The sequence below is a fragment of the Stieleria mannarensis genome (assembly GCF_014154935.1).
Classification (GTDB): Bacteria; Planctomycetota; Planctomycetia; order Pirellulales; family Pirellulaceae; genus Stieleria; species Stieleria mannarensis.
Genome location: NZ_JACEHH010000054.1, coordinates 1 through 57,671 on the forward strand (window position 1 = coordinate 1; position 57,671 = coordinate 57,671).

Below are 57,671 nucleotides of genomic sequence, written 5' to 3' on the forward strand. Positions count from 1 at the left end.
TGCCAGGGAGGGTGAAGTCATGACTTGGTGACGATGCCCCTAAGATCCTGCCTCCCCATCATTCTGCCCCGTATCATTCTGCCTTCTCATCGTTTTGCCCCCATCGTTTTGCCCGTCTCTCTCTGCCATTTCCCCACCCCAACTACTGCGGCAGGTCGGCCTTGCCAGCGAGGAATTCGTTGCCGATCTCCAGAATCTTCTGGTAGCGTTGATCGATCGACATCGTGTCGCCCGTGGTCGCGACCATCATCATCGCGCCGGCGGCCATCTGTGCGGTCAACCGCGGGTCTGGGGGGACGTCGTCGAATTCGGCCGGTGCCATGCTGCCTTCACTCCAGGACGCGGCGGCGGCGACACAACTGGCCGGGTTGGCGTATTCCTGTTTTTCAGCGACCGCCATCGCCGCCCGGCGGTTCGGTTCACTCGGTTCCTTGAACCAAGCCATCACCAAGTCGAGGGCGTCACGTTCCTCACGGTCCAGGTCGCGTGGGAAGACCTCTTCGACGGCCCGGTAGGCCCAGAAAACGGTCTGGCGTTTGGGCAGATACAGCGTGGCGATTCGGATCGCGTCGGCAAAGAGTTTATTTTCGGTCAGGACGCGAATGAATTCTTCCGGCGAGTGACTGGGGCGAAACAGCTGCAGTGATTCCTCTTCCAGGTCGGTCAATTGGCAGAGTTCGACGGCGGAGAGTTTCGGTTGGTCGGGCGGTTCGGCTTCCTGCGGGTCATGTTTTTCATCGGCCTGACCGGGACGCCCCTGGATGACCGTTCGCAGCTGTGTTTGCCCGGCAACGATTTCGTCGCCGTCGACGATCGCGGCTTCCTCGATCGGCGTCTTATTGACGAAGGTCGCCGATGCGCCGGTCATGTCCCGAACCAGGCATTGATCGGATTGGCATTCCAATTCGAAATGCACATCGGCCATCTCCGCATCATCTGGAAAACAGACATCGGCGACATCACTGCTTCCGAACCGCGCCCGTTCGCCCGATTGCATCGGGATTTGTCGCCCCAGTGTGGGTCCTGCGGTGACCTGAAGAATGACTCTCATGGATGGAGACCCGGAAAAGAAGAATGTGGCTCGATGAGGAGGCGGGCGTCGGCGGCCGAGTGGGGTCGCAAGACGAATCAGTTAATTTTCGCCATCGCACCTTTCAGCGTCAGCATCGCGGAGGCGGCGGCGTCGACCATGGTGCCTTTGACTTCGGCTTTGACCTGGGCTTGGACGGAAACCTTCATCGCTTTGATGGTGATCCCTTGTTGGTCGATTTTGATGCTGCTTCCGCCGACCTTCAACAGGATCGACTTGGCCGCTTCGGTCTTGTGCGCCCCGGCCTTGATGCTGACCGAGTCATCGCCTTGGCTGATGACCGTGGTTCGGTTTCCCGTCTTGATCGTCAGGGCATCGTCGTCGTAGATGGTCGTCGAACGTTTTCCTTTTTCGATGGCGATGGTCGCGTCGCCCTTGCTGACCGTTTGGGTGAAATTTTTCAGGATCTTGATGTCCTGGCTTCCGTCCTTGGCTTTGGCGTCACCGATCACGACCTTTTGATTGTTAAAGATCTCGATCACCTGGTCACCGGCATCCTTCTTTTCGAAGCCGACTTTCAAGGTGTCGTTGTTTTCGACGATTCGTTCGAAATCCTTTTCGGCGTGAAAGTAGACCTGTTCTTCGCCCTTTTTGTCTTCGAACCGTAGCTCGTTGAAGTTTTGGTCCGTGCCTTTGGACGAACTGTGCGTCTTGATACCGCTTTGCGTTCGGTTGTCCGGCAACTTATACGGCGGCATCTCGTTAGCGTTGTAGACTCGGCCGGTGATGATCGGCCGGTCGGGGTCGCCCTCGAGGAACTCGACAATCACTTCCTGGCCGACGCGTGGGATGTGAATGCTGCCCCAGCGTTTACCGGCCCAGGACTGTGCGACGCGGACCCAACAGGAACTGTTTTCGTCCGACTTGCCTTCGCGATCCCAGTGGAATTGAACTTTGACGCGGCCGTACTTGTCGGTAAAAATTTCTTCGCCCGCCTTGCCGACCACGACCGCCGTCTGCGGCCCGCGAATTTTGGGCAGTGGCGTTTGTCGCTGCGATCGAAACACCTGGCGACTTTTGATCGCCTCGAAAGAGCATTCGGGCAACAGTTCGCTCTCGGCCTCCGATTCGGACTGTCCGGTTTCGGATTCGCTGGTGGTCAGTTCCAGATTCGTCGCGACGATCAGATACTCTGCGTTTTGATCGGAGCGAAAATGGCCGTCCAGCGAGAACAGGGAACCGGTTTGAAACCCGAGCACGTTGGCGCTGCCCCGCACGCGTTCAAACCTCGCCTCGTGTTCTTCGATGCGGCGATTCGTGTAGTGGGTCCCCTCCGCACTCTTGGTGTACTCGCCGGGATAGTCATAGACCTCAAACTTCGACAGATTGTGTTTGCGTTGACTTTTGGAAGTGGTCAACAGGTCGGCGTTGGGGCGTTCAAAATCGTAATCGTCCTGGACATACGCCCCCGTTTGAACCTCGTTGGATGCCGACCAATGATAGACATGCTCGATCTCGCGCAGCCGGCCTTCGTCGGGCGGAAAAAACGGGACGGTCGCATAACCGCTGGCCGCCGAATGAGCCGACGCGTCATCGGCCAGCACCATCTCATGTTTGGAGTCTTCGTGCGTGAAGAAGTAATAGACCCCTTCTTGTTCCATCAGGCGGCTGACGAAATCGAAATCGGACTCGCGGTACTGGACACAATAGTCCCATCGCCGGTACGTTTCACGAAACCGCAGAACGTAATCGGTGAAGCCGTGGTCACGGAAAACGGTTTCGATGATTTCGGGAACCGTTTTGTTTTGAAAGATTCGACAATTCGACGTGCGGGTCAAAAACCAAAGCCAGGGCACTAGCGTGGCGCGATAGACCGATTTCTGGCTGTGGCTTCCCGCCCACGAAAACCGATTGACCAACCCGTGAAAGTAGCGTGTCGAACCGTTGGGCAGCAGCACCGAAACACAAGCCGGTGTGCCGAGCAGGTCTTCAAGGACGATGTTGTGGTCGTCCGACAACAGGTCCAGAGAAAACTCGAAGGGGCATCCCAGTCGTTCAAACGCGGACATGCGATGGAACAGCAACTTGTCCGGCCCCGCCTGTGTGGTGACGGCGATCCCTCGATTTGTCTGGGACGAACTCATAGTTTAGCCAATCTCAATGCGCCTGATCAGGGACAATCCGTAGAGGCGGGATTGTACAGTATCGCAGGACTTCCGCACCAGACTGCGACCGATGGCGGCCGACGTCGTCAAACGCGCCGGCGTCGGCCGATTCGACCGCGACGTCACTTCTTTTTCAGCGCCGTCACGACCCAACCACCGACAGGTTGTTTCACCTCGCGACGCAGCACGACGGGCCGGATCTCATGAAGGCGAAGCGATGCTGCGGCGATGCAATCACACAAATAATCCTGGCGATGGCTGTATCGGCCGTGCGGATTCAACTGGTAGGCGGGCGCGGCTTCTGACTCCCCCAGACTTTCGACCGTAAAGACCAATGTCCCCGCGGTCCGCAGCGACTCGGCCGCGGCGGCAATGGCACGCTTGAGGTCGCCGAAATAGATCAAGGTGTCGGCGGACACGATCAAATCAAACGTGCCCGGATGATCAGACATGTACGCAACCAATTCGGCCTCGACCAGTTCGTCATAGACCTTTCGCGATCGGGCCTTGACCATCATTTTGGGCGACAAATCGATCCCGACCAATCGCTCGGCATAGGAGCGCAGGTCTTCACCGCACAACCCCGTCCCACAGCCGGCATCGAGCACCTGCAGGTTTCCCGGGGGATTGGGGATCAGATCTGAAAGTGCGTCGGCGATCAGAGCCGGCGCGCGATAGTCCAACCGCTGCAGGACTTCATCAAAACTGGCGGCAAACGCATCGAACGATTGTCGCACGTAATCTTCTGAACATCGATCCGGCACGTCGTTTCCTTCGCATGCGGCCAGCATGTGTTTGGCGATCGGGTTGTCTGGATCGGTTTTCAGCCAGCTTCGATACACGACCACCGCCTCGTCGACCCTGCCGTAAACGTACAACGCCCGCCCCAAGCTCAGGTGCGCGGTCGAGAGGCGTGGGTTGATTTCGACGGCTGTTCGCAGCGCGGTCAAAGATTCCTCTCGCTGTCCTGATGCCTTGAGCGCGTTGCCGAGATTCAGGTGGGCGTCGGCGTGACGAGGCTGCACCTGAATCGCGTGCCGAAACGATTCGATCGCCTCGTCGGTCCGCTTGAGTGCCCGAAGCACCGCGCCCAGATTATTGTGCGCATCGGCATGATCGGGAGCCGCTTGAATCACGCATCGGTACTCGGCCTCGGCCTCATCGAAACGCTCAGACTCCTTCAACACGTTTCCCAAATTATTGCGAGCGCCGTGGTAGGCCGGGTTTCCGAGGAGTGCCCTGCGAATCAACCGCACCGCTTGCTCGGAATCGCCTCGCTGATGTCGCAGAACGCCCAGGAAGTGTTGTGCGTCGACGTGATCGGGGTCTCGTTCTAGCGCACGCTGATAAAGCTCCTCCGCCTCATTCAGGTGCCCGCCTTGATGCAGCGAGACGGCTAACGAGACGACGTCGGCCACGGGAGGGGATTGCGGGGAGGTTGCCATGGCAGAGTGATTCCAGGGGAGCGTTGAAGGCGTACCAGGCGACAGGAACGGATGGCACGAGCAGAGGTGTTGGTGCCCAGGCTTTAGCCGACCGTTGCCAACCTCCAAAACCCGGATGCCACCAGGTACGGGCGGATTCTCGGGGTCCAGACGTGATCGACGAAGGCGCGGCCGCCGGCGGACAATTTTCCTCCGGGCAAGTTCTCATGGGGCGTCAACTTGGGATCGTAACCCTTTTCCAGCGAGGAAAGCTTTGGGTTCTCGGGAGCCGACAAGCGAGCCGCGATCGAATCGAACAAGAAGTGCGGCGGCAACGGGACCGCTGGGGCGGGGGCCATGTCGTGATCGGCCTCGCCGCCCGAACATTTGGCGTCCGCGTTTTTCTGCGACGCGTGGCGGTCGCCGGCGGCCAGCTGCAACGCCCGGCGCAAATCGTCGATCGTCTGGCCCAATCGCAGATCGCTGGGAGGAAGCAACGAGGTGTCACTGATCCGCGCCGGCGCTTGCGGGGCACAGAACACGTCGTACAACGCCACCGCGCCGACCGCTTGCGGGCGGAATTGGTATTCACGCGTCAGGTATAGAAACAGGACGTCGGTGTTGAAGGACAACACACAGTGCGTGAGCAGCTCGATCAATTCCCGTCCGCCCTGTTGAAAACACGTCTTGGTGCAAATCGGCACGTGCTTCTGGCTCCTATCGTTTGGGGGTGTCGCCTGCGGCATCGGCTTCGCCGCCGGCCGCCGCCGCCGGGGGCAAGGGATAGGCAGTGACGCCTTGCGCGTCAATCACAGCTGCCCGCGTCGAGACGCAAGCATGATCGTCCGCCTCGTTCGGCTCATAGTCGCTGACGGAAATGACGAACACCTCAGGCGACGCAGTTCCGTCGATCTGATTCAAGATCTGTGTCAGCCCTTTGCACAGGTAGCCGTTGCACACTTTGGATCGCATTTCACGCGGCAAGGTGCATCCGGACGCCGCATGGTAGACACAGGAATCTTCGTACGTCCGGTGGCCGATGCGGCTGACATACGCGGACAGCACATCGCGTGGTCGTTGCTGCGGATGCTGTTCCATGTAGCGGACCATCGTTTCGACGTTGATGAACGCGTGCCCGCTGCCTTGCGGGCAGCAGTGACCGCGACAGACGGCACAGCCATTGCCGAGCACGGCGAGCTGGGTTTCGCCCAGACCGGACGGTTCGTCATACAGGTCGGGTTCGCAGTCCAACGTCGCGTTTCCGAACCGGATCGCCGCGGCCTGACTGACAACACCCATCAGACGGTCCACGAATTCCCGAATCCGCCGCTTGGGCAATTCGGTCAATCGACGGCGGTTGGCCGGAATCACGCTGCGGGCTCGATCGTTTGACGCTGCAATGACCTTCGAATCGACGAGTGATTGTTCGGCCGCGGCGGCTCGCTGTTGCAATGCAGTTTTGCGACGAAGTTCGGCTTGGGCTTGCTCGCGAACGTAACGGGTCTTGCACTCACTGCGGCCACAAATCTTTCCGACGGCTTGTTCGCCGACCGTCAAAACGCTGCCGCACAAGATGCACGCGGCGGCGTGATGCGAATGAAATGGGTTGCGGGTCGGACGATCGTCATGCACAGCACCCCCGTCAACTCCGCCGGAACGGTGGTGGTTCAGTGGCGCAGGACCCGACATGGAGCGACTCAAAAAAACGTTCGTTGTGTGGCAAGACCCGTCGACTTTCGGTCGGATCGACGCGGCGGGATCCGATCGACTGCCTCATCTTAAGGTCTGGTTGCTCCACTGCCTACCGAGAGCGAGCCCGCCGGTACGATCAGCTGCGAATAGGACGCTGGTACGAATGGTGCGGACGGAAGTGTTGGTATGCAGGCTTTACCCGCCCGACTGTCGCTGCGTTGCAGCGACCCGAAATCGCCTCAAGGCTAGACACCAACGGTTGCCGCTGTGCCAGATCCGCGGTGTCCGTTAGACTCACGCTCGGACAGGGCGGTCGAATCGGCGCGACGTCATCGACGCCAACGTCCATTCGTTACAAATTTCTACGCGACGGGCTGGATTATGGCGAGCGAGGTGTCGGGGGAAACCAGTGACCTCCTCAATGAAGCGATTCGATTGCATCACGAGGGAGAACTCACCAAGTCGGAACGGCTGTACAAGGAGGTGCTCGAGCGCGAGCCCGAACAAACCGTCGCGTTGGGATTGCTGGGCGTGATCGCGGCGCAATTCGGGAATTTGGAATTGGCGATCCAGCGTGTCCGCCGATCGATCGCGATCGACCCCAATCAGCCCGGCGCGCTGAACAATCTGGGCAACATGCTGGCCGAAGCGGAACGGTACGACGAGGCCATCGATGCGTATGAACGTTCGATTCACTTTGACCCCGATGACCCCAACGTCCACCTTCATCTGGGACACGTCTACGGCTCCCTGAATCGCCACCTGGAAGCGGTGGCGGCGTACAAGCGGGCGACCGACTTGGATCCCAGCGACGCGGCGCTGTGGAACACGCTGGGTTGGGCGCTGGATAAAATCGGTCGGCTGGACGATGCGATCGCGGCCTTCCAACGGGCGATGGATCTGGACGCAAACTACATCTCCCCAAAAGACGGCATGGGGAAAGTGTTCCGGCAAATGGGGCGTTTGGAAGATGCGTTTGCGATCTATCAACAGTGGTTGGCGATCGAACCGGACAATCCGATCGCGCAACACTTTGCACTCGTCTGCCGACCGGGCGAGTCTCCGCCCGACCGCGCGTCATCCGATTACGTCAAACAAACCTTCGACGTCTTTGCCGAACGATTCGAGTCGCTGCTGACCAATCTGGACTACCGGGCGCCAGAGTTGCTCGCAAACATCATCGAAAAACTGATCGCGGATGATGATCGCGGCAAACGGAAGGTCGTCGACCTGGGATGCGGAACAGGGCTTTGCGCGAGTTACCTGCGGAAATACGCCGACCGTTTGGTGGGCGTGGACCTGTCGGCCGGAATGCTGGCCCGGGCGCGGCAGAAAGAGCAGTACGATGAGCTGATCGAAAGCGAGTTGACCGCGTACCTGGACGCTTGCGAGGAAACCTTTGACCTGATGATCTCGGCCGACACGCTGATCTATATCGGAGACCTGCGGTCCACCTTCGACGCGGCATCACGCACCCTGCGGCCCGGCGGGTTGCTGGTCTTTAGCCTGGAAAAGCTGAGCGGCGAACCCTGCGAGCCTTCGCCAGCCGGCGCGGAAAACCACGCCCCGGCCAAACACCGCCTTCCCGACGACGGATACCAGCTGGGCACGTCGGGGCGATACCAGCACACCGAGGCTTGCGTACGAACCTGGCTGGAACAGAGCGGCTTTTCCACCGCGGTGTTCCGCGAGGCGGAAGTCAGAAAGGAAGGGCACGAAAGCGTGACCGGATTCTTGGTCGCCGCCCATCGCAACGAAGCATCTTGAGGTGCTCTTCCCCCATGAAAGGCTCTGATTCCGTGATCTCTGAAACGACTCTGGTCCCGCTGTCGGCCAACGACGCCTCTTGTTTTCGCGACGTCTGCCGCGCTGCCGGCTATTCGCAGACAAAGCTTCACGAGACGTACGAATTCCTGGTGCCGCCTCCCAGCGACCGTTTGCCGCCAACGCTACTCTCTTCGCTTCGCCCCTGCCAGAGTCCGTTTGACGTGCTCTCCAGACTGTTTTTCTTGGGGATCGCCGTCGATGCCGACGTCGCCGCCGGGCTGCTTCCCAGCGCGATGGTTCAGTCGTGCCTGCAAAGCGGCTTGGCATCGAAACACGATGGCAAATTGCGCCCGGCCGCGACCCTGGTCCCGGTGGACGACCTGTTGTTCGCCGCCGATCTGCAGCGGACCGACTATCTGGACAACGACTTGTTTGTCCCCACATTGTGTGACGCGGCATTGCATCTCAATGCGGTGGCGATTCACAACCGAGGCGGCAAAACGCTAGATCTTTGCAGCGGGTTTGCATTGCATGGGATCACCTCCAGCAGACACAGTGAGTCGGTGGTTGCCTCGGACTTGAACCCCAGGGCGGCAGAGTTCGCTCGTTTTAACGCCGCGCTGAACGGTTGTGAAAACGTGCGTGCCGTCACCGGCGACCTTTTCTCGGCGGTCGCCGGCGAGCGTTTTGACACCATCCTGGCCAATCCTCCGTTCATCATTTCCCCGTCCGCGGTGACGACGTATCGCTACAGCCCGTTCGAGCTGGACGGGTTCATCAAGATGATGTTCGCCGCTGTCCCCGAGCATCTGGAAGAAGGCGGAACGTTTCAGGCGATCTGCGAATGGGTCGAACTGGAAGGCCAGGATTGGCAGGACCGATTGAGAAGCTGGTTTGCCGGTTCGAACTGCGACGTCTGGGTGCTTTCGGCCAATCGCCAATTCCCATCGACCTATGCCCGCAGCGTGCTCAGCCAATCCATCGCCGATGAAGTCGAATTGTCGAGGCAACAGGAGCAATGGGAGCAGTACCTTCGCCAGCGCGGCGTCGCTGCGATCCAGGGCGGGTTTATCTTCTTGCGACGACGCCGGGGGAACAACTGGTTCGATTTCACGGAGCTGACCAAGCCGGTTCGCGAGCCCATCGGTGATGCGATCGCCCAAGGGTTTGCGAGCCGCGACATCGTCTTTGGCAGCGACGGCGATGACACGCTACTGTCATGCCGACTGGCCGTTGCAGACGACTTGCGTCAAGTCGAAACCTCTCACTGGAAAGACTTTCGCTGGAAACGCGACTCGATCGTCCTGCACCTGGACAAGGGGCTGCCGGTGACCATCGGAATCGACGGCTACATCCGGACGCTGATCGAACAATTTGACGGCTCGCGGAATGTTCGAGAGTGCCTGGACCTGTTTTCCAAAGAGATCGGACTGCCGATCGAAACGGGGCGCAAGAAGGGGCTGGAGGTGGTGCGCTCGATGTTGAAGAACGGGATCCTGGTCGCGATGCCCTCGTGAGACCTGATCGTTCGCGGCCTGTTGATCAGACCAGGCCGCAGCGTGAGCAAGGGACGCAGCGAGATCCACTCGCTTGCGTTTCGGGCTACCCGGACATCGCCACTTCGCTCATGAAACACCGTGAATCGCCGGTCGGACGTAGCTACCTTCGCCAGAAGGTGGATCCCCAGGGTTTTCCACGCTCTGGCGAGCGTAGCTACACCAAAGATCGTTTGTGGCAGCGGAATTCGCCAAGAATTTCGGCTTATCCCGTGTGGACTGCTGCGAGACGAAAGCCTTGGCGGCTTCCGCTACGGGTTTAGGGATACGGGTCTAGGGACAAAGCCTGGTCAATCGTTGGGCCGTTCAGCCGCTGGCGCGAAACCGTTCGATCAGCTCGCGGATCGTCGCTTCATTGGCGTAGTACTCTGGCTCCACGTCATGCTGCTGGTGCCAGCGCAAGAATTCGAGCAACTCCGGCGGTTTCAGTTCATTGATCAACGTCGGATTGATCGGAAACTGATAGCCGTGCTCCTGGATTTTCTCACACACCTGAATCAGTTCGGACGCGTCGAGCAGGTTGGCGGCCCCGGCATCAACGAGCGCATGGACGCCGAGCGGAGTGGGCGCGGGGTTTTGGGTCAGGAATCGGTCGACGACCTGCCAAACGGTCGCGACCTGCAGCGTCTGGCGCAGATCGCTCTGCGGCACGGTGCGCGGAGAATCCGGCGATGCGGCCGGCGGCGCAGGACCGGAGACGAGTTTTTTTAGCCAAGCGAACATCACCAGAGCATAGCAGCAACACCACCGCGGCAACCAGATCGACGCTCACCGGTCCAGGGCGTGCGGTTTTGAAATCATCCTCCTGGCCGGAGGGTCGAGCGCAACGTGGGGCATAGGCATCAAGTTAAGACAGGGAACGATCGAACACGCGACGTCACCCTCCCTTCCAGTGCGTTGGTGCCTACACAAATCGGTCCGCAATTCAGAGCATGGCTCCCCTCTCCCTAAAACATATTGCGCAAACAGAATTCGATCGCGGAAGGATGATGACCGCGATCGGTTTTGGGGAGCGGGGTTGGGGGTGGGCTGGCGAAAATCAATGGAACTTGGAACGTTGGGTAGGTTCGGGGACGTCCAGCAATTCTGCTGGATCCCTCGATTGCAAATTGCAAACTGTTCATTGCAAAATTCAAATTTGCCGGGAATCGTCGCTCAAATCATTTCGCAATTTGCACGGTTCATTTTGCAATTTTCAATCGTTGCCGGCTCACCAGTTTTCGACGCCACGTACTTTTCATCAGGCTAGGCTGGGGTGAGGTGCCGTGCAGCCAATCAGTTTTCGCGGCGCTGGCCCCCTCATCCCCAGCCCTTCTCTGTGCGCAAAGCCGGGGGAGAAGGGAGCCATTGTATGTTGTGTTGACTGCGCGTTGTGTTGACATCAATGCTTCCAAAGTGGGTTTCGTCTTAGCTTGATGCCGATGGAGTTGATCACTTGCCCGGCCAGATTGGAAAAGCTCGATATTGCAAAGGCGCAAAACAAAACGCGACCCGGCCGTGATCGACCCGGGTCGCGTTTGAGACATGAATGATTGGTCAGCGTGCCGGGGTGTGGAGACTGGAATCAGTCCGCCGTCACTCAAACGCTGGCCTTTCGGCCATTGGTTCGAGTGAACCCTGCCACGCAAGTTGAGCGTACGGCTCGTTACCAGCCGCCGCGGCCTCCACCGCCGCCGCCGCCGTAACCACCACCGCCACCGCCGCCGCGGTTTCCGCCACCGCCGCCACGATAACCGCCACCGCCGCCACCACGCGGCGCTCGCTCTTGGGCTTCATTGACCCGCAGCGGACGGCCTTCAAAATCCTGTCCGTCCAGGGCCTCAATCGCTTCCTTTGCCGCTTCATCAGGCATCGTCACAAAGCCGAAGCCGCGGCTTCGACCCGTTTCCCGGTCGGTCAACACGATCGCGTCGTCAACCTGACCGTACTGGCTAAACACTTCTTCCAGCTTTTCCGTCGTAACGGCCCAAGCCAGATTTCCCACATACATCTTCATCGCTACTACAGCTCCAAATTCCAGAAGGCCTCATCACTCGGAGCTGTCCGCGACGCACAATTGGCGTCCATTTCGTTCTGAGAGTCTCGGTCTTCGATCTCGCCGGACGACGACAACCGTCGTCCGCACTTGGGCACAGTGTAACACTATTTCCAGGTGGGCTGGGAGTGATTCTTTGGGGGATTATGCCAGGATACCCAAAAATATGGGTACGTTTTTGTCCCTCCAGCCGCGTTTCGGCGCCGTCGCCGCCGGCGTGAACCGGCCGATCCGCCGTCGGCGGGGCGTTTTTTCATCCGTCCCTCGGCTGGGATTCAGGCCGCAATCCGCCTAAATTGCACCGCGAATGATGCGTGAAAGCAAAGGAAAACTTAATGAAAAACGCTGCAATCGGCCTGTTGTTGGTCGCCGCCCTGCTGTTGGGATGCAACTCGGGCAATCCAACGTCCTCGACATCCACCGGCACCGCAAGTACCGGCAAGAAGTTGCGGGTGGTGGTGACCGTCGGCATGGTCGGCGACCTGGTCCGCAATGTCGGCGGTGACCGGATTGAGGTGACGCAGATCTGTGGCGCCGGAGTGGATCCGCACTTGTACATGCCGACGCGCGACGATGTCCAAGACATCATGGAGTCCGAAGCGGTGTTTTATTGCGGGCTGATGCTGGAAGGCAAGATGGCCGACACGCTCGAGAAAGTCGGTCGCACCAAACCGGTGTTCGCGGTGACCGACGCGATCAATCGCAGCCGGCTGATGTCCGCAGAGTCGGGGCAAACCGGCGAGGGCGGACAATCCCATGGCGACCCCCATGTTTGGAACGACGTGTCGATGTGGAGCGAGTGCGTGGACTTGATCCGCGATGAATTGACGCGTCTTGCACCCGAACATGCCGATCTGTTTGCGGCCAACGCGGCGGCCTATCGAGCTGAGCTGGAAAAACTGCACGCCTACGGGATCCGGGCGATCGCCACGATCCCCGAAGAAAGTCGCTTGTTGATCACGTCCCACGATGCCTTCAACTACTTCGGCCGTGCGTACGGTTTGGACGTCCGCGGGATCCAAGGGATCTCGACGGAATCCGAAGCGGGGTTGCAACAGATCAACGCGCTGGTCGACCTGCTGATCCGCCGCAACGTCAAAGCCGTCTTCGTCGAAAGCAGCGTTTCGCCCAAGAACGTCGAAGCGTTGATCGAGGGCGCCGCAAGTCAGGGGCACACGGTCACCAAGGGCGGCATGCTGTTCAGCGATGCGATGGGCCGCGAAGGCACCTATGAAGGCACTTACATCGGAATGCTCGATCACAACCTGTCGACCGCCACGCGGGCACTGGGCGGCCAAGCCGATCCGGGCGGGTTCCAAGGCAAACTGAGCGGCCAAACGGAACATTGACAGCTGCCGACGACGGCGCGATCCGAACATGTTGAATCCACAAGAACGAACCGACGAAACGAATCTGCCGACGGCCGCACGCGACGATGGGTCGGGCGCGGACGTGCCCTTGTCGGTGTACGACTTGACCGTCGCCTACCACCGCAAACCGGTGATCTGGGACGTCGGCTTCGATCTGCCGGCCGGCCAACTGATCGGCATCGTCGGCCCCAACGGCGCCGGCAAAAGCACGTTGCTGAAGGCCGTGATGGACTTGATCCCGCGGGCGTCCGGGCGGGTGCGGATCTTCGGTGACACCTACCGGGACAATCGACATCGCGTCGGCTACGTTCCGCAGCGGGAAAGCGTCGACTGGCAATTCCCCGTCAGCGCCTTGGATGTGGTCGCGATGGGGCTGTACGACAAAATCGGTTGGTGCCGACCGGTCCGCAAAAAACACCGCGATCAAGCCCGCGAAGCACTGACGCGTGTGGGGATCGGCGACCTGGCGGACCGGCAAATCAGCCAGCTGTCCGGTGGCCAACAACAGCGAACGTTCTTGGCCCGAGCGCTCGTTCAAGACGCCGACTTGTACCTGATGGACGAGCCCTTCGCGGCCGTCGACGCGGCGACCGAACGCGCGATCGTCGAAATCCTGCGTGACCTGAAGGCCCGTGGAAAGACCGCCGCGGTCATCCATCACGACCTTCAAACCGTTCCCGAGTACTTCGATTACGTCGTGCTGCTGAACATGCGCGTCGTCGCACACGGAGCGGTCGAAGAAACGTTCACCCAAGACAATTTGCAAAAGACCTACGGCGGGCGATTGACACTGTTGGACGAAGTCACCGAAGCGATGCGGCGACGTGAGAGTTCGATTTGAGCGTTGGGAGTTGGGAGTTGGGAGTTGGGAGTTGGGAGTTGGGAGTTGGGAGTTGGGAGTTGGGAGTTGGGGTGAATTGGACTGCAGGCGAAACGCAATGTGGCATGCGATGGCACACAGGTTAAACGCATTGGTTGGCAACGCCGCCTGCGGTGGTCGCAGCTTGCCACTGGTGCGCGGGTTGTTGCTGCTGGTCCTTTTGACGGTGTCGGCAACGGTGTGTCACGCGCGGGGCCGACATCCGCAAAACGATGGCTCTCGTCCGGCCGCGTTTCAGTGGGCCGATACCCAATGGGGGCGGGTGTTGCTGATGAAGGACTACAACACGCGGATCGTGATTTTCGGCGTCGCCGTGCTTGGCGGTGCGTCGGGATTGGTCGGCAGTTTTACGTTGTTGCGCAAGCGTGCATTGATGGGCGACGCGCTCAGCCACGCCAGTTTGCCGGGGATCGCGATCGCCTTCATCGCCGCCAATTGGTTCGGCGGCAACGAAAAGTCGCTGCTGTGGTTGTTGGTCGGGGCGACCGCCAGCGGGCTGTTGGGCGTCGCGGTGATCTTGGTGATCCGCAACCAGACACGGTTGAAGGAGGACGCGGCGTTGGGGATCGTGTTGAGCGTGTTCTTCGGGGCCGGCGTGGCGCTGTTGGGCGTCATCCAGCAGATGGACACGGGACATGCCGCGGGACTGGAAGGGTTCGTATACGGCAAGACCGCTTCGATGCGTGCCGCCGATGCCAAACTGATCGCCGTCACCTCGCTGATCGTGATCGCGGGCTGTTTGATCCTGTTCAAGGAACTGAAACTGCTGTGCTTTGACGAAGGATTCGCGGGAGCGCAAGGGTTCCCCGTGGTCGCGCTGGACGTCGGATTGATGTCGATGGTGGTGCTGGTGACGATCGTCGGATTGCAGGCGGTCGGCTTGGTGCTGATGATCGCGTTGTTGGTGATCCCGGCCGCCGCGGCTCGATTCTGGACCGAGACGATGTGGCGGATGATGCTGTGGGCGGCGCTGCTGGGGACTTGCGGCAGCATCGTCGGCGGGCTGGTCAGCGCGTTGTTCCCCGGGCTTCCCTCGGGCGCGATGATCGTGTTGGTGTGTTCGATCTTTTTCTTCATCAGCATGATGCTGGGAACTCGCCGCGGCGTGCTGATTCGATTCCTGCGACGACTGCGGCTCAATCGTCGGATCGATCGCCAGCATTTGTTGCGGGCGATGTACGAGCAGATCGAGAAACATTCCGGTGGCCAAGCCGGTCGCGACCTGGCGCTGCGGACCAACCGACGGACGCCCGTCACCATCGATCAACTGCTTTCGATGCGGAGCTGGTCACGCCGTCGATTGTGCCGAGCGATCGATCAAGCCGACGAAGATGAATTGCTGCGGATGCACGAGGGCACCTGCAAACTGACGCAGGCCGGATTCACCGAGGCGGCACGTTTGACCCGCCAGCACCGCTTGTGGGAAATGTATTTGATCGCTTATGCGGACGTGGCGACCGCCAACGTGGACCGCGATGCCGACAAGATCGAACACGTGCTGGCGCCCGAAGTGATCGATCAGCTGGAAGACCTGTTGGACGAACAGGGGATGATGATCCCGGTGCCGATCAGCCCCCACGGGATCGTCAACGACGACCCAACCGCGGTCGCAGGGAATCCGCCCGACAGATCCCCGGAGGCTTCGACGTGATCAGCGAGACGTCTTTGTCGATGACCGGGCCGTTTTTGTCGATGACCGGGCCGTTTTTGTCGATGACCGGGAAGGCACCTTGCCTGGGTTTCTCGTGGAGCTGGATGCTGGACGGTTGGATCGTCGTGGTCGGCGCATTGTCGGCGGTCGCGTCGTCGTTGCTGGGGAATTTTCTGGTGCTGCGAAAGATGAGCATGTTGGGCGATGCGATCACGCACGCGGTGCTGCCCGGGATCGCGGTCGCGTTTCTGGTCAGCCAGACCCGAAGCAGCTTGCCGATGTTTGTCGGTGCGGTGGTGGTGGGATTGCTGACGGCATTGTTCACCGAGTGGATTCGGGGGGCCGGCGGCGTAGACGAAGGGGCGTCGATGGGCGTCGTGTTCACGTCCCTGTTCGCGCTCGGATTGGTGATTCTGGTGCAAACCGCCGACGCGGTGGACTTGGATCCGAATTGCGTGTTGTACGGATCGATCGAATTGACGCCGTTGGATACGGTCGCGGTGCTGGGTTACCAGGTGCCCCGGGCGGCTGCCGTGCTGTCGGTGGTGACGGTGATCAATGCGTTGTTCGTGTTGTTGTTTTTCAAAGAGCTGCGTTTGACTTCGTTCGATCCGGCGCTGGCGACGACGATGGGGTTCTCGTCGACCTGGATGCACTACGGGTTGATGGTCCTGGTCTCGGTGACCGCGGTGGCCTGTTTTGAAAGTGTGGGTAGCATTTTGGTGGTGGCGATGTTCGTGGTGCCCGCCGCGGCGGCCTACATGCTGACCGATCGGTTGGGCGTGATGATCGCGATCAGTGTCGCACTTGCGATCATCTCGGCGGTGCTGGGCCATCTGATGGCGCTCAGCATTCCGACATGGATCGGCTATCGCAGCACGACGACGTCGGGAATGATCGCGGTTGCCGCCGGAGGCCTGTTTTTCGCCGCGGCGACCTTCGGGCCGCGGCATGGCGTTGTCGTCAAACTGGTGCGACGTCAACTGTTGTCACTTCGCATCTTGTGTGACGACATCGTCGCGTCACTGTTTCGCGGTGAAGAGCTCGAGCACCCGGCCCCCAAGACGACCTGGCTGGCGGGAGAGCTCTTTGCGTCGACTTGGTCGATGAAGATGGCGCTGACCCTGCTCCGCCGGCGCGGCGAAGTCGTTGTGCATGACGATGCACTGCGATTGACGGAAATCGGACGCGAACGGGGACAACGATTGGTCCGATCGCACCGATTGTGGGAGCAATACCTGGTCGACCGTGCGGGCAGCGGGGCCGAGCGGATTCACGACCAGGCGGAGCGGTTCGAGCACTTCACCGACCGAAACCTCCGCGACGAGCTGGCCAGGGAGACCGACGCACCGGTCGAGGACCCGCACGGCCGGCCGATTCCCGACGAGAACTAAACCCGAGCGAGAGCTAAAAAAGTCCTCCCCGATCGCGTTATTCGTGGCCTACGTTTTTCCTGTAGGGCGTACTTGCGACAGGCCGCGAGTACCGGTCAACCACGAATCAATCTGATAGGACGATGGCTACAATTCCCGCAAAACGCAGCAGAACGCTCGTCGACACGGAGGTCCAAGGCAGCTTGGTCCGCCGCGTGGCGTTGCATTGGATCGTGTTCTTCGTCTGCAACACGATCGCATTGACGTGCTGGATTCGATTGTTCGAGCAACCCGATGCCGATTGGGGCCAGACCTTCGCCGACACGCTGCGACGGTTCTTGCCGTTCTTTGTGATCACGGTCGCATTGATCCCCGCGTTCGTCTGGGACACGTTGAAGCTGAGCCATCGTTTTGCCGGTCCGATCTTGCGATTGCGAAACACGCTGAAAGACATCAAGGCAGGCCGCGCGGTCGCCCCGCTGAAGTTTCGCGACAACGATTTCTGGCAGGAAATGGCGTCGAATTTCAATGACGTGATGCAGTTGCGGCAAGCCGACGAGTCATTGGCGACGACCGGCACATCGGCCACGGACAATGCAGGAGAGCGGTCCGATGGGTAGTCCATCCCGGGGTGGTTCGACGGGTGGCCGGCGGCGACGAGGACGCAAACGAGGCGGGGTCGCGGCGGTCGAATTCGCCGTCTGTTTGCCCGTCATCGTGCTCCTGGTGTTCGGATCGATCGAAGCATCCAGTTTTATTTTTTTGAAACAATCCTTGAGCGTGGCGTGTTACGAGGGGATCCGCGAGGCCGCCAAACCGGGCAGCACCGAGTCCCAGGCCGATGCCCGCGCGCTTGCGATCCTGGAATCGCGCGGCGTCAACGATTTTGAAATCCGATTTCCCTCGGGCGTGGAAAACTTGCAACGTGGCGATCAGGTCATTTGTGAAGTTTCCGCCCCCACGCAGACCAACAGCCCGATCGCGGGCGAATTCGTCAGCAACCGAAACCTGACCGCCCGCGTGGTGATGTTAAAGGAATAGAACAAGCGTGCCCCTTTCCACTGCCCCCCTTGTTGGATTCAAACCGATGGTCACCCCGACTGCCATCCGTCGGCGGAAACGCCGCGGTGCGATGTTGATCCTGATCCTGGTCATGCTGGTCGGGTTCGTCGCCACCGTCGCCTTTTCGGTCGACATCGCCCACATGCATCTGTCCCGGACCGAGCTGCGTTCGGCCACCGACGCGGCCAGCCAGGCGGCGTCCCAGGAGTTGTCGAGAACATTCGACACGTCGCTCGCGATCCGCAAAGGCCAGGAGGTCGCATTGCTGAACCGAGTCAACGGCCAGCCGCTGCAACTGGAAAACAGCGACTTCGAATTCGGCCGCAGCGATCAAGACGCCGAAGGGCGATTCGTGTTTCGCGACGGCGCCACTCCGATGAACACCGTTCGTGTGACCGGGCGGCGAACCAGCGGTTCGGCATCGGGCGCGATCCCATTGTTGTTCGGAAACGTCTTGGGGTTCAGCACCTTCGAACCGGAACTGACTTCGGCGGCGACCTACATCGAACGCGACGTCATCTTGGTGGTCGACCGCAGCGGTTCGATGACCGGAACCAAGTTCGCAGACCTGCAAACCGCGATCGGCGTGTTCGTCGCCACACTGGGCGCCACACCGGTCAACGAACAAGTCGGGTTGGCGTCCTACAACCAGACCGCCACCCAAGACGTCCAATTGACGGTGAATCTGGGTGAAGTGACCAGCGGCTTGTCCGCCTTGGTCACCAGCGGACGCACGAGTATCAGCCGCGGCATGCAAGCCGGACAAGCAATCATCAATGCCGGACGCGATGAACAGTTCGTGGAACGCACGATGATCGTGATGACCGACGGTTTGCACAACGAAGGTCCCGAACCGGCGACGGTGGCGACGGAACTGGCCGCCGACCAAATCCAAATCCACACGATCACGTTCGGCAGTGGCGCGGACCAAAACCGCATGCAAACGGTCGCAGCCATCGGCGGCGGACGACACTTCCACGCCCTCAGCGCCGCCGAATTGGTCGAGGCCTATCGAGAGATCGCACTCACGCTTGGAACGGTGATCACAGAATGACAGCCACAACAAGCCCCGCGTTGGCGACACACAGGAGCGTCCCGCACGTGAATGCCACAAACACAGCCGACCGATCCGCCCCGAACCGTCGTGCCGAGGTGCGCCCCGGGCGATGCCGAGTTTGCCGAACGCGACGACGCGGTGTCCGCCCCCGTCGCGGTGCGGCGATGGTTGAATTCGCGATCGTCGCGCCGCTGTTGTTCTTCTTCTTTTTCGCGGCCTTTGAATTCTGCCGCGTCGCGATGATTCGACACACCGTCGACAATGCGGTGTACGAAGGCTGTCGTCGAGCGATCGTCCCGGGAGCGACCGCGGCCGACGCCCGTGCCGCGGCAAACAACGTGCTGGGGACTCTGGGTCTGCGGGCCACGACGGTCGATGTTTCCCCGTCGACGATCAACAACCAAACCCCCGAACTGACCCTGACCGTGGAAGTCTCGCTGGATGCCAACACGTTTGTGCCGCCGCAGTTCACCGGCGGCAGCACAATCACGCGGACGCTGACGATGCAGCGCGAGGGTTCGGCGCTCTAGCTTTCCGTCTCGCCCTCAGCTGCGGCAAGCGGTCGTGGACGACGCGAAGAGTCCTGGCAGTTCGCAATCCGAATGGACGCGTCGCCTCGTCCACTACACCAAAATCAAGCTGCGGCGGATTACCAGGACCGCCGTGATGATTTAAAATCGACGGACTCGCATGGACCGACGGCCGGCCGGTGATGGGCTACACTGGACCCTTCGCCCGATCCCGACTCGGATGACATCAAAGTCGGGACCTCCGTTCCAGTCTTTTCAAAACAGGCCGATGGGAATCCGATTTTCGTGTCACGGTTGTGCGAAACCGTTGAACATCAAATCCGACTTGGCGGGGCGTCGTGGGGTTTGCCCCGAGTGCGGCACCCGGTTCCGAATCCCCCTGGCCGATACGGAGTTCTCGACGCCGATCGCCACACCGCGCCCCAAAGCGGCAGCTACACCGGCAGCGGCAACCACGCCGCCAGCAGCGATGCAACAAGAGCGGGCCGCCGCGGACTCCCCGGAAAGCGCACCGCAGGCGGAAAACGTGTCCGACGCAACAGCGACCGACAGGACAGCGACCACTGCGGCATCGCCGACCGCGGCCGCGGGTTCCGCCACCGCAGAACCCGCCGGTGAGGATCTCGCGGGTGGAAATCTCGCCGCGGCGGAACCGGAGATTCTTTCCGGCGATTCGGCCGCGACCTGGTACGTCCGCCCACCCAGCGGGGGGCAATACGGGCCCGCAACCTCAGCGATGCTGAAGATCTGGATCGGCGAAGGACGCGTGGCCAAATCGGCGTTGCTGTGGAAGGACGGCTGGCCGCAGTGGCGTGAAGCGTCTGATGCGTTGGCGGAGATCGCCGAATCGCTGCCCGGGGCACCGTCAACGAGCGCGATCGAGCCATTCTCCGATGCCTCCGGTGGGACCAAACTGACCACCCCGATCTCCCACGAAAAGACGAGTCGAATTGGCTCGGATTTCGCCGGTGATGCCAAAATCGGTGCGGTGCGACGCAAGCGTTCCTCGCGGCGGATCACACTGGTCGCCGTCTTGGCCACCCTGGTCGTCGGTTTGTTTGTCACGTTGATCCTGGTGGCCTCGACCAGCGGCTAGCTCGGCGGCGGATCGTTGTTCGGCGCCGCTTTGCCTACGAAACGTCGTGAATTGCCGATTGAAGGTAGCGACCTTCGCCAGAAGGTGGATCCGCCGTGTTCTCCAAGCTCTGGCAAGCGTAGCTACGTCGACGTGACGCGGACCGGTTCGCTTCGACAAAGCATCGCCCGCCGACTTTCAGACCCTTTGCCAGATCGGCTAAAGTGTCCCAAGATTAACCGTCTGTGCTTCCCTTTCTCACCTGACCCTCGCGGAGTTCCCAAATGCGATCCCCCTATGCAGCCGCTGGCCCCCTCGCCCTGATTGCAGCATTCCTGACGTCGACCGTCCTTTTGACCGCTTGCCCGGTGCAGGCCGAAGAGGCGAAGAAGGCGGGCGAGACGATCAGCGTGCTCGGAAAAGCGGAGATGAAGGTTCCCGCAGAATTCAAGCGAGCCGAACGCGCCTCGCGAATCATTGAACATGAGTTCAAGGTCGGCGAAGGTGAAACGACGGCGCGGTTGACGATGATGGCGGCCGGCGGTAGCGTCGACGCGAACATCAAACGATGGAAAGGTCAGTTTTCCGGCGGAGACGATGCGGCACAAAAAACCGAACAAATGGACATCGGCAAATGGTCGGTCCACATCGTCGACGTCAGCGGTGCCTACGCCGAACGCATGGGCGGTGGCCCGTTCGCCGGAGGCAAGGTGGTTCAGCGAGAAAACTATGCGATGACCGGCGCGATCATGGTCGAACCGGAAGGCCGCCAGTATTTCGTCAAAATGATCGGGCCTGCCGAAATCGTCAAAGGCAACCGCGAAAAGTTTGTGGCGATGGTCAAATCGATCGGCAAGTAAACCGACCGCTGTCGTCAATCGAAACCGGCGAGCCGCCTGGCACTTAACGGCGCTCGCTTGATTCGCAGCATCTGATTCCAGGCAACGCTCTGGAAATTCGACACTCGAGTTTCCCAGCACGAATTTCTGAGCACGAATTTCTGAGCACGAGGCAATGATTCGAACATGAATATCCAGAGCTTGCTGGAACACCACGGTATCGTCCGCAATCCCTTTGCCGAGGAAGATGCCCAGACCGACCAGGTGTTCAAAGAACACTGCATCGCCAACGCCTACCACCCCGTCTGGGACAAGGTGTACGGCGATCCCACCGAACCGTCGACGGCCATCGTCTTCGGCCCCAAGGGGTCCGGCAAAACGGCGATGCGGTTGCAGGTCCTGCGGCACCTGCAAAAGTTCAATCAGGAACATCCCGGCGAGCGGATCTATACGATCGCCTACGATGACTTCAATCCGTTCCTGGATCACTTCAGCGAACGACTCAGCCGGCGGACCAACCGGAAACCCGAACGCGTGCTCAAAGAATGGAAGCTTTGGGATCACATGGATTCGATCCTGTGTTTGGGCGTCACCAAACTGGTCGACCAAATCTTGAAAGCCGACCAGGTCGACGACGGCATCGATCGGCAAAGGTTGTCGAAACTGGACCGCACGGCGGCACGCGATCTGTTGCTGTTGGCCGCCTGCTATGACCAGTCCAGTGATGGTTCGTTCATCGAACGCTGGAACTCGCTGCGGCGGCACTTGGGGTACGGCAACTTGGTTGCAAAGATCAGCTGTTGGTTCGCCTGCGGATGGAGCGTGATCGTCGCACTGGCGTTCCTGTACTTCATGTTCACCGGTTCCGGCGGTGGTGATGCCGCAGCGGCCGACGGAGGTGAAGTAGTGGCACCGAAAACAGTCTGGGATTACCTCTGGTTGGCTCCCGTGTTGATGCTGATCGGATCGGCCCCCTATCTGTGGCGGCTGCTGAAAACCTGGTGGGCGGCGTTTCGAATTCGTCGTCACATGCGGGTCGGCAAACGCGAAGTCGGCACCACGCGAAAACTGCTGCATTCGATTCCGATCAAAGAACTCGCCAGCCAGCCCTTGCCACGGTACGACCGAACCGACGACCGCTACGAATTGCTGAACAAGTTTCAATCGGTGATCGATCGACTGGGGTACAGCGGCATGATCGTGCTGATGGACCGCGTCGACGAACCGCACATGACCGGCGGCAAAACCGAATTGATGCGTCTGTTCGTCTGGCCGTTGTTGGACAACAAACTGCTAAAACACCCGGGCGTGGGATTCAAATTGATGCTGCCCCAGGATCTACATCGGGACATGGAGCGCGAATCACGCGACTTTCACGAACGCGCCCGGCTGGACAAACAGAACGTGATTCCGTCGTTTCAGTGGACCGGCGAATCGCTGTACGATCTGGCCCGAGCCCGCATGATCGCCTGCGCCGCCCCGGGACAGTCGCCCGAACCGAAGGATCTGTTTTCGGACCTGGACTATGCCCGGATCATCTCGGCGTTCAATTCGCTGCGTGTCCCTCGGCACCTGTTCCGATTTCTGTATCGCGTGTTGGTCGACCACTGCAATCGTTACACCGATTCCAACCCCGAATTCAAGATCCGGTCGGAGACGTTCGAAACCGCGTTGGCCGTCTACAGTCGTGAACTCGACTCCGGCACGTCGTGAGCGCGCCGAAATCGGACGCGGGCCGGGACGCGGGCCGGGACGCGGGCCGGGACGCGGGGCAACAGCCCACAACCACGTGGCACCGCAAAGCGGCGATGATCGTGCCGCTGCTGATGTTCTTTCTTCTCGCCGCGGTGATCGACACCAGTCCGGTCCGCGACGGCGAAACCATTCACGCGTCGGCCTATTTCATCTCGGTCGTCGCCCGAGTGGTTGCGATGTCGGCGGCGATCCTGTGGTTCGGCCGCGAGATCGTGCGTCAATTCCCCTTGGCGATCGACCGCTGGGGATGGATCGTCGGGGTCGTCGGCGCGGTGCTTTGGATCGGCGTCTGTGCCCTGGATTTGGAACGCCAGATCATCCATGTACTCGCCTTGCCGGACGATTGGTTGCCCGAACGTGAAGGGGTCAATCCGTTTGCGACGTATCCGTCGGGCGCCGAATTGGCGAGCTTTTTGCTGATGCGATTCACATTGCTGGCGATCTGTGTACCGATCGCCGAAGAGCTGTTCTTGCGCGGGTTTGTGATGCGGGCGTTCGAGGCCGAGGACTGGCCGTCGCTGCCGCTGACAGAAATCGGCCGCAACGGATTGATCATCGGTACGGTTTACGGGATCGCCACACATCCGGCCGAATGCTTCGCCGCGGCGCTATGGTTTTCACTGGTCAGTTGGTTGATGGTCAAAACCGGAAAGTTTTGGAATTGCGTGATCGCCCACGGGGTGACGAATTTAATTTTGGGCATTTATGTGTGTCTGACCGGCGCCTGGCATTTGTGGTAGGACATTTTCACGATGCAACTTCACACCCGCGACCGTCAAGACGAATGGATGGACCAACCGGACTTGGACGGTGCGCTGCACGCCAAAGCGCTGCGGGGACTTTCGCGAGTCAATCGATTCAGCGGCGCGGTGGGAGCGATTTGGCAGCCGATTGCCCGGCTGTCCGATGTGTTGGCCGGGCGGCCGATCCGAGTGCTCGATGTCGCTTGCGGCGGCGGCGATGTGGCGATCGGGTTGAAGCGATTGGCCGATCGCAAGGGGATTGAAATGGAGATCGTCGGCTGTGACCTGAGCGACACCGCGGTCGCGTTTGCCGGTGACAACGCGAAACGCCGCGGCGCGGACGTAGCGTTTGTCCAGCACGATGCCCTCAGCGGCGATTTGCCCGCAGGCTTTGACGTGGTTTATAGTTCATTGTTCCTTCATCATTTGGAAGCGGCCGATGTCGTGCGTCTACTCGCGGCGATGCGATCGTCCGCGCGGCACAAGGTGGTGATCAGCGACCTGCTGCGTTCTCAACTGGGGTACTTATTGGCCAAGTGGGGCATCCGGCTGTTGACGACCAGCAAGGTGTGTCACGTCGATGGTCCGCTGAGCGTGCGAGCGGCGTGGACGATTTCCGAAGCGTCTCAGTTGGCTGCGCAGGCGGGGCTGACGCCGGTTCAGATCACGCGCAGATGGCCGGAACGATTTTTGATGGTTTATGACGCCGGAGCCCCATCGGGATGATCCAAGAGCTCGCATCGACGATCTCCCGCCACACAGCGTCCGCGGAACGCTGGGACGCGGTGATCGTCGGAGCTGGGATCGCTGGTTCGCTGACCGCCCTGGGGCTCGCGCGGCGCGGCCGCCGCGTGTTGCTGGTCGAGCGTTCGGCGTTTCCGCGGCACAAGGTTTGTGGCGCGTGCCTGAACGGCGACGCGATCGCCGGATTGCGCGGCGCGGGGGTCTGGAACGCGATCGAAGCGATCGGCGGACACCGGCTGGATCAGTACCGTCTGCGCAGCGGACGGAGCCGGGCGAATCTGGAACTTCCCGGCGGCCATGCGGTGTCACGCTACGCCATGGATCGCGTCTTGGTGGAGTCGGCGATCGCTGCCGGTGCAGAATTTTTGAGCGAGACGGCGGTCACGATCATCGCCACCGGCGGCGATGGGGCGCAGCGATCCCTGTGCGACAACGACGGCAACCGATACGACGCCCAGATTGTGGTCGCCGCCAACGGCTTGGCCAGCAAACCGGCCTCCGGGGACTCCGACGATCGGTTGGTCGTCCCGGCCGACTCGCGCATCGGACTGGGAGCCCAGTGGGTCCAGGGCGACGATCGCACGGGCACGATGCATCTGTCCCCCGGCGTGATCTACATGGCGATCGCGGACACCGGTTACGTCGGATTGGTGGTGACGGAGAACCAGCAGGTCAACTTGGCCGCGGCGGTCGATCGCAACGCGGTCCAGTCCTCCGGTCCGGCGGAGGTCTGTCACCAGATCCTCCGCTCGTGCGGCTGGGATTTGGCCGCTCAGCTGGTATCGAGCAATTTCCGCGGGACTCCGACCCTGACGCGTCGACGCAAACTTGCCGGAGCGCACCGGATGTTCTTCGTCGGCGATTCATCTGGCTACGTCGAACCGTTCACCGGCGAGGGCATGGCGTGGGCGGTGCGTGCCGGCACGGCCGTCGTGCCCCTGGTCGATCGCGCGATCGGGCAGTGGGACAAAGACATCCCGCAGCAGTGGACAAACAGTTTAAAACAGTTGCTGGGGAAACAGCAGCGACGTTGTCGATTGATCTCCAGGTTGCTCCGCCATCCGCGACTGGTGCACCACACGATCGGCGCGCTGTCGCGATTTCCACGCTTCGGCCAATTCGCTGTCCAGCAGATCCATCGCGAACATCCACGGCCGCTGGAGGATGACTCGCTGGAGGGGCACAGGTCCGCCCCTCCCCAACCGGGGAGCAGTGGCTTTTCAAATTAACCCTCCCTGGAAGGGCGGGTGAAGTCGGAAACACCGGTTGAATCAGAGGTAAAAAATCGCACGACCTCAATCGGGAAGTGGTGGCGACGCGGCTCCCCGGGCCGATCGCCCATCCGGACCGCGTGGCTTTCTGAAGTTGCCGAATTTCGCCGCCAAGCCTGCTGTTTTGGCCGAGCAATCGGACGACAGGCTATTTTCGGCTTGCCCGCCGTCGTGAATTTGCTAGGCTTTGGGGCTCGCAGTTGGCCGAGCCGAAGCGCCGGCCGTGACATCCATTCACAATTTCTCAAGGCCGATCAAGTCGGCGCAAAACAATTGGAGAACCGACTCGGTGGGTACCAAGAAGACCGGTAAAGGGCGACGAAAAGTAGGACGAAAGAAGCGACGCATGCGCAGCAAGATTCGGCACCGCAAGAAGTAAACGTCTGCGAAGAATGATTCATGAGAAAACGGCTTCGATCGGCGTCGAGGCCGTTTTTTCGTGCGCCGGGAGGGGTTTTAGCGGTCAGGGTTTCGCAAAATCGCCGGGTCACGCGGCCGCAAATTTGTGTACACGGCCAAGTTTTTGGGTCCTTCCAGGTAGGAAAATCTCGGGGGTAAGAAAATGAGGAACTGCAACATCATGCGATGGAGCCAATTTTCTTACCTCGAAAATCTTCCTACCCCTAACCGCCAGCCCAGGCGGAGCCTCGGAGGCAGGACCGGTTTTGTCATTCCGGGGATGCAAACCGACTGTGATCGGATTGACCGCAGCCCGGCCCCGCATCGGGGCCCCGGTCTAGGCACCGATCGCTTCCTCATTCAACCTCATATCGACCAGGTTGAGGGGGATCTTGTACGATGCGCCTCTGCACCGCTGCGATGAATCGAATCGTACGATTCGTGGCGTGATCAATTCCTCTCCCTGCTACAAGAGACTGGTTCTACCCGAATGGGATTGTACGAACGTGATTACGGCCGCGAGGATGAATCGCCCTGGGATCGGCATTTAAGATCGCAGTCCCAGATGCCCAAGAGCATGACGATCATCTTGGTGATCATCACCGTGGCGGTCTTTCTGGTCGATGTCTTTACGGCCAAGGCAGTCGGCCAAGGAGAAACCGTCAGCCGACTGATGCCTTGGTTTGGATGCTGGAAAACGACACTGCTGCAACCTTGGTCTTGGCACCAGTTCCTGTCGTATGGATTCTTGCATTCGTTGGAAACGCCGTTTCATGTCGGATTGAACATGTTCGGCCTGTTCATCTTCGGCCGCGCGGTCGAGGAGCGGATGGGGCGTTACGAGTTTCTGCGGGTCTATCTGGTTTCGATGTTCCTGGGCGGCATCGCGGGCTGTCTGACGTATTGGGCGATGGGGGTGCCTTCGGGCGTCGTCATCGGTGCCAGCGGCGCCGTCAGCGCCGTGACGATCCTGTTCGCATGCTATTACCCCCAGGCGACCATCTTGCTGATGTTCGTCTTTCCGGTCAAAGCGTGGGTGATCGCGGTATTTTTCGTGATCAGCAACGTCTTCGGTTCGCTCTCAATGCTTTCCGGGCCGGCCGGCCAAGACACCGGCGGGACCGCATTCACCGTCCACTTGGCGGGCATCGCGTTTGCCTTGGCCTACCACTACCAACGCTGGAACCTGGGCTGGATGGACGTTTCCAAGTACCGCAACCGGGTCGGGCGATCGGTCCGACGGACGAAATTGAAACTGCACGATCCCGATGCAAAACTGCGGCGTGAAGAGGATGACGTGGATCGCATTTTGGCCAAGATCCATGCCAGCGGCGAAGCGAGTTTGACCCGCGCCGAACGACGGACGCTGGAACGACACAGCCGACGAAAACGCGAGAGCCGCGATCGAGATTGAAGCGGCAATCGCAATCACGCGTCATCACACCGCCACACGACCACCCTGCCCCGGAGTGTCCCCATGAAGCGACCGACTGCCCCGATTCGCCGTTTCGTCTTCACCCCCACGACTCTGATCGCTGCCGCGCTGACCATGCAGGCCATTGGCGTCCCCATCCACTCGACCGTTCTCGGTGCCGACCCGGGCAAACCGATCGCGGTGGGCGACAAGGCGCCGGATTTCGAGTTGCCGATCCAAGGCCGGAACGATTATGTGACGCTTTCACAGTTGAACGCAGACGGCCCGGTTGTGGTCGTGGTGTTGCGAGGTTTTCCGGGATACCAGTGTCCGATCTGCAATCGACAAGTCGGAGCGATGGCCAACCGGGCCAAGACGCTCAGCTCGGCGCTCGGCGATCGCCCCGGTCGCGTGGTACTGGTTTATCCGGGCGAGGATTCGGACGCCGATTTAGAGCGTCGTGCCAAGCAGTTCCTGGGGGCACGTCGGCTGCCCGAGTCGCTGGTGCTGGTTCGCGATCCGGGCATGGAGATGATCACGTCGTGGGGGCTCCGCTGGGACGCCCGTCGCGAAACGGCTTACCCGGCGGCCTATGTGATCGGCGTGGGACGTCGCGTCGCATGGTCCAAGGTCAGCGATTCGCACGGCGGCCGTGCATCGGTCGAAGAGATCCTGCGTGCGCTCAAGAATCTCTAGTGCTTTCGGGTAGTGGACGAGGCGACGAGCCCATACGGATTGCCAGCGGGGGTGCGACGGGCCGGCGATTGCGGGTATGTTTTGCAAGTCCGCGAGCCGACTCGTTGGGAAGTCTGGCGGACGTTCGTGACGCATTGTCGCTCCATCCACCGTCCGTTTCCTTTCCATTCGCCCGGCGCCCACCATGCAGGTTCGTAAAGCAGTCATCACCGCTGCGGCCCCCAATCAGAATCGTATCCCGACGCAACAACTGGTCGACCGCCAGGGAAAAGACAAATCCGCGTTGCAGTTAATCTTGGAAGAGGTGCTTTCGTGCGGCGTCGAAGAGATTTGCATCGTGGTCCGCCCAGGCGATCAAGGCTCGTTCGAGCAAGCCTCCGGAGACTTGGTCGGTAGCGTCCGCTTTGTCGAACAACCCGAACCGATCGGATACGCCGACGCCATCTTGCGTGCCAAGCCGTTCGTCGCCGACGAACCGTTTTTGCATCTGGTCGGCGATCACTTGTATTTGAGTGCATCGGAGATTTCGTGCGCCCGCCAACTGGTCAACGTGGCCTCGGAATTCACCTGCTCGGTCTCCGCCGTTCAATCGACTCGCGAAAACAAACTGCCCTACTTCGGGATTGTTTCGGGAACACGCGTTCCGCGGCAGGAAGGGGTGTTCGAAGTCCAACGGGTCGTCGAAAAGCCGACTCCGACGCGAGCCGAACAGGAATTGGTGACGCCGGGGCTGCGGTCCGGCCACTACCTGGGATTCTTCGGCATGCACGTCCTGACCAACGACATCATCGCCGCACTGGAACAAGTCGTCGCGGATGAATCGTTGACCAAACCGACGCTGTCGGACGCGTTGGACGTGTTGCGAGCGCGTCACAAGTACATGGCGTTCGAAGTCCGCGGGACGCGTTACAACTTGGGGATCCCCTACGGTTTGCTGATCTCGCAATTGGCGATCGCCCTGTCGGGTCACGACCGCGATCACATCTTGACCGAATTGGTGGACTTGTTGGCTCAACGCAATGCCCTTGTTGGCGACGGGGGCCGCGACGCATGAGCAATCGACTGATCGACATCATTCGATCGGAGGACGAATCGCTTCGTCACCGTTCGCTGGAATCCGTCGTCGCCGAAGCGACCACGACTCAGTTGTTGGAGCATTGCCGCTCGCTGGACGCCTATCGACGTCACGAGGAGAACCTTTACTGCCGCGTCCGCGCCCTGTTCTTCCTATCGTCGATTCACCGCTACCATCTGCCCCGTCGGCTTGAGCTGGAGGGCGCGAGGTCGGAATCCCAACTGCACAATGGATTGATTCCCTTTGGCGGCTATGAACACTTGTTGTCACGTCGTTTCTCCGAAGCGATCGATGACTTTCTCCAGACCCAAGACTCGGCCGGCCCCAGCGACGCGATCTCCAGCGCCTTGGCCCAGGCGTATCATCAATTGGGATTTCAGACGCTGGCCGACCAGGTTCGAAAGAGCGTCCGTACGGTGCGTGGCAATCAGTGGATGTTTCGACTCGGCCATCCGATCGACCATCCGCTGCGACTGCGCCGTGAACTGCTCGCCGCGGATCCGAAACGCGGTGCGATGCCGCTGCTGTGCGAAACGACCGCGGTGCGCATGGATCTTTCCCACAGTGCCTGGAGCGACATTTTCTTTCTGGGCATGGATTATCCCGCCGGGGCGCGGGTGTTGAACATCTCGGTCGACCTGGGCGTCCGCGGCCGCGACGATTCTCCCAGTCCGCCGATCGAAACCTACTTGCGAGTCATCGACGAGCCGGTGTTCCGGTTGGCCAGCGTTGATTTGAACGCGACCGCCGAGGTCACGACGATCGGCGAAATGTTCGATTTCGCCCGCGACTACTTGGGCCTATTGAAAGCGGCCGTGATCGCGGCGGGAATCGTGCCCCCGGGGCTGGAAGGCTGCGGGAGGCCGATCAGCGAACTGTTGGCTCAATTGATCGGCCCGGGAAAAGGGCTGGAATTGGTTTCTAAGATCAACGACATCCCCAAGGGGTCTCGGTTGGCCGTTTCGACCAACCTGCTCGGGTCGCTGATTTCGATTCTGATGCGGGCGACCGGACAGATCGAATCGCTGACCGGCGGCCTGACGGAATCGGAACGGCGACTGGTGGCCGCCCGCGCGATCCTGGGGGAATGGATCGGCGGCAGCGGCGGCGGGTGGCAGGATTCGGGCGGCGTTTGGCCGGGGATCAAATTGATTTGCGGTGCCGAAGCCGCCGAGGGCGATCCGGAATACGGCGTCAGCCGCGGACGTTTGATGCCGGTCCACCAGGTTTTTGACCGCCGGCGGGCGAGCGAGCAAACGCGTCAAAAGCTGCAGGACTCGCTGGTCCTGGTGCACGGCGGCATGGCCCAAAACGTCGGTCCGATCCTGGAAATGGTGACCGAGCGTTATCTGTTGCGCAGCGAAGCAGAATGGGGCGCGCGTCAAGAAGCAATGACGATTTTGGACCAAGTCGTCGCGGCGATCGAATCGGGGGACATCCGTCAAATCGGGCAAGCAACAACACGGAACTTCGAGGGTCCGTTGCAAACGATCATCCCTTGGGCAACCAATCGTTTCACCGATCGGTTGATCCAGGCCTGTCGTGACAAGTACGGGGATCAATTCTGGGGCTTCGTCATGCTGGGCGGGATGTCCGGCGGCGGGATGGGGTTCCTATTTGATCCAGCGATCAAAGCGGCCGCCAGCGATTGGCTGCAAAAAGAAATGGTCCAGATCAAGACGCAGTTGCAAACCGCGTTGCCGTTCGCCATGGATCCGGTCGTCTATGATTTTTCCATCAACGACCAAGGCACCTGGGCGCAGCTTCGCAGCGGCGACGATGCCGTGATGCCTGATCGCTATTACCAATTGGTGCTGCCGAACCTGCTAAGAACCGCGACGCGTGATCTGTCCCCCAACCGGCGATCGGAATTGCAATCGATCGCACGCCGCTGTGCCGACGGCCAGATCGCCTCGTCCGCCTCGTCCAAGTTGTTGCAAAGTGTCTTGCCCCATGACGAATCCGACGAGCGGTCCGACACCTCGTTGCACAATTTGCTGCATTCGATCGGGTTCGACGCCGAACAACACGAACAGATTCGAGCGGATTTGAAGAACGGTCGAATCGGATTGTCACAGAACCGTCTCTCGCCCAGCACGACGATCCGTGACGTCGGGCCGGAGCACGTCGTTGACCTGCGGCAAGGATGCAGCCTGGAAGAAGTGAAGGCCGGGGAGCAAGCGATCGCCGACGGGCAGGTCGGTGTCGTGACGCTGGCTGCCGGAGTGGGCAGTCGCTGGACCGAGGGCGCCGGAGTCTGCAAGGCACTGCACCCCTTCAATCGCTTTGCCGGTCGCCACCGCAGTTTCCTGGAAGTCCACTTGGCCAAGACCCGCGCGACGCTCCGATCGATCGGCGGTGCGATCCCTCATGTCTTCACCACCAGCTATTTGACCGACGCTCCGATCCGAGAGCACTTGCAGCGTCATGAACACTTCGGTTTCGAACGCGGTGTCGAAGTCTCGACCGGAAAAAGCGTCGGGTTGCGAATGGTTCCGACGGTCCGCGACCTGCAGTTTCTGTGGCAAGAAACTGCCAGCCAAGTCCTGGACCAGCAACAGCAGAAGGTTCGTGAAAGTGTGCGCGCGGCCTTGATGAACTGGGCCCGAACGACGGGCGAAGCCAGCGATTACACCGACAACGTGCCCAACCAATGCCTGCATCCGGTCGGGCACTGGTACGAGGTGCCCAACTTGCTGCGCAACGGCATGCTGCATCGATTGCTGCAAGACCAGCCGTCACTGCGTTATTTGATGCTGCACAACATCGACACACTGGGGGCGAACGTCGATCCGGGACTGCTGGGCGCCCACATCCGTCGCGGCGCGGACCTAAGCTTTGAAGTCATCACGCGTCGGCTGGAAGATCGCGGCGGCGGACTGGCACTGGTCGGCGGCCGCCCGCAGCTGGTCGAAGGATTGGCGATGCCGGACGAACGCATCGAATTCGACCTGTCCTACTACAACTCGATGACCACTTGGATCGACATCGGGCGACTGCTGGAGACGTTCCAGTTGACGCGATCCGAGTTGGCAGACACCGCCGCCGTCGACTCCGCGGTCCGCAAGCTGGCCAAACGATTGCCCACCTACATCACGCTGAAAGATGTCAAGAAACGCTGGGGACATGCCCAGGAAGACATTTACCCGGTGGCACAGTTCGAAAAATTGTGGGGCGACATGACGGCGCTCCCAGAGGTGGAATGCCAATTCATGGTCGTCCCCAAACGCCGCGGGCAACAGCTCAAAGAGCAGGCTCAGCTGGACCCTTGGAAACGCGACGGGTCGGCCGAGTACATCGATTCACTCTGTGATTGGCGGGATTGAGAGCGGCTGCGAGAAACGGAGGAAGGCAGAATGATTCGGGGAGAATCATGCCATGCCCCCATCGTCTTGCCCCCATCGTTTTGCCCCCATCGTTTTGCCCCCATCAACCGGCCTCCCCATCATTCTGCCCCGTATCATTCTGCCAACTCATCCCCCTGCCGCACCGATCACTTTGACATCCAAATCAACAACTCCGGCTCCTTCAACACCGTCTGCACGTCATTCGGCGCCGGGCGAAAAAAGTTACCGATCGCAAAGTCCAATATCCCATCGTCGTTGAAGTCGCCTTTGACGACCGACAGGTGATCATGCATCCTGCCGGGCAAGCGTGACGGAGTGAACGAACCATCGTCTTCCTGGGACAGCATCACGATCGGCGAGGCTCCCTGTGCGACCCAGTCTTTGGAAATGTGCGCCCCCAACAGCGCGACGGCGACCACGTCGACGTCACCATCGCCGTCAAAGTCCCCGGCGGTCGCATTCAAGACCCCCGGCATGATGCAGATTTCATGTCGTTGCATCGGCAGCGCGCCATCATTTTCCAGCCACTGAACCGAATGAAACGGCTTGGGGCCACGATCGAAGGAATCACCATTGGTGTACAGCACGTCTAGGTCACCGTCGCCGTCCATGTCGACCAGTTCAATGCCGCTGGAACCGTAAGCCGGATCCGGTGCGGCGTAGATCAATTCGTTTTCGAAATTGCCCTTGCCGTCGTTGCGGAACAATTCCACGCGTTCGTGTTCTTGGCTGATCAACGAAACAAAGTCCAAGTCGCCGTCGCCGTCAAAGTCGACCAACGGCACATGCACCGGACCGTGGCGCGGGTCGACGTCACGGGATTCAAAGATCGGCACACCGTCGTCGCCCATGCCCTGGTTCTCCAGGAGGAACGTCCGGCCGCTGTTGCGCCAACCGAACGCCGCGACCAAAACATCCACATCGCCGTCCCCGTCAAGATCGCCGGCCCGCGCATCGGCGGTCCGACTGAGTCCGTCGATCAGAACGTGAGTCCGAAACGTTTCACTGTCGCCCAGTCGTTCCATCCACAACACCTGTCCCAAATCGCTATCGTTGGCGTTGAATTCACCGATGTCCGCGACCAACAGATCCACCAGCCCATCTTGATTCAGGTCACACGGTTCGCTGTGCACCGGTTGCAGCACCGTCCCCAAACGGCGGACTTCGCCCTCGGGATCGTTGGGCCAGTACGCGTTGACCGTTCCCGTTCCGATGTCGCAATACACCAAGGCTTTGCCGGGTTTGGATTCGAACCCGAGGTCGATCCAATTCACATTGGTGACGCCGGCGGCACGAGCCCGCTGGCGCCACAGCCCGGACTTGGTGTGGGGCAGCGTCGCGTCGGGGTAGTCCAGGGTTTCGGGAACCGGCATCCCCGCATCTTTGGGGGCCTGGATCTCGAAGTACCGCCGCACGTCGGATTCATCGGGCACATCCAAATCGGTGCGTCCGGACGTCCGATACAAATCAAACCCTTGGATGATCTCCATCTCCCATTCATCTTCGGGAGAACTGGTGGGCCGGGGCATGGCATGGCAATCGCCACAAAACGCCTCGATTTTCGGTCCCGCTTGTTTCAGGAACGCCACTTCTTTGGCGGACAGCGTGACCGTGGGGGGAGTGTCACCCGACGACGGTTCGATCGACGCCGTCGATTCGTTGCTTTTTTTCGCACAACCACCCCAGATGGGCAGCAACATTACGACACCCGCGACGTATACAAGGCCAGCGATGCGGCCCCTGCTGCGACAGGCTGGGCCCCTGCTGCGAAAGTCTGGGTGTGTCGAATAAGCTTTCATGTTCACACTGATTTCTGAGAAGGAATCATTTTAGGCGTCGTCGGTTATAACAAACCACGGAGATCCACAGCACCAATGCGGAAACGAAGCCCACAGACGTCTGCCCCAATCAGCCCCCCGCCGGCTGGGACAAAGGTCACCTCCAGTGAAATCACCGCAACGATGTTTTTTACGTCGCCGGTCGCGTTGTGTTTGCCGAAAACTCGCCGCCGGTGGCAATCATTTACCTACCGTCGCCGAAGTGTCACGTCCGCGCGCCGCCTTGTACTGCTAGCCGCCGTGTCATTGCTCGGGTCACTGCTCGGGTCACTGCTCGGGGGATGCGGTCCTTCGCCGAATGCCGACAACGTGGGCGAAAACCCTACCGCCCCCCGCGCCGACCAATTGGATGACAAACCGCTAGCCAATCCGGTCGGCACACTCAAATTGTCGCTGCGACGCCGCCAATGGGACCAGGCCTGGGCCGCATCCCAAGTAATCCTGGACCAAGCCGAAATAAACCGTAGCGAACCAGCCGGCACAACCGACCGGGGATCATCACCGATCGAACCGGACACCTTGGTCCTGATCGCCCAAGCCGCCCACGAAACCGGGCGTCCTGACCAGGCCGCCAAATTCCTGCGCTCGGCCTGTGAAGCGGAGTCCTTTCGAAATCCCGGCCGCGTGCGACAAACCATGATCGCGATGATCGGGCTGGGCCAATACTACGACGGGCTGGAATTTCTGGAACAGGCACTGCGCGCCCAACCGGACCAACACGAGACGCGCCGCTGGTTGTTCGATTTCTACATCGGTGCCGACGACCGCGTTTCGGCAATGCGACACGGTCAAACCTTGGTGCTGGCCCGCCGCTTTGACATCGGGATGCTGAAAGATTTAAGCAACACCGAGCGGCGGACCTTGGATGCCGACCCGTTGGACCAAATGGTCACCCGCAATCCCGACGACAAGCGACCGTTGTTGGGGGCGGCCAAGTCAAAATTCGACGAGAGTAAGTTCGACGAAGCGATCGAGTTGCTTCGCGAGATCGTCGCCCAACACCCCCAGCACCATCCCTCCCAAGCTTTCTTGGGACAATCGTTGGCCGCATCGCGACGCTTTGACGAACTCGAGCGTTGGGCGGCGGCGCAGACCGACGGGATCCAGGCTTACCCCAGTTACTGGATCGCCCTGGGGGACTGGGCACGGGCCAACGACGACACCGCGGCGGCGCTGCGTGCGTTCGCCCAAGCGGCCACGTGCGACGATCCCGACGTGGTTCAAATCTGGACGCGGCTGGCGACGCTGCTGCCCCAGTTTGTCGACAATGATCCCGCGATCACCAAGGAAATGGTCGCGGTGGTCAACGCACGCGCCCAGCAATTGAATCGTTTCCACCAACTCAAAGATCGCTTCGTCCGTACCGGTGAAATCTCGCGTGCCATCGCGCTTCAGGTCGCCGAGTCGCTGGTCAAACTCGGCCGGCTGTGGGAAGCCGAAGCCTGGTCGGCGATCGCGACCACGTTGCCCGAAGACGACTCGGTCGATATCGACGTCTTTCGCAGCGATCTGGTCGGACGGTTGAATCCAGAGACGCCCTGGCGCGTGCCCGAGGCGCTGCCCGATTTTGAGACGCTGTATGCCAAGTTGCCGCTGCCGAGCATCGAAAAAGTGGTTTCCGCCAGTGATCCGGTCGAGCGATCGGCCGACCGTGACGAGGCGATCGCCGGTAACACTGGCCAGCAGGACGGTGTGGTGGTCGATTGGAAACTTGAAGACGAAGCGGACGAGCGCGGGTTGAGGTTCTGGGGGCGGACCAGTGACACGCTTCACGAACCGGGGATCATGCTGTACCAGACACTCGGATGCGGCGGCGGAACCATCGACTATGACTTGGACGGCTGGAGCGACCAATACCTGGTGGCCGCCGGCGGCACACCGCCGGCGCAGGATTCGGATCCCAACGCGTTGTTCCGCAACCTGGGCGGACAATTCCAACTTGTGAGTGACCAAACGCAGACGGCCGACAAAGGATTCGGCCAAGGCGTCGCGGTTGGTGACATCAACGAAGACGGCTTTCCGGACTTGCTGGTGCTCAATTACGGCCCCAACCGTTTGTACCTGAACAACGGCGACGGAACGTTTCGTGACGCGAGTGATCAAATGCCGGCGGGCGCCCCGGACGAATGGTCCTCCAGCGGTTCGATCGCCGACCTGGACCACGACGGACTGGCCGATCTGGTCGTCGTCAATTACTGCGCCACCTTGGCCCCGGTGACACAAAGTTGTCCGATGACGGGATCCACGGTGATTCGATCCTGTTCCCCGATGCTGTTTCCCGCCATGCCGGACCGGTTTCTGAAATCCCGGGGCGACGGGGCGTTCGTCGACAGGACCGAAGCTTGGGACGCGGTCACCGATTCGCCCGGCCGCGGCTTGGGAATTATCGTCGGCGACCTGGACGGCAAACCGGGCAACGAAGTCTTCGTGGCCAACGACATGACCAACAATCACTACTGGAGTCGTCTGGACGGCGACCAGACCGATGGAAAACTCTCGCTCTCGGAATCGGCCATGCTGCGCGGGATCGGCGGCGACGATCGCGGCATCCCGCAAGGTTCGATGGGGATCGCCACCGGCGACTTTGACCGAGACGGCGACATGGACTTTTATGTCACCAATTTCGACAAAGAATACAACACCTTGCACTCCCAATCCTCCTCCGGCATCTGGCAAGACCGCACCGGAGCGCTCGGTTTGGTCGACGACACCCGCCCATTGGTCGCGTTCGGCACCGAAGCGATCGACATCGACAACAGCGGTGACCTGGAACTGGTGGTCACCAATGGACACGTCGACCTGTTCTCACGGGGTGACGAAAAAGCGATGTATGACCAGCCGATGCAGATCTTTCAACGATCCGACGACGGCCGCTACCGCGGCGTGTCCCTGGCCACCCTCGGCGATTATTTTCGATCCTTTCACGTCGGCCGCGGCTTGTGGACCACGGACGTCGATCGCGACGGGCAAGTCGACTTTGTGGTCACGCACCAAACCGAACCGACCGCGCTGGTGATCAACCACACGCCCAAGGTTGGCAACTGGCTGAGGTTGGATTTGAAAGGCCGAACGTCCTCGCGCGACGCGATCGGCAGCACCGTTCGCATCGAAACCAGCCAGGGAACCCACACCGGATTCCTGGTCGCCGGCGACGGCTATCAATGCAGCAACGAACGCGTCATGCACTTCGGACTGGGCAACCTGGCCGACGAATCCGTCGATGTCTCGGTGACCTGGCCGACCGGGATCAGCGAACGATTCGACGACGTTCCCACCCGCGATCAAACCGTGATCGTCGAGTCGACGCGGTAGAACGGTCCGGGAATGAACCGTAGCGGAACCCACCAACGGTTTCTCTCCCCGGCATCATTCTGCCCCGCATCATTTGGAGAGGGGAGTTTACAATTCTCTTACCCCCGAAATTTTCCTACCCAATTGACCGCAGTGTGTTCCCAGGCAGGGCCCGGGAACAAGTGACGATTATGACTCCAACGTTTTTAAACGTGCTTCCAGATCATCGATCCGCTCGGTCACCGAATCGAGCCGCGCGATCAATTGGTCGATGACATTCTTGCTGGCGTCCGGCATCGCCGCCGACTTTGCCGCGGCCTGTTTTTCGACACGCGCTTCCAGGTATTGCCGTTCCTGGGGCGGATACAGCGTGTGGGCGAACGTTTGCCCGCGCCCCGGTGGCGTCAACGCTTCCACCAAGTCCCTTTCGGTCAACGTTTCCAACACGGTTTTGACCGCGTCCAGATCCGGCAGGCTGCACATCCGTGAAGCCCGCGTCCGAAGCTCGCCGACCGTTTGGGGACCGCGGAGCAGCAATTCGGTCAACACGGCGGCTTGCGGGTTGTCCAGGTCCAACCAGTCGTAGGCGGCGTGCCGATACTTGGTCACACGTCCGCTGCCCTGGATTTCCCGAGCCGCACCGACGCCGCGCAATTCATCGAGCGCCAGCAGCACGTCGTCTTCGTCGAGTTGCATTTGCGGGTTGCGGTTGGATTTCTGGTTGCAACCGCTGATGATCGCCGCGGCCGACATCGGATAATTGTCCGGCGTCGTTTTCGCTTTTTCCACCAGCACACCCAACACGCGACGGGCGTTGGCGGACAGGGGAACCACGGGGTTGTCGTGCGGGGCGTCAGTTTCAGACATAGGATCGTCAGAAAGAAGGAGATTCTTCGAGGTGGGAAAACGGCGGCATCTCGATGTCGCGACGCTAAACCGGCAATTCATGATCGTCGCTGATGCATCGTGGCGATGCCCAGCTAGGCTTTGTCCCTAAACCCGGCAAGGGACGTATGTGGTAGCGGAATTCGCCAAGAATTTCGGCTTTTCCCGTGTGAGCTGCTGCGAGTCGAAAGCCTTGGCGGCTTCCGCTACGGATTTAGGGACACCGCCTAGTCTACCGTCCCGGCGGGCGGAACGTCAGTGCCGCATCAAGCAGTGCCGCATCAAGCAGTGCCGCATCAAGCAGTGCCGATCCCATCCGGTGTCTCCCAGTAACCGCCACGAGAATGATCGAATCGCAACTTGGCCCCGCGAAACGCTTCGTCAAAACCATCGACGGCATCATAGACCTTGTGTCCGCCGACATAGGTCGCCACCGGCCACCCGGTCAGCGTGACCGAATCCCAAGGCGACCATTTCGATTTGGTGTGTTGTTCGGCATCGCGGATCGTTTTTGATTGTTTCAAATCCACCAGCACCAAGTCCGCATCGTAACCGTTTTCGATCCTGCCTTTGCCGACGATTCCCCAAACCCGCGCAGGTGCGTCACACATCCACGACGCGACCTGGTTGATCGAGCATCGGCCTTGGGTGACTTGATCCAGCATGAGTGCCAAACTGTTCTCCACCGCCGGCAACCCCGAGGGGCTCTTCGGGTACGCCACCGATTTCTCCTCCAACGTGTGCGGGGCATGGTCGGTTGCGATAACTTGAATGGTTTGGTCCAACAGTGCGTCAAACAAACGACGATTATCCTCAGCCGATTTGATCGAGGGGTTCATTTGGATCCGCGTGCCCAAGCGAGGGTAGTCGTCGACGTTGAAAAACAGGTGGTGCAGACAAACTTCCGCGGTGATGTACGGTGCGGGGTCGGTCAGGTATTGCAGTTCGTCGCCGGTCGAAACGTGCAGGACGTGAAAACGATGTTTGTATCGGCGGGCCAGATCCGTCGACCGCTTGGTCGCGATCATGGCGGCGCGGACATCACGGATGCGTGAATGATCGGCCACATCGGTGGTGCCGGCCAGACGATCCGCATTGGCACGCACGGTCTGTTCGTCTTCGCAATGGGCACAGATCGGCAACGTGGTTTCGGCAAAGATCCGTTCCAGTGCTTCCTGTTCGTCGACCAACAGGTTGCCGGTACTGCTGCCGATGAAGATCTTGATCCCCGGGACATCGGTCGCCTTGGCCAACTCGGCGGCGTTGTCCGGTGTGGCACCGATGTAGAACCCGTAATTGACCAGGGACTTTTCCGCCGCGAGCTGCTCTTTGGCGCGGACCCCGTCGATGGTCACCGCCGGGGGTTTGGTGTTGGGCATTTCCAAGAACGACGTCACACCGCCGGCGGCACAGGCGTGGCTGGCCGTTGACAGGTCTTCTTTGTGCGTCAGTCCGGGTTCGCGAAAGTGGACCTGATCGTCGATCACGCCCGGCATCAGATGCAGCCCCTGGCAGTCGACGACCTGATCAGCCGCCGCGTCCGCCCCGGCGGCGACGTCCAAAATCTTGCCGTCTTCGACCAAAACCGAATGGTTGGTGACCTGATCGGGCAGCACAACGGATGCGTTTCGAAACAGAATGCGGGTCATCAATACTTCCGACAAACGCGGTGGGGGAATCGAGGAACGGGAGCCATCGGGTCTGACGTTCGCACGTCACAACCGACGGCCCCCCGTCAATCGTATCGGCCGGAGCGATCCCCGCGAAGTGGCCGCCAGACGCTAATGCCCGGCAAATACCACTTCCGCCCGATCGGGATCGAAGACGAAGGCGCACGTCCGGGATGGATGCGTTATCCTGGTGCCCTTTTAGTCCCCCGCTCCATTGAACGTGGTGAGGTCCTCATGTGGCGTGAATTCTTGCGTTCGCGATCTGTCATCGGTTGCCTCGTCCTGCTCGCCTCGATGTCACTTCATCGACCGACCTGCATCGCCGCATCGAACCAGCCGCCGGCGGGAATCCAATTTGACGGTCTGGTCAGTGCCGAGGAATTGGAAACCCTGGCCGGCCAACCGGTGGCCATCAAGCTGCGGTCGGGCCGACTGATCGCAAAGGTGGCGTTGGATTCGTTGCAGTTTGACCGCAAACACAACGGATTGAAATTTTTGAAGTATCGCAGCGAAACGGGCCGCACCAGCACGGTCAAGGTCGAAGACATCTACATGTTCTGGGTCGGCCGCCAGCGTTTTCATTTGCGTTATTTCCCACCCACGCAACAGTTATTCGTGATCAACGCGGCCGCCGCCGATGAGCAGGCGGAGAGTCGGTTGGCGGCTCAGGGGAAACAGATCCGCGAGCGTGCCGACGACCAGGAACAAGCCGAGGCGACGGCAGAACATCTCGCGTTTTTGCAGGGAGCGGCGACCACGCTCAAGGATGTCGGTCAATTTCATGTCGTCGAAACCGAATCCACGTTGCTGTTTACCGACTATCCGCCTGCCGCCACCGCTGGACTCCGCATCTTCGTCGACAAACTGAACGAACAACTGAACCAGATGTTCGGGCTGCCCCAAGGCGACTCGATCTGGCGTGGCAAAGCGATCCTGGCCGTCTTCAGCACACCGGCGCGGTTTGCCGCGTTCGAAGAGCAAGTCATGAACAACCCCAACCATGGCGGAAGGGCCGGCGTCCGTGGCGGCGACAAACGTTTTATGCAAACGGCGATCGCCAGGAAACTCGACAACAACGTCGCGCGCGGTCTGAGTTGGGGCTACAGCCTCGGTTTCGCCGGCCGACTTCACTCGGGTGCCAACCTGGTGCCATGGATGAACATGGGAATTGCCAACGCCGTTCAATTCGCAATCGTGCCCGACCGCAGACGCCAATCCTCGCAGCGATCCAGTGTCACCCGCCAACTCAAGAACTCCGGGTCGATGCTGGGTTTGATGACTGCGACGCGGCTGGATCAGGAACGTTGGCCGATGGCGGGCCAGCTGGTTCAATTCCTGGTCCAAAGCGATCCGGTCGCCTTCAGCCAGATGTTTCGCGACGTCAAACTGGGGGTTTCGATGGAAGAAGCCTTGCAACAGAATTTTGGATTGACCGAAGAAGCACTCGCGGCACGATTCGGGCAGTCACTCGGCGTGCCGGGTTTACAACCGTAGTGACGGATGGTCAATGCGAGCGGAAAAGGGATTAGGTACCAAAAACCCCATGACCCCGAGGGTGCTTCGCATGCTTGGCACCTGCCCCTTTTCCGCGGCCTGATTTAATCAGCCGGGCATCGCGAGACGTGGTTTTCGCAGCCACAAAACCGGCACCAGCGTCCATCGGCTGATCGGTAGAATGTTCATTTCGAGTAAACCAGAAGGGCGCTCAGCCTGCCCCCTTTTCCGCTTAGCCTCTATTTCCGGAGAGACCTTGATGGCACATTGCCACCGTTTTTGGATTCTGATTGCCCTGTGGTTCGTGTTGCCAGCGCGGTCGGTCGACGCTCAACAGCGATATGTTTTGACGAGTGCGCGACAGAACATTCACCAGGAACGTTGGCGACTTAACGGCGGTCCGTGGTCGGTCGAAAAGAAAACGCTGCACGGCGGAAAGCAAGAGGGCGTCGACCTGATCACGATCGACAACGGTGTCCTGGAAATCGACTTGATTCCCACACGCGGCATGAGCATTTATGAAATCCGATCGGGCGACATCCGCCTGGGTTGGGATTCACCGGTGGAAAACATCGTGCATCCGGCGTTGATCGATCTGGAAAGTCGCGGGGGGCTGGGATGGTTGGAAGGATTCAATGAGTGGATGGTCCGCTGCGGGCTGGAGTTCGCCGGTCATCCGGGGACCGACGAATGGGAAAACGCCGGCGGTGGGACCACCACGATGGATCTGTCCTTGCACGGAAAGATCGGCAACATTCCAGCTAGCGAAGTCGAAGTCATCATCGATTCGGACGCGCCGCACCGGATTCGCGTCCGCGGAGTCGTCTACGAAAAATTCTTCTATGGACCGAAGTTGAAGTTGACCACGGAAGTTTCCATCGTGCCCGGACAAGACAGCTTTCGAATCAACGACACCATTGAAAACATGGGCGGCCAGGACCAGGAATTTCAAATCATCTACCACGCCAACTTCGGTGCCCCCTTGCTGGGCGACGACGCGAAGGTGCACGCCGCGGTCAAGTCGATCGCACCGATGGACCAGCATGCCGCCGAAAGCATTGATGACTATGCGAGCTACCTGCCGCCGACGACGGGATTTGTCGAACAGGTCTATCTGGTCGAACCGCTGGCCGACGAAAACGGAGCAACCGTCGCGGTGCTGCAAAACGCGGCCGGCGACCGAGCCGCATCGATGCACTGGGCTCCCGAGCAGCTGCCCTACCTGACGATCTGGAAGAACACGGCGGCAACCGAAGACGGTTACGTGACCGGAATCGAGCCGGGGACCGGTTACCCCTACAACCGCAAGATCGAACGTGCAGCCGGGCGAGTTCCCAAACTCTCCCCCGGTCAATCGCGACAGTTCACCCTGGACATCGGATTGCACCGCGGACAAGAAAACGTCGCCGCGATCGTCGACGCCGTCAAATCAATCCAAGGCGATCGACAACCGGTGGTGAAACGTGAGCCCGAAGCAGTGGTGTCCGGCCAATAGGGACGAACCCATTTGCGATACCGGCACGATCGCCCTGCCGGGGCGTCCGCGGGAATCGGGAGAAGGATGGCAGCATGATTCGGGGCAGAATGATGATGAAATGCCCCCAGGCTGCTGTCAGACGGCTGATATCAAAAGGGTTCAACAAGTCACCGCTCGCCCTCATGGACGCCAAGTCATGAATTAACCCTCCCTGGAAAAGGTCGTGCGGTTTTCTCTGGCCGCCCTGAACCACAGGGAGGGCCTTGCCTTGACCCGGTGCAGACGAGATCGGCTAAAGCCTAGCTGGACACCAACGTGTGTGTCATCACAGAGCCGTCTTAAGCCAGGATCTGGTGAACGACGTGGGCCGGTTCTTCGACCCCGGTCAAGCGTTGATCGAGCCCTTGGAATTTGAAGGTCAATTTTTCGTGATCGATCCCCAACTGGTGCAGAATCGTGGCGTTCATATCGCGGATGTGCACGCCGGTGTTATTGAGAATGTTGTAACTGTGGTCGTCAGTCATGCCGTATTCGAATCCACGTTTGATTCCCGCACCAGCCATCCAGATGGTAAAGCAGCGTCCGTGGTGATCCCGTCCGTGATTGTCGGGCGTGAGTTTTCCTTGCGAATAGATCGTGCGACCGAACTCTCCGCCCCAGACGACCAAGGTGTCGTCCAACATCCCGCGTTGCTTCAAGTCCTTGATCAACGCGGCCGCCGGCTGATCGATGTCCTTGCATTGCTGACGGATCTTTGAGGGCAATGAACCGTGTTGGTCCCAACCGCGGTGGAACAGCTGGACGTAACGCACGCCTTGCTGCACCATGCGACGGGCGAGCAGACAATTCCTGGCAAAGCTGCCCGGCTTTTGCACGTCGTCGCCGTACAGATCCAACACGTGCTGCGGCTCCTTTTCGATCGCCATCAGATCCGGCACTTCGCTCTGCATGCGAAACGCCATCTCGTACTGCGAGATCCGAGCCTGGGTTTCCGGATCGGCGAATTTGTCGTAGGCCACCTGATTCAGCTCGTTCAACCCGTTCAGCATGCTGCGTCGCGAATCGCGGTCGATGCCCGGCGGGTTGTTCAGGTAAAGGACCGGTTCACCGCTGCTGCGAAGTTTGACGCCCTGGTGACGGGCCGGCAAAAAACCCGAACCCCACAGCCGGTCATAAAGGGCTTGCAATTGGCCTCGGCCACGTGAAATCATCACGATGTAGGCGGGCATGTTGTCGTTTTCGCTGCCCAGGCCATAGCTGAGCCACGACCCGAGGGCGGGTTTCCCCTGTTGCTGGACTCCCGTGTTGATGTACGTAATCGCGGGGTCGTGATTGACCGCTTCGGTGTGCATCGATTTGATGATCGTGATGTCATCGACGATGCCGGACGTGTACGGCAGGATGTCTTTGTTGACCCAGGTGCCGTGGTCGCCGAACCGTTCAAAATCGAACATCGGTGCGACGCAAGGGAACGAGCTTTGGCCGCTGGTCATCCCGGTCAACCGCTGGCCTTGGCGGACCGAATCGGGAAGCTCCTGGCCGTGAAACTTGCGCATCTCCGGCTTGTAATCAAAGGTGTCGATGTGACTGGGGCCGCCGGCCATGAACAGATAGATGATCCGTTTGGCTTTGGGGGCAAAGTTCGGAAACTGTGGCAAGCCCGGATTGGAGGCCGCCGGGGCGGCGCCGGCGGTGCCGACCAAGTCGGGATTCATCAGCGTACTGAGCGCGGTCGCCCCCAGTCCGTATCCGGTGCCGAGCAAAAACTTGCGGCGCTGGTGGGTCAGGGAGTCCATCGTTAGCCTCGGGTCAGGGTTTCGTCTAGGTTCAAAATCAACTGTGCGATCACGGTCCAAGCGGCGTGCTCAATCGCATCGATCGAATCGTCGCGGGCCAGATCGCCGACGGAGAGGAATTGATCGGCCGATTCGGGGTTGGCGGCGAATCGCTGGCGTTGGTCATCCAGCATCCCCATCAGCAGCTTCGTTTCACGCTCGGTTGGGGGACGGGCGGTCGCCAACCGGTAAGCCAGGTCGATGCGTCCGGCCGCATCGGACTCGGATCGAATCAATCGCTCCGCCAGCGCCCGGGCGGCTTCGACGAACTGTGGATCGTTCAGCGTCACCAGGGCTTGCAACGGGGTGTTGGTGCGGGCCCGGTTGACGACACATTTTTCACGCGACGGGGCGTCAAAGATCATCATGTTGGGCATCGGCGCACTGCGTTTCCAATACGTGTACATCGACTTGCGATACAGTTTTTCGCCCTTGTCTTGCGAATAACGCAGCCCGCCGTTCAGACTGACTTCGTTCCAGATGTTGACCGGTTGATAGGGTTTGACGCCGGGTCCGCCGACCTGACGGGTCAGCAATCCGCTGACCGCCAGCGCCTGGTCACGAATAAACTCGCCTTGCAACCGGAACCGCGGACTGCGGGCCAACAGCAAGTTCTCGGGGTCCTGTTCGGCGTGCTCACGCTCTTGACGCGAACTTTGGCGGTACGTCCGCGAGAGCACGAGTTGTCGCAGCATTCGTTTGACGTCCCAGCCGGATTGGACGAAATCGACGGCCAACCAATCGAGCAACTGTGGATGCGTCGGCGGTGCACCTTGGGCACCGAAATCACTGACGGAGCGAACCAATCCGTTGCCGAACAGCATCGTCCAGTAACGGTTGACGGCGACGCGAGCGGTCAGCGGATGGTCCGGCGCGGTCAGCCATTGAGCCAATCCCAGTCGGTTCGGCGGAGCGTCCTCGGCCAGCGGCGGCAAGGCGGCCGGCACGCCGGGCGAAATTGGCGTTTCTTTTTTGGGTGAATCGTATTGTCCGCGGTCCAGCACGTAGGTCATCCGCATCTTGTCTTGCGGATTGTCCGTCATGATCATTGACGTCGTCTTCTGGGCGGCCAGATCGGCGTGCTGCTTGGAAGCGGCGGCGAGTGCTTGGTTGAGCTTTTGGTAGTGGTCGTCTTGGTTGTGGAAGTAAACGTTGCGCAGGGCCGCCCATTGGGACTCACTGCGATCTTCCGGGGCCGTCGCCAGGATTCCGCCGATCACGTCGTCCTTGGCCAGCGGCACCTCGGACTCGCGGAGGGCGAAGGAATAGATCCGAATGTCGTCGACTTCGCCTTTCCAATTCGCGCCGTTGCTGCGGCTGCCGATTTTAAAAGGCACATCGGTTTGCAGCGAACCGGCCAACGAGTCCGCTTCGACCTTGTTGGCCGACAGTTTTCCGTCAATATAAATCTTCACTCCAGCCGCTTTTTGGCTGCCGTCATAGGTGATCACGACGTGTTGCCAGGTGTTCTTTTTCAGCGCGTCTTGCGAAACGACCTTGACCGCGTTGTCGCTCCAGGAATGGATGATGTGGGTCCCAATGTTGGCCCCTTGGATCCACATGTCATAGCCGCGATGGTTGTTGGCAACGTCCATGCGTGAGAAGACGGCGCCGCCGGATTTGCCGTCGTACTTGATCCAGGCCGCCATCGTGAACGGCTGGTCCGATTCCAATTGAGGCGGATTCTCCGAACACGCAAACTGGGTTTGCCCGTTCAGCTTCAACGTCCGGTTTCCGTCACGATCGCCCGATTCGAACTTGCCTTGTTCCAAGACCGCGATCGCTCCGGTTGTTTCGTCCTTCAATTGCGAACCGTCGAATTCATCCAGCGGAAACCAGTGTGCAATGCCGGTCAACTGCTCGGCCGTCGTTTCGGCATCGTTGTACTTTGCGGTTTCCTGTTCGGCCCAGGCAATGAATCGCGGTTCGGCGTCGGTCTTGTACGCTGCCAACTCCCTTCGTTTCGATTCGATCGTCGTGTGCAACTCAGCCAATCGTTCTGCTTGGACAGGGTCGTAGACGTCGACCACCGGGGCCTGATTCCCTTTGCGCGTTTGCATCCCGGGATCGGCGGTGTTGTTAAAGTAGGCAAAAAACTGGTAGTACTCTTCTTGCGAGATCGGGTCGTACTTGTGGTCGTGGCATTGCGCACACTCCATCGTCAGTGCCAGCCAGACGGTGGAGGTGGTTTGGACGCGGTCGACGACGTATTCGACGCGCAACTCTTCGGCGAACGCGCCGCCTTCGTCACTGGTGGCATGGTTCCGATTGAATCCCGAGGCGACTTTTTGATCGACCGTCCCGCCGGGAATCAGGTCGCCGGCGATCTGCTCGATCGTGAACTGGTCAAAGGGCATGTTGCGGTTGTAGGCGTTGATGACCCAATCGCGCCACGGCCACATGTCGCGCGGCCCGTCGGCATGCATCACGCTGGTGTCGCCGTAGCGTGCCGCATCGAGCCAGGCCAGCGTCATGCGTTCGCCATAGTCTTCCGATGCCAGCAGGCGGTCGACCAGCGTTTCGTAGGCCAGGTCGATTCCGTGCGAATCCACATCGGCAATGAATTCATCGACTTGCTGGGGCGTCGGCGCCATGCCGGTCAAGTCGAACGACACGCGACGGATCAACGTCCGAGGGTCGGCTTGCGGCGAGAAGGTCAGGCCGTGTTCGCGAAGTCGTTTGCCGATGAAGTGGTCGACGGGGTTGGCGGTGTCGACGCCGGGCACCTTTTGCGGCGGCACGAACGCCCAGTGTTCTTGATAGGTCGCTCCCTCGGCGACCCATTGCCGTAGCAGTTTGCGTTGTCGATCGCTGAGGTGTTTGTTCGAATCCGGCGGGGGCATCAGCATGTCCGCGTCGTCGGAAAACACCCGCGCGATCACTTCACTGTCGTCCGGTTCTCCGGGGACCAACAATCCCGAATCGATCGCGGCCTCGCGATCATCCAAACGCAAGTCGGCGGCGCGCGTCGATTCGGCAGGGCCATGACAAAGGAAACAGTTGTCCGAAAGGATCGGCCGGATGTCGCGATTGAAATCAATCTCGGCGGCCGAGGCGCTGCAGAGAGTGAAAAGCAGCACGACCAGAGAGAAAGAGATCGGAGTCTTCATGGCGGGAATTCGCACAGGGGTGGGCAGAGTACGCTGGCGGGGCGTCCATTATCGCACAAAACCAGAGTCTTCACAGGGGGAAAAACGGCCTGTGGATGCGTCCAATGCACGACGCAGACCCCGAGCATGTCCGAAAAGATCCAATCCACGTCGGATCGGAGGAAACACAACAGACAGGCCATGTAGGAGCCCGATCCCCCCTGGCTTCCGGCCTGTTGATTTAATCGCAACCGAAACAATCGTGGGCCGATGGCGCTAGCCACGGGCCGCGAAGGGCGAAGCTGGCACTGCTAGGCCCGCGGCTAGCGCCGTCGGCTCACTCAATCAACAGGCCGCGAGTGCGTCGTGCTTGTGGGAGACGCGTCGAGTCGGCTGGATCTTGGAGCGAATCAGTCCCGATTCAGCTCTTCAATCAGACCCGAAAAATGTTCCCATTCCGATTCCGGAATGAACGCTTTGAACAAGCCGGCCTTTCGGGGCACATCGGGATGGGTTTCGATCAGGTGTCGAACGAACCTTCGCTGCGACTCGCTGAACGCGTCACCCGATCGGATGCCGATCACGTTGCAGAGTGAAAACAGCGAATACGAACCGACATCCGCTGTCGACAGTCGCGCGTAGATTGCTGCGGGATGTTTGGATGCCTCGGCCGACCGGACGAACGCACTCCAGTTTGATTTCCAAAGTCCGGCGTCTTTCTCGAAGGCGAACAGGTAGGTGATCGCGGCCTGATGGTACTTTCGATCCGAGCGCAACGCATCGGCTCGCGAGAGGATCGCGTCGGGGGAGAGCCTTTCTTCCGCGATCATTTTCTCCCAAATTCGCGTCGCCTTGTCCGCTTGATCGGCACGTTGATACAGCTCGGCCAGTTCGTCGCGTGGGTCGTTGCGTTTATCGCGGCGGGAATTCGGTCTGTTTGTCGTGGATGTTTGGGGGGTGTTTCGCGCAGTGATCTCGCGTTCGAACATGGAAACCAGTTGATCGATGCATCCGGCCCGAACCATGATCTCCATCGCCTGGCGACGGATCGCGGCGGTCGGCGTGCGGTCACCGGTCAAGCGGTCATGCAGAATCGAAAAGGCGACCTCGGACGCCGTGACTCGATTCCCCTCCAAAAGCAGCGTCCTAGCCAATCGCAGTTGCGAGGCATCGTCTTGCCGCAGCGGCGAATTCGCTTGCCAGATCGCGCGCGATGCTCTCTGGGCCGTGCTCCGCGATAAAGTGACCGCGCGGAGTTCATACAGTAGCTGGTCTAACTCCCGACGTGTTGCGGTGCCAAGTTGCATGTCTTGGATCTGCTCGACCGTGTCGTAACTGGAAGAGCGGGCACCGATCCGGAACGCGAGAAAGATCTTTGCCAACGCAATTTTCAGTGCCGACGAATCCGCGGACGTTTCAAAGTTGCTCAACCGCGCGAACGCCTTGTCCACTTCCTTGCGGGCAACTTGCATCGCTGCCGCTTCGATCTGCAGGTCCACATCGCGGGGAGACGCTTCACACAGCGACAACATTTTTTGGTAGCTACTGGCCGGTCGCTGGTCCCATGTGTCCGCAAAGACGGCGACGACTCGGCGAAGTCTCATTTCCCGCTCGGACGCCCGCGGAAACGCTTGTTCAAGCGAAACGATCCAGTCTCCAGGCAGTGAAACCTGACCAATGGTCGCCCTGGCCTGATCATCCCCGGTAATTTGAAGGATTCCGCGGACCAGGTATTCATCGATCAAAAACTTCGACAACGTGGTTTTTACCAGCAAGGGTTGCAGACGAACCAGCCTGCGATTGGCCGGCGACGATCCTGTCAGACCGCTCCCCGCGGCGTACTGGCGGACGACTTGTGCGGCGGATTGACTGCTTTCCCTTCGCGCATTGCGACTGCTGCAGTGGGCGATCCAGGCATCCAAGAGTTCGTTGCGGTGGCTGCGTTGAAACTCGACTTCCGAAGCTCCCGAAGGCGACGCGAACCAAGTGATGGCGGAACATGATTGCAGTTGTGCCAGCAGGTCGGACGTGGGATCGCGACGCGCGATCTCGGTCAATCCCGAGACAAGGTTATCGGCACGTTCCAGGTCGTTTTCCCACAAGGCGGTTTGGATCTCCGCGATCGCGGCCAACAAACTGCTCGTTGGGGTGTTCGCTTCCGTGTTCGCTTCACCGGCATCGAGTGCGGGGATCTCCTTTCCGGCCAGCCGAAACTCCTGGATCATCCAGCGATATAATTCAAGTTCTCGTCCGATCTGCTGCGGCGACGTCAGCCCGGCGCGCAGTTTCCGTCGGGTAGAAACGACGTTTGCCAAGATGTGGAGTTGTGCTTCATCGAGAGTCTTGGACCTTGTCGTCGGCCGATCGCCCTCGACGCGCCGACGTTTCCCCCTGGCATCCAGCATCGCTCGCCAACCCGGCAGCTCACCCGCAGGATCCACCTCCGCCATCCTCCACAACAACTCCGTCGATGGACCGGCCGAAGTCCCCGCCAGCGAGCGTTCCAGTCCGTCCATCGCAAGCAACTCTTCCAACCCGCGCGGATCATCGATCTGGTCCGCTGGTGGCATGGGAAACAGTTCCTCGATCACCTGGCGGACGGATTGCCGGCGGCCGTCACGTTCATACTGTTTGTGCCGCCCCAGGACCTTGATGGCGCGTGCGATCCATCTCGCCTGGTTGTAGTCCTGGGGAATCAGGTACCTTGCCGTCACCCGATGCCCAGCCGGACGCGTCGCGGAGGAGGGACTTGCCGCGTCAAACAAGACGCGCAGAAACAAGGTGAAGTTGCGTCTGGGCAGGGTGTACTTGCCCGAATTGGCCCCGCGCGAGCTGCGCGGGTGCGGCGAGAACTGGATCACATAGTTGCCACCGGCGTTGACGCCCGGTGGTTTGCAGCGGGGCGGCCGGGCGAGGTTCAGGTTCAACGCGTCGATTCCTTCGGCCAACCGAATCGCTTGCTCCATCCGATCGTCATCGGCGTCGCGGGCCATCCTGAACAACAATTGAGCTTGAACCGATTGGATTCCCCACCACGACCGTTGCCGCCGGGTCACGATCCGGCAAAGCTCAATCGCCTTTGACGGGCTTTGCACGGCGGCGCGATCGATGATCGTCATCGCACGCACCGGATCGGTCGTGGCCGCCAATTCGATCGCAAACACATCCATTTGCTTCAATTCACCGCGCTTGAACTCCAGTTCCGCCAACAAGTCATAGTCGGCCGGCATCCGTGACAGATCGACCAAGTCGCGTTGATACTTCAAAGCGGTCGCGTAGTCGGATAACGCCATCAAGCAAGCGACGGTTTGCCGAAGCAATTCGGCGTCAGCGGGTTGTTGATCGACCAGTTGACGCAGCAGAAAACTGGCGCGTTTGAAGTCTCCCATCGACTGCCAAAACGATGCGACCAGCCACTGTGTCTGGTGACGATCGTCGGTCGTCAATTCGAATTGTTCCAGACGTCGGAGCAATTGGTGGGACGCTCCGCGCCGCTGGTACAGCGGAACCAAAGCTTGAAACAGCTCGCGGCGTCGCTTCCAATCTCGCGCATACTCCATCGCTTCCCAGTACAAATCGATCGCGGCGGTGGTTTGAAACTGCCCGGCGAAGTGTTCTGCCAGCTTGATTCGATTGCCGTTGTCGCGCGGCGCCACGTCGATCGCATTGCGGAGGGCCGCAACGGCGTCCTCGTCGCGACCGAGCGCCCACGCGATGTCGGCATAGATGCGATAGGAGTCCGGAACCGTTGGGGCGGCATCGATCAAATCCCCGGCAAATTGTAATGCCTTGTCCAGATCCCTGGCCTCCTGCTGAAGCGTGACGATGTTTCGCAAGTACGTGGTTTGAAACCGCCCATCCAATTCAATCAATCGTTGGTAATACCCGGTCGCGTCTGACCAACGCCGCTGTCGCTGGGCAAGGTCGGCGGCCATGGCCAAGGTCTGGAGGTGAGCGGGCGATTGCTCAACCGCGTCTTCGATCGTCATCGCGGCGCGGCCGAGTTGCTGATTGGCCAAGTGCAACATCGCCAACAGCAACCGATTCTCCGTCGAGGGCGTTTGATGGGACAGTGATGCGATTTTCTCGGTCAGCATCTCGCCGGCCGCATAGGCGTCCACTTGTTCGCGGAGCACTTGCCGTTGCTCATCCCGCGTTTCGGCGATTTTTCCAGCTCCCTCCAACAGCCTGACCGCTTGGTCGTATTCCTGGGCGTCGATCAGCGCGCGTGCGTAGCGAAGCTGCTGCGAGAACGTCAAATCGAATGCCGCCGCTTGACTCCACGCTTGCAAGGACTGGAATCGATAATCGAATGCGGACAAGACCTCCGCCAGTCGGACCAGTGAATCGCGACCACGCCGCGGCCCAGTCGCCATCGAACGCCAAACCTCGATCGCCTCGTCGAACCGATCGGATTCATGGAGTAGTTCAGCCAAGTATTCGCGGTACTGCGGCGCCTCCGGATCCAAGTCAACCGCTTTTCGGTAGAGCGCAATGGCCGTGTCGGTGCGACCGATCCCGTGAACCAGCTTTGCGACTCGCACATGCATGCCGGGATCATCCGGACGTGTTTCCAACAACCGTTGCCAAACGTCGACCGCCGCGTCATGACGCTCCTCCAACGCTTTGTCCGCATCACGAAGCAACATCCGCCCCCAGCGGATGTAGAGATCGGGGTTGTCGGGATCGATCGCGGCCAGGGATTCCAGTTGGGACGACGCGGCGGCAGGACGATCCGCGCGATCCAAGACATCGATCAACGCGATGCGAGCGGCCGTGTCCTGTGGCGCCCGGTCGACAGCAAATTGCAGTGTTCGCTGGGCCAGATCAAATTTCCCGGCAAGCGACAGAATCTGCCCCAACCGGACACGCAGCGTCAGGTCATCGGGAGAACGCTTGCTCAAATCCCAGTAAAAATCTGCCAACTCCGAGTACGATCCGTCGCGAAGAATTCCGGCTTCCAAGCGATCACGAACATCGCGATAGAGCCAACTGCCCGGCCGCAACCGCAGCAATAGACGCTCGAGTTGTTCGTTGGCTTGGTCCGGGCGATGGAGGATACGTTGCAGCTGAGCCGTCTGGATTTGATACTGAACTCGTTGTTGATCATTTTGAGTTTCATCAGCCAATCGGACGTAGTGTTCTAACGCCAATTCGTGATGCTTTTCGTCAACCAAACAGCGGGCGATGCGTTCACCGATCGACCGATCACCGGGAAACCGCTGTTGCAGTTGATTCCAGGTCTTGATCGCTTGCTCCGACTTGCCGGAACGAGAATACAGGCGGCCCAGTTCCAGATAGACCTCGGCAGCCTCCAACCGGGGCGGGCCGCGATCGATCGCACGTTGCATCGCCTGGGCTGCCTGGTCGGTTTTTCCTACCGCGAACAATGCACGCCCGAGATAGAAGCTGGCCATCGCGTCGTTTTCTAGCCCGCGTTCTGCTTTCGACAACGCCGCCACGGCTGGGGCGGTCAATCCACGCCGCAGTTGAATCAACCCGAGCACCAGTTGTTTTCCGGCGGCCAGTTCGGTCGTCTCGTCGACATCCAGCGACTGCAGGAATTCGTCGAGTGTGCCGTTTTGCAGGTGGTGGCTGTAGACGCGATCCAGCGCCGTGCCCGGCCGCGGGCGTTTCAGCAACACTTCGGTGAACCGCTGAATCATTTCCTCGGAATCAACGCTCGGCGTTTGCGCCGGGACCGGCGCTGGCACCGTGACGATGAAAAAACCAACCACGAGAAAGTGAGTCCATCGCCCGCGACAACACCGCATGATAAATCCGGGGCGATCATTTGGCGGCATCTTCATCGACAAGAATCCTCCATGCAGCGGAGTTGACACCGCCCCATTGTACCGCAGCCCTATGCAGCCCTGTGACCTGTGACCTGTGCAGCCCTGTGAACTCGCAACACAGGCATGGACACAAGTTCCCAATGCAACCTAGCGACCTTCGCCAGAAGGTGGTTCCCAGTTTTCCTAAGCTTTGGCAGGCTGTCGATTTCGCATGGCAACGATCGCTTTCGCCGATGCCAGTGTCACTCGCCGAGCTTGCCCGACGAATCAGCCCCCGGATCCGCGAGAACAAACTCGGGCGGTGTTTTTCCAGCGAACCGGTACTCCGCGACCAGGTTCCGCCGCAATTCAGTGTCTTCCTGCGACGCGTTTCCTTTTGACGCCCCCGCCGGCACATGCCCTCGCCGTGCCCGGCAGACGTCCGCAAGGATCTCCAACTGCACCTCGTCCAACGGCTGGATCTTTGCCCGAGCTTCGGTCTCCTGATCCTGACGTATTCGTGACCGCTTGGCGAGCCACTCGGCAAGCGACGACTGATCGCCCGCCGGATCGAGCTGGGCGACCCTCCAGAGGATCTGCTCGGCAGGCAACGTCTCGGTGCCGTCCATCGAATCCCGGATCGCATGCAGCGTGATCGCATGGCGGAATGCCGCGACGTCGTCCGAATCGATCGACGGCGGGGGAAAACGTTTCTGGGTGATCTGCTTCGTACTGATCTGGCGGCCGTCCAGAATCGCCAACTCACGGTCGGCAAGGATTTGCACGCAGCGGGCGATCCAGAAAGCCTGAAAGTAGTCCTGTGGTGCGACGAAATTGCTGCCGAAGCCGAAGGAGTAACTTTTGGCACCGTTGTTGATCCGGCTGGTGATCCGCCGCTCGTTGAGCATCAAGATGGTTTGTAGTGTGCCCGCCGTCGACGCAGGAAAATGGTCGCGATCGACCACCGTTTGTGCCGGGCGTCCGATCGGCAATCCCGGAGTCGACATGGACGAGGGACGCTCGATGTGTAAAAGATTTCGATACCGGGTGGTTCCGCGGGCGGGCGCCGCCAATGCGGCTTGTCGCGTGGAATAGAACACCGACGTGGACGAGGCAACCGGCGCGATTCCCGAGGTCGCCTTCAGATCATGGTCAAGTTCCAACGCAGCGACTTCGCCCGCCACACGACCGGCCAACGCGACGTGTTGGGCGCGATCGGGCGAATCGGACAGCAACAGCAACTGGGCGCGGACGATTTTGATGTCCCACAAGTCGGGATCGATCTCCAACGCGACACGACACAATTCGGCCGCCTGCTCCGGATCGCTGCCGGCGCCCCGTCGGATGATCGACGCCATCCGCTTGGGATCACGCGTCGCTTTCATCTCCCGCATGGTCACTTCGGCCTGTGTGATCAATCCGGCTTGAAACTCCAGCGACGTCAAGCGAGCCCGGGCAGCCGGCGTATCTTGAACCTGAACCAGCCGACGCTGCTGGGTGACCGCTGAAACCAAGTCCCCCGATCGTGACAAAAGTTGCACCATCGCTTGGAGCAGGGACACGTCATGCGGGTGCTTGCCGAGCCCTCGCTGCAGAACGAACTGCGCCTGCTTGAAATCTTCGACAGAACTCCAGACCGTTGCGACCAGGATCGACTTGGATTTCGAATCGACGTCGTCCCGTTCAAGCCTTTTGATGCGTGTCACCAGTTGCTCGACTTCACCGCGTTGTTCGTACAACTGCACCAACTGCTCGATCCGTTCGATCTGCGATTCCAACTCGGTTTCCTGCTCAACGGATTTCCAAAGCAGGGCGATCGCCTCGGCGGTTTCAGATCGATCGGCCAGCCGGATCGCGAGGTCGACACGAGCTTCGTTGTTGCGGGGGTCAAGGCTGACGGCGCGCCGCAACGCCGCTTCGCCCTGCGGGTGCTTTCCCGAGACAAACGCAATTTGAGCATACAGATGGTGCGCCGCCGCCGACGCAGGATTCGCAGCCACCATGTCATCGGCGACTTTAAGCGCCAGTTCGATTTGACCGAGTTGTTTTCGGATTCCGACGAGCCGGCGGAAATGATCAACACTGCGTCGCTTGTCCAATCGCGTCAAGCGTTTCAGGTGCCGGGCGGCGTTCTCATCGCGTCCCAAACGTTCCGCGATGTCGACCGCATCACGAAGCACCGCGACGTTTTCTGGTTCAAGCTCGATGGCGGCGTCGATCGCGCGCGACGCGGCCTCGCGATGCCCATCGGCAAGACACAGCAGCGCCAGATACCGTCGGTTTTCCGCGGTCGGCGTTTGTCGCGAAACCTCCGCGATCTGCTCGCCCAGTCTGTCCGCAACTTGAAAGAATTCGATCCGTCGCCGCATCAGCCGTTCGCTCTCTTCAGCGCTCTCGGCCCGTTCGGATGCCGCGTCCAGTTCCGCTGCTGCGGCATCAAATTGCTCTGCCCCCCAAAGCACGCCGGCGTACCGCAGACGCTGATCGAACGATAGATCCAACTCCCCCGCTTCGTTCCAGGTCTGCAGTGCCAGGTCGAAACGTCGGATCGATTCGAAGATTCCGGCCACATGGATAAGAGACGCCGCGCTGGGCCGCGGGCCGTCGGCGATCGATCGCCAAATCACGATCGCCTCGTCATGGCGTCCGAGCTGATGCAGCAGTTCGCCGAGCGATTCACGCAACTGGGGATCATCGGGCGACGCTTGGATCGCCTGACGATAAAGCTGAACCGCGCGGTCGTTGTCGTCGATTGACTTCATCCGCTGTGCCAGGTTCGCCAACAAAACCGCGTCGTCGGGGTTGGCCTGGGCAAGCCGATTCCACGCGTCTCGGGCCGCATCGCGTCGCCGGTCACGTTCCATCATTGGATCGGCAAGGTAGACATCTCCCAAACGCAGCCCGACGTCGGGATGAGTCGGGTCGATGGAAAGCAGGTGTTCCAAGTGTCGTGCCGCCTCGGCGCTGCTGCCCTCGGATTGCAGGATTCCCACCAGTGTCCAACGCGGCTCGAATTGATCGGGAGCCTTTGCGATGGCCTGCAACAAAGACGTCTGGGCATCGTCAATGTGTCCTGCGCCGGCCAGGATTTCCGCCCGACGGACCAGCAGCGTCAGGTCGTCGGGCGACCGGTCTGCTTGCCGGCGATAGTATTCTGCCAAGCCGTCGAAATCCCCGTCAGACAAATAGGTGCGTTCCAGCCGATCGCGGACGTCCGAGTGCAGCCAACTGCCCGGTCGCAATCGCGCCAGGATCGTTTCGAGTTGCTGCCGTGCCTTGGGGGTGTCCCCCAGCCGATCGGTCAGCTCTGCGACACGAATTTGATATCGAATGCGGTTCTCCGCTGATGTCGCCTGCTGTGCCAAACG

Annotated in this window: 37 protein-coding genes (1 of these 37 running past the window's edge); 23 read left to right on the forward strand and 14 right to left on the reverse strand. The window is 60.2% G+C overall.

Annotated features, from left to right (window positions below; all coding sequences use genetic code 11):
* Positions 1-142: 142 nt before the first annotated feature.
* From H1B37_RS26995 to H1B37_RS27015, 5 genes are all read right to left on the reverse strand, one after another.
* Positions 143-1,051, reverse strand: coding sequence for an FHA domain-containing protein (locus tag H1B37_RS26995; protein WP_182870394.1), 909 nt, complete (start codon positions 1,049-1,051; stop codon positions 143-145).
* A 77-nt stretch (positions 1,052-1,128) separates the two neighbouring features.
* Complete coding sequence (locus H1B37_RS27000) at positions 1,129-3,174, reverse strand: type VI secretion system Vgr family protein (RefSeq protein WP_182870395.1); 2,046 nt, start codon at positions 3,172-3,174, stop codon at positions 1,129-1,131.
* Positions 3,175-3,317: 143 nt separating this feature from the next.
* Positions 3,318-4,640, reverse strand: a complete 1,323-nt coding sequence (locus tag H1B37_RS27005) for a tetratricopeptide repeat protein (RefSeq protein ID WP_182870396.1) — start codon at positions 4,638-4,640, stop codon at positions 3,318-3,320.
* Positions 4,641-4,723: 83 nt separating this feature from the next.
* On the reverse strand, positions 4,724-5,323 hold the full coding sequence (locus H1B37_RS27010) for a hypothetical protein (RefSeq protein WP_182870397.1): 600 nt from the start codon (positions 5,321-5,323) through the stop codon (positions 4,724-4,726).
* Between the two features lie 13 nt (positions 5,324-5,336).
* Entirely contained in the window at positions 5,337-6,251 is a 915-nt protein-coding gene (locus H1B37_RS27015) for a hypothetical protein (protein ID WP_182870398.1), read from the reverse strand.
* A gap of 441 nt (positions 6,252-6,692) precedes the next feature.
* Between H1B37_RS27015 and H1B37_RS27020 the strand changes: the two genes are divergently transcribed.
* Positions 6,693-8,078 carry a tetratricopeptide repeat protein gene (locus H1B37_RS27020; protein WP_182870399.1) on the forward strand — a complete coding sequence of 462 codons (1,386 nt, stop codon included), beginning with the start codon at positions 6,693-6,695 and terminating at the stop codon, positions 8,076-8,078.
* Positions 8,079-8,092: 14 nt separating this feature from the next.
* Complete coding sequence (locus tag H1B37_RS27025) at positions 8,093-9,595, forward strand: methyltransferase (RefSeq protein WP_182870400.1); 1,503 nt, start codon at positions 8,093-8,095, stop codon at positions 9,593-9,595.
* A gap of 345 nt (positions 9,596-9,940) precedes the next feature.
* Here H1B37_RS27025 and H1B37_RS27030 read toward each other — a convergent pair whose 3' ends face one another.
* Both H1B37_RS27030 and rbp read right to left on the reverse strand, forming a co-directional pair.
* Positions 9,941-10,357 (reverse strand): hypothetical protein, encoded by a 417-nt coding sequence (locus H1B37_RS27030; RefSeq protein WP_182870401.1) that lies wholly within the window; start codon positions 10,355-10,357, stop codon positions 9,941-9,943.
* Positions 10,358-11,279: 922 nt separating this feature from the next.
* On the reverse strand, positions 11,280-11,630 hold the full coding sequence (rbp, locus tag H1B37_RS27035) for an RNA-binding regulator (protein WP_182870402.1): 351 nt from the start codon (positions 11,628-11,630) through the stop codon (positions 11,280-11,282).
* 374 nt (positions 11,631-12,004) lie between these two features.
* Here rbp and H1B37_RS27040 point away from each other — a divergent pair, with 374 nt between their 5' ends.
* The 18 genes from H1B37_RS27040 to H1B37_RS27125 all read left to right on the forward strand — a co-directional run bounded on the left by H1B37_RS27040 (position 12,005) and on the right by H1B37_RS27125 (position 32,929).
* Positions 12,005-13,018: a metal ABC transporter solute-binding protein, Zn/Mn family gene (locus tag H1B37_RS27040; RefSeq protein ID WP_182870403.1), complete on the forward strand. Its 1,014-nt coding sequence runs from the start codon at positions 12,005-12,007 to the stop codon at positions 13,016-13,018.
* Positions 13,019-13,046: 28 nt separating this feature from the next.
* Complete coding sequence (locus H1B37_RS27045) at positions 13,047-13,880, forward strand: metal ABC transporter ATP-binding protein (RefSeq protein WP_182870404.1); 834 nt, start codon at positions 13,047-13,049, stop codon at positions 13,878-13,880.
* A gap of 109 nt (positions 13,881-13,989) precedes the next feature.
* Positions 13,990-15,570: a metal ABC transporter permease gene (locus H1B37_RS27050; protein ID WP_182870405.1), complete on the forward strand. Its 1,581-nt coding sequence runs from the start codon at positions 13,990-13,992 to the stop codon at positions 15,568-15,570.
* Positions 15,567-16,964 carry a metal ABC transporter permease gene (locus H1B37_RS27055; RefSeq protein ID WP_353620933.1) on the forward strand — a complete coding sequence of 466 codons (1,398 nt, stop codon included), beginning with the start codon at positions 15,567-15,569 and terminating at the stop codon, positions 16,962-16,964. Before H1B37_RS27050 ends, H1B37_RS27055 begins: the two co-directional genes overlap by 4 nt.
* 122 nt (positions 16,965-17,086) lie before the next feature.
* On the forward strand, positions 17,087-17,563 hold the full coding sequence (locus H1B37_RS27060) for a hypothetical protein (protein ID WP_182870406.1): 477 nt from the start codon (positions 17,087-17,089) through the stop codon (positions 17,561-17,563).
* Positions 17,556-17,984 (forward strand): TadE/TadG family type IV pilus assembly protein, encoded by a 429-nt coding sequence (locus tag H1B37_RS27065; RefSeq protein WP_182870407.1) that lies wholly within the window; start codon positions 17,556-17,558, stop codon positions 17,982-17,984. The genes H1B37_RS27060 and H1B37_RS27065 overlap by 8 nt, the downstream gene beginning before the upstream one ends.
* A gap of 46 nt (positions 17,985-18,030) precedes the next feature.
* Positions 18,031-19,059, forward strand: coding sequence for a vWA domain-containing protein (locus tag H1B37_RS27070; RefSeq protein ID WP_286178237.1), 1,029 nt, complete (start codon positions 18,031-18,033; stop codon positions 19,057-19,059).
* Between the two features lie 167 nt (positions 19,060-19,226).
* Positions 19,227-19,592, forward strand: a complete 366-nt coding sequence (locus H1B37_RS27075; protein ID WP_286178238.1) for a TadE family protein — start codon at positions 19,227-19,229, stop codon at positions 19,590-19,592.
* Between the two features lie 307 nt (positions 19,593-19,899).
* Positions 19,900-20,688, forward strand: coding sequence for a GYF domain-containing protein (locus tag H1B37_RS27080; RefSeq protein WP_182870409.1), 789 nt, complete (start codon positions 19,900-19,902; stop codon positions 20,686-20,688).
* 263 nt (positions 20,689-20,951) lie between these two features.
* Positions 20,952-21,527, forward strand: a complete 576-nt coding sequence (locus H1B37_RS27085; RefSeq protein WP_286178239.1) for a hypothetical protein — start codon at positions 20,952-20,954, stop codon at positions 21,525-21,527.
* A gap of 165 nt (positions 21,528-21,692) precedes the next feature.
* Positions 21,693-23,219 carry a hypothetical protein gene (locus H1B37_RS27090; RefSeq protein ID WP_182870410.1) on the forward strand — a complete coding sequence of 509 codons (1,527 nt, stop codon included), beginning with the start codon at positions 21,693-21,695 and terminating at the stop codon, positions 23,217-23,219.
* A gap of 95 nt (positions 23,220-23,314) precedes the next feature.
* Positions 23,315-24,001 carry a CPBP family glutamic-type intramembrane protease gene (locus H1B37_RS27095; RefSeq protein WP_182870411.1) on the forward strand — a complete coding sequence of 229 codons (687 nt, stop codon included), beginning with the start codon at positions 23,315-23,317 and terminating at the stop codon, positions 23,999-24,001.
* A 12-nt stretch (positions 24,002-24,013) separates the two neighbouring features.
* Entirely contained in the window at positions 24,014-24,730 is a 717-nt protein-coding gene (locus H1B37_RS27100; RefSeq protein ID WP_182870412.1) for a methyltransferase domain-containing protein, read from the forward strand.
* Positions 24,727-25,977, forward strand: coding sequence for an NAD(P)/FAD-dependent oxidoreductase (locus H1B37_RS27105; RefSeq protein WP_182870413.1), 1,251 nt, complete (start codon positions 24,727-24,729; stop codon positions 25,975-25,977). The genes H1B37_RS27100 and H1B37_RS27105 overlap by 4 nt, the downstream gene beginning before the upstream one ends.
* A 931-nt stretch (positions 25,978-26,908) precedes the next feature.
* On the forward strand, positions 26,909-27,832 hold the full coding sequence (locus H1B37_RS27110; protein WP_182870414.1) for a rhomboid family intramembrane serine protease: 924 nt from the start codon (positions 26,909-26,911) through the stop codon (positions 27,830-27,832).
* Between the two features lie 63 nt (positions 27,833-27,895).
* Entirely contained in the window at positions 27,896-28,528 is a 633-nt protein-coding gene (locus tag H1B37_RS27115; protein ID WP_182870415.1) for a redoxin domain-containing protein, read from the forward strand.
* A gap of 184 nt (positions 28,529-28,712) precedes the next feature.
* Complete coding sequence (locus H1B37_RS27120; RefSeq protein ID WP_182870416.1) at positions 28,713-29,582, forward strand: sugar phosphate nucleotidyltransferase; 870 nt, start codon at positions 28,713-28,715, stop codon at positions 29,580-29,582.
* Positions 29,579-32,929 (forward strand): UTP--glucose-1-phosphate uridylyltransferase, encoded by a 3,351-nt coding sequence (locus H1B37_RS27125; protein ID WP_182870417.1) that lies wholly within the window; start codon positions 29,579-29,581, stop codon positions 32,927-32,929. The genes H1B37_RS27120 and H1B37_RS27125 overlap by 4 nt, the downstream gene beginning before the upstream one ends.
* 167 nt (positions 32,930-33,096) lie before the next feature.
* On the opposite strand, the gene H1B37_RS27130 is transcribed toward H1B37_RS27125, so the two are convergent.
* Positions 33,097-34,650, reverse strand: a complete 1,554-nt coding sequence (locus H1B37_RS27130) for an FG-GAP repeat domain-containing protein (protein WP_286178242.1) — start codon at positions 34,648-34,650, stop codon at positions 33,097-33,099.
* A gap of 447 nt (positions 34,651-35,097) precedes the next feature.
* On the opposite strand from H1B37_RS27130, the gene H1B37_RS27135 reads away from it, so the two are divergent.
* The gene (locus H1B37_RS27135) at positions 35,098-38,100 is read left to right on the forward strand and encodes an FG-GAP-like repeat-containing protein (protein ID WP_182870419.1); all 3,003 of its coding nucleotides are present in this window, start codon (positions 35,098-35,100) and stop codon (positions 38,098-38,100) included.
* A 168-nt stretch (positions 38,101-38,268) separates the two neighbouring features.
* Here H1B37_RS27135 and H1B37_RS27140 read toward each other — a convergent pair whose 3' ends face one another.
* Together H1B37_RS27140 and H1B37_RS27145 are read right to left on the reverse strand one after the other, a co-directional pair.
* Positions 38,269-38,946, reverse strand: a complete 678-nt coding sequence (locus H1B37_RS27140; protein ID WP_182870420.1) for a YceH family protein — start codon at positions 38,944-38,946, stop codon at positions 38,269-38,271.
* A gap of 314 nt (positions 38,947-39,260) precedes the next feature.
* Positions 39,261-40,613, reverse strand: a complete 1,353-nt coding sequence (locus H1B37_RS27145) for a dihydroorotase (protein ID WP_182870421.1) — start codon at positions 40,611-40,613, stop codon at positions 39,261-39,263.
* Positions 40,614-40,928: 315 nt separating this feature from the next.
* On the opposite strand from H1B37_RS27145, the gene H1B37_RS27150 reads away from it, so the two are divergent.
* On the forward strand, positions 40,929-42,128 hold the full coding sequence (locus H1B37_RS27150; RefSeq protein ID WP_182870422.1) for a hypothetical protein: 1,200 nt from the start codon (positions 40,929-40,931) through the stop codon (positions 42,126-42,128).
* Between the two features lie 259 nt (positions 42,129-42,387).
* A complete protein-coding gene (locus tag H1B37_RS27155; protein WP_182870423.1) occupies positions 42,388-43,623 on the forward strand; it encodes an aldose 1-epimerase family protein in 1,236 nt (411 codons plus the stop codon).
* A 320-nt stretch (positions 43,624-43,943) separates the two neighbouring features.
* On the opposite strand, the gene H1B37_RS27160 is transcribed toward H1B37_RS27155, so the two are convergent.
* The 4 genes from H1B37_RS27160 to H1B37_RS27175 all read right to left on the reverse strand — a co-directional run.
* Positions 43,944-45,401 carry a DUF1501 domain-containing protein gene (locus H1B37_RS27160; RefSeq protein WP_182870424.1) on the reverse strand — a complete coding sequence of 486 codons (1,458 nt, stop codon included), beginning with the start codon at positions 45,399-45,401 and terminating at the stop codon, positions 43,944-43,946.
* Positions 45,402-45,403: 2 nt separating this feature from the next.
* Complete coding sequence (locus H1B37_RS27165) at positions 45,404-48,550, reverse strand: DUF1553 domain-containing protein (RefSeq protein ID WP_182870425.1); 3,147 nt, start codon at positions 48,548-48,550, stop codon at positions 45,404-45,406.
* A gap of 389 nt (positions 48,551-48,939) precedes the next feature.
* Complete coding sequence (locus H1B37_RS27170) at positions 48,940-54,195, reverse strand: tetratricopeptide repeat protein (RefSeq protein WP_182870426.1); 5,256 nt, start codon at positions 54,193-54,195, stop codon at positions 48,940-48,942.
* A 371-nt stretch (positions 54,196-54,566) separates the two neighbouring features.
* Positions 54,567-57,671, reverse strand: partial view of a tetratricopeptide repeat protein gene (locus H1B37_RS27175; protein WP_182870427.1) — the 3' portion only. 630 nt of this gene lie beyond the right edge of the window; only the last 3,105 of its 3,735 coding nucleotides appear in the window; its start codon lies beyond the right edge, outside the window; its stop codon occupies positions 54,567-54,569.

Bases quoted from the DNA above. Each gene is read 5' to 3' on its own strand.
- H1B37_RS26995 (WP_182870394.1), bottom strand. From the start codon at position 1,051: ATGAGAGTCATTCTTCAGGTCACCGCAGGACCCACACTGGGGCGACAA.
- H1B37_RS27110 (WP_182870414.1), top strand. From the start codon at position 26,909: ATGGGATTGTACGAACGTGATTACGGCCGCGAGGATGAATCGCCCTGG.
- H1B37_RS27000 (WP_182870395.1), bottom strand. From the start codon at position 3,174: ATGAGTTCGTCCCAGACAAATCGAGGGATCGCCGTCACCACACAGGCG.
- H1B37_RS27030 (WP_182870401.1), bottom strand. From the start codon at position 10,357: ATGTTCGCTTGGCTAAAAAAACTCGTCTCCGGTCCTGCGCCGCCGGCC.
- H1B37_RS27140 (WP_182870420.1), bottom strand. From the start codon at position 38,946: ATGTCTGAAACTGACGCCCCGCACGACAACCCCGTGGTTCCCCTGTCC.
- rbp (WP_182870402.1), bottom strand. From the start codon at position 11,630: ATGAAGATGTATGTGGGAAATCTGGCTTGGGCCGTTACGACGGAAAAG.
- H1B37_RS27095 (WP_182870411.1), top strand. From the start codon at position 23,315: ATGATCGTGCCGCTGCTGATGTTCTTTCTTCTCGCCGCGGTGATCGAC.
- H1B37_RS27120 (WP_182870416.1), top strand. From the start codon at position 28,713: ATGCAGGTTCGTAAAGCAGTCATCACCGCTGCGGCCCCCAATCAGAAT.
- H1B37_RS27170 (WP_182870426.1), bottom strand. From the start codon at position 54,195: ATGATTCAGCGGTTCACCGAAGTGTTGCTGAAACGCCCGCGGCCGGGC.
- H1B37_RS27005 (WP_182870396.1), bottom strand. From the start codon at position 4,640: ATGGCAACCTCCCCGCAATCCCCTCCCGTGGCCGACGTCGTCTCGTTA.
- H1B37_RS27125 (WP_182870417.1), top strand. From the start codon at position 29,579: ATGAGCAATCGACTGATCGACATCATTCGATCGGAGGACGAATCGCTT.
- H1B37_RS27105 (WP_182870413.1), top strand. From the start codon at position 24,727: ATGATCCAAGAGCTCGCATCGACGATCTCCCGCCACACAGCGTCCGCG.
- H1B37_RS27040 (WP_182870403.1), top strand. From the start codon at position 12,005: ATGAAAAACGCTGCAATCGGCCTGTTGTTGGTCGCCGCCCTGCTGTTG.
- H1B37_RS27100 (WP_182870412.1), top strand. From the start codon at position 24,014: ATGCAACTTCACACCCGCGACCGTCAAGACGAATGGATGGACCAACCG.
- H1B37_RS27050 (WP_182870405.1), top strand. From the start codon at position 13,990: ATGGCACACAGGTTAAACGCATTGGTTGGCAACGCCGCCTGCGGTGGT.
- H1B37_RS27075 (WP_286178238.1), top strand. From the start codon at position 19,227: ATGGTTGAATTCGCGATCGTCGCGCCGCTGTTGTTCTTCTTCTTTTTC.
- H1B37_RS27070 (WP_286178237.1), top strand. From the start codon at position 18,031: ATGGTCACCCCGACTGCCATCCGTCGGCGGAAACGCCGCGGTGCGATG.
- H1B37_RS27115 (WP_182870415.1), top strand. From the start codon at position 27,896: ATGAAGCGACCGACTGCCCCGATTCGCCGTTTCGTCTTCACCCCCACG.
- H1B37_RS27130 (WP_286178242.1), bottom strand. From the start codon at position 34,650: ATGTTGCTGCCCATCTGGGGTGGTTGTGCGAAAAAAAGCAACGAATCG.
- H1B37_RS27150 (WP_182870422.1), top strand. From the start codon at position 40,929: ATGTCACTTCATCGACCGACCTGCATCGCCGCATCGAACCAGCCGCCG.
- H1B37_RS27045 (WP_182870404.1), top strand. From the start codon at position 13,047: ATGTTGAATCCACAAGAACGAACCGACGAAACGAATCTGCCGACGGCC.
- H1B37_RS27160 (WP_182870424.1), bottom strand. From the start codon at position 45,401: ATGGACTCCCTGACCCACCAGCGCCGCAAGTTTTTGCTCGGCACCGGA.
- H1B37_RS27060 (WP_182870406.1), top strand. From the start codon at position 17,087: ATGGCTACAATTCCCGCAAAACGCAGCAGAACGCTCGTCGACACGGAG.
- H1B37_RS27085 (WP_286178239.1), top strand. From the start codon at position 20,952: ATGCGATCCCCCTATGCAGCCGCTGGCCCCCTCGCCCTGATTGCAGCA.
- H1B37_RS27065 (WP_182870407.1), top strand. From the start codon at position 17,556: ATGGGTAGTCCATCCCGGGGTGGTTCGACGGGTGGCCGGCGGCGACGA.
- H1B37_RS27155 (WP_182870423.1), top strand. From the start codon at position 42,388: ATGGCACATTGCCACCGTTTTTGGATTCTGATTGCCCTGTGGTTCGTG.
- H1B37_RS27165 (WP_182870425.1), bottom strand. From the start codon at position 48,550: ATGAAGACTCCGATCTCTTTCTCTCTGGTCGTGCTGCTTTTCACTCTC.
- H1B37_RS27145 (WP_182870421.1), bottom strand. From the start codon at position 40,613: ATGACCCGCATTCTGTTTCGAAACGCATCCGTTGTGCTGCCCGATCAG.
- H1B37_RS27090 (WP_182870410.1), top strand. From the start codon at position 21,693: ATGAATATCCAGAGCTTGCTGGAACACCACGGTATCGTCCGCAATCCC.
- H1B37_RS27020 (WP_182870399.1), top strand. From the start codon at position 6,693: ATGGCGAGCGAGGTGTCGGGGGAAACCAGTGACCTCCTCAATGAAGCG.
- H1B37_RS27025 (WP_182870400.1), top strand. From the start codon at position 8,093: ATGAAAGGCTCTGATTCCGTGATCTCTGAAACGACTCTGGTCCCGCTG.